Source organism: Rickettsiales endosymbiont of Stachyamoeba lipophora (assembly GCF_003932735.1).
Lineage (GTDB): Bacteria > Pseudomonadota > Alphaproteobacteria > Rickettsiales > 33-17 > RICK01.
This window is the reverse complement of sequence record NZ_CP033611.1, coordinates 1544213-1601883: the sequence shown is the minus strand read 5'-3', so window position 1 is coordinate 1601883 and position 57671 is coordinate 1544213. Positions and strand designations below refer to the sequence as shown.

Sequence of the window (57671 nt, the reverse complement as noted above, 5' to 3'; positions counted from 1 at the left end):
ATACTGCATCAACATTCAAGGCAAGCAATTTATGTTTGCAGCGGATTCTAATAATTTAGATGAAGCACTGTATGAAAATATTTTTAAGATTATTGGTCCAGTAGATATGCTTTTCGTAGGTATGGAATGTGATGGAGCACCGCTAACATGGTTGTATGGACCTCTGTTAACCACCTCGCTTAGTCGTGTACATGATAGGAGCAGGACTTTATCAGGATCAAATTTTGATAAAGCTTGGTCAATTGTGAACATTCTTCAATGTAAACATGCATATGTTTATGCAATGGGAAAAGAACCATGGTTGAATTATGTAATGGCGTTAGATTACTCTAATGAATCAAAACAAATTATTGAATCAAGTAAATTCGTTCAAGCATGTAAAGAAAAAGGAATAGAATCTGAAAGATTATTTGGAAAGAAAGAATGGATTATTGAAAGATAATAATATGTAAAAATTAGGGGGATAAATGATAGAAAATCTATTAGTAATTAAAATTGGTAATCGAACTCCTATAGGGCCTAAACCTAATAATATTGTTTATATTAAAGAAGAATTAGATGCAGAGAAAACCAGACTAACACAAATCCCTTTAGCTAATTTTTATAAAGAATGGTCTTTATGGTCTCGTTGCTTTGGTAGAGTAATAGCAATAAATGGGGTGTCTTCTTCAGGGAAGAGTACCTTAGGAAAAGCCTTAATAAAGTTTGGTTTTACAATTATAAGTATAGACAATGTATATACTGAAATATTATTCGAAAGGCTTTCTAAAAAATTTACTGAAATATTTGATTTATTAACAGTCACGCTTAAAAAAGATGATATTATTAAAATTATATGCGGCTATAAAATAAACAATAATATCTTTAAAAGAAATAAGGAAATAATACAGCAACTTTTAGTTGCTATAGATTCCAATCGAAATGACATTTTAAGTATTAGTCCATTAGAGCAATACAAACATGTTTATGCTCATGCCAAAAAATATATATTTAGAGGAGAGAATGTTACACTTGATTTGGTGATATCCAGCCAATCAAGAAATGATTTATTGTCCTATTCCTTTAATTATTATCCTATTGTAAGAATTTTACTTCATTGTCCCTTGGAAGAAAACATAAGAAGGTGCTTTGAGCGTAATGATGAGGCGATTAAAACAGATACATTTAATTATCGAGATCCTGTTATGATTGTTAACCAATATAATACTTTTTATGAATTTTCTAAAACAAATTTTCAATTCCAAGCTATAGGCAAATTAAATAATAAAAAATCAATATGGTCTGAGTTAAATAATATTCTTACAAGCTCTTTTTATTCTACCAAGGTCTTTACAGAAGAACTTCTTTTAGAAAAAATCAATAATGCTAAAAACACAATAAAGAATTTAGTGAGCAGCTTAGGATTAGGCAGCCAAGAAGATAGTTATATTATACCCCGTATTGAATATGATTATTTGGTTAATAACACATACGCAATAGAAAAAATAAGTTCGTTAGCTAACTATCTTTCTCGAGGAGGAAGTATGGTAGATAAATATATATTCCAAAGAAAGAAGGAGGCTAAAAATTTCATGAGTATTTAGTAGATGTGAAATATCAAACATTTTAGAAATAAATAAATTTAATAAAGCAATATGTATAAAATTCCTCTATCTCCTTATAGTCAAAGTTTTTATATTGAAGGGAAATTAAATCCTTGTAGAAATGACTATAATATAGTTTTTGATCAAACTCTTTCTGGTGATTTAAATGTTTCGAAGCTTTGCAGAATAATACGGAGATTTATATCAAGCTACTTGGTATTTAATAGTCATATTAAAAACGAGGATAGTGAATTATTCTGGGTTCAGAATAATAATATAAATGAATTAGATTTTTTTCATGATCCCATAACTACTGAACATATTGCACAATATATAAAACAACCCTTTAATTTAGAAGAAGGACCTTTATATAGATTTGGGTTAGTGAAATTAAATAACAATGAATATCGTTTAATAATTATATTACATCATTTACTTATAGAAGGTTTAACATTTAATAATTTTTTAGATGAGCTATCAAGCTTCTATAATAATCAAAATCATTATGTTAAATCTTTAGCAGAGCAAATTAATTTGCTTTCTAAACTTTCGAAAAGACAGACGGAAGAACTTAAAAATTTTGAAAAACAGAATATACAATTTTGGGAAAAATCTCTTAGGGAAATAGAGGCTGTTAATTTAAACTTTTTAAAGTTTAACGAGGATAAGTTTTCCTCTAATTCGGCTAATAAAAGAGATATTGATGAAATAAGATTTCACTTTGAGAAAGACGTAATTTTAAAATTAAATGAGCTAAGAGATAAATATAATCTTACCGCTTATATGTTTAGCCAAATTGTCTGGGCAATTTTATACTATAGATATACTAATCAAAACAGATTTGCAGTTAGCTATCCACTGAGCCTAAAGGAAGACAAAGGGTTATTATTTGGAGCACAAATTAATGTAAGTTTTATCCCTTATGATTTTACTCAAGCGAGTACTCCATTAAATATCATTGAGCAAATAAAAGCTTTTCTTCAATCCTTAAGGATTGAAGGTATAAATTATAAGTACTTTCCTACTGCTAATATAATTTCATTAACAAATAAGAACATTATAGATTTTTCTTTTGTGCAGGCAAATTTGAAAAATCACCTTTTGAATTTTGAATATATAACTTCTCGACCTAACAATGAATTAACAAATATCGATTTTATTAACCAGATGCTATTCGATCAGGAAATAGAAAACGATAAAGTTAATTTTCGTATAAGATTTAAAGCCAATATAATAAATAAAACCCTATTAAAAGACTTTATTGAGAACTACAAAGGATTATTTATTCAAATATTAGATGACTTAATAAGTGATAATAATAATCCAAAGAAAATAGAAGATTATGAATTAGCATTATCTAAACAATATAAAGAAATAATCGATAAGTGGAATGCAACGGATAAAGAATTTGAGCAAGAGTTAGTTGTATCTGAGTTATTTGCAAGGGTAGCACAAGAGTATCCTAATAATATAGCGGTGAGATATGATGATATTTCTATAACCTATAAAGAACTTAATGAGCGTTCTAATCAGTTGGCTAATTATTTAAGGAATATAGGAGTTGATAGAGGAACGCTAGTAGTATTAGTGCTTGAGCGCTCAATAGAAATGATAATAAGTATTTTAGCTGTTTTAAAAGTAGGAGGTGCTTATATTCCCCTTGATCCTAGCTATTCTACTGAGAGACTCGAATTTGTAATTAATGATACCCAGGCTCCTATAATTATCACTGACGAAGCAAGTATTGATAAACTACCAATGACTTTTGCAAGAGTAATATGTCTTGAAGAGGAAATAGATTATATAAGTAAAGAATCAGTAAATGAGCCATCATTTAAAACCAAAGCGAATGATCTGGCATATATCATATATACCTCTGGAACTACAGGCAAGCCTAAAGGTGTAATGATTGAGCATAATGGATTATTAAATACAACTTTAGCAATTAGTGATCATAGAAAGATAAATAATGATTCTAGGTTGTTATCAACTGCACCTTATGTTTTTGACTCATTTGCTGGTGAGCTTTACCCAGCTTTGGTTTCAGGCGCATGTTTATTTGTAACCAATGAAGCTATAAGAAAAGAGCTTATTACAATCTATGATTATTGTAATAGATATGAAATTACTCATCTATTTCTTACAACCAAATTGGCAGAAGAATTTCTTTGTTTAGAAGTAGAAAAGCTAAAATTAAAAAATCTGACAATTGCAGGGGAAAAATTAAATAAAGTAAAAATTCCTAACTTTGATATTATTAATGAATATGGCCCCACTGAAAATTCAATTTGTACTACTCAATTTAAATTAAAACCAAATAGCAACAACATCTTTATAGGAACACCTATATCTAACACAAAATGTTATGTGCTTGATAAAAATTTAAAGATATTACCAATAGGAGCTATTGGGGAATTATATATAGGTGGAGTTGGTATTGCTAGGGGGTATTTAAGCAGACCTGATCTTACCGCAGAAAGATTCATAGCTAACCCATTTCAATCAGAGGAGGAAAAAAGAGTTGGTAAGAATGCTAGACTCTATAAAACAGGAGATCTAGTGAGATGGTTACCTGATGGCAACATAGAATATATCGGACGTAAGGACTTTCAAGTAAAGATTAGAGGTTATCGAATTGAGCTAGAAGAAATTGAAAAAGTAATATTAGATTATCCGGGCATTATACAAAGTGCAGTTATTTTAAGAGAAATTTTAAATAATGGCGAAGTATATAATAAATATTTAATTGCATATTATGTTTCCGAAAAAAAAATAGAGGCAGAGAAAATCTCTCAATTTTTGTTTGCCAAATTACCTGAGTATATGGTTCCTGCTATATTTATACAAATAGAAAGCTTACCTCTAACTATTAATGGTAAATTAGATAAAGCAGCGTTACCTGATCCTATATTTACTAATAAAAATGATTATATAGCTCCAAGAAATGAAATAGAGAAAGAGTTATGCCGAATCTGGAGTGAGGTCCTAAACCTACCTGAAGATCAAGTTGGAATTAATGATGATTTCTTCAAATTAGGAGGAAATAGCATTTTAGCAATTAAACTAATTTATAGGATAAATGAGTTGATTGGCAAGATAGTAAGTATTTCCTCTATATTTGAAAATAGTACGACCGAAAGCCTAGCAAATTATATTGTTAACTCTAATGAGGAAGGACATATAATAGAAAAAAAAGTAGTTAATATAGAGCAGCAAGTATTATCATTTGGTCAGGAAAGATTATGGTTTATTGATAGATATGAGGGCGGAACAAACGTTTACAATGCTCCATTAGTATTTAAAATAGCATCTGACGTTAATATAAAATTATTAGAGCAAAGTATTAAAAGTATCATTAGAAGACATGAAATACTTAGAACAATAATTAGAAAAGATAATAACGGAAACTATTATCAATTAGTATTGGAATATAGTGATAATAATGTTCAGATAACAAAAACAAATCTTAATAATAAACAAAATTTAAATCAAGAATTAGAAAAGGATTTAAATTATAAATTTGATTTAAGTAATGAGTACCCAATAAAGATAGCTTTTTATCAAGTTGCTGTACAAAATGGCATGGAATATTATGATGAGGTATATTTAAGTATAATTATTCATCATATAGCTTTTGATGGTTGGTCAATAGATATTTTTACTAAAGAAGTTCTAGAATTTTACCAATATTATTTAAACCTTGCTAAAGGAATAAGAGCTAACTTAAATCTACCCGAGCTTAATGTACAATATAAGGACTTTGCCCTATGGCAAAGAAATTTCTTAATTGGAAAAGCACTAGAAAAACAGCTAAGTTATTGGAAAGATAAATTAATAGGGTATGAATCATTAAATCTTCTTACTGATAAACCCAGACCGGCTTTAATAGATTACAAAGGAAAGGATTTAGAATTTGAATTAGATGAAATAACCTCAAACAATCTAAGAGAATTGGCTAAAGAGTTAAAGGTTAGTCTATATACTTTACTATTAAGTGCTTATTGCTTGATGCTTAAAGTATATAGTAACCAAAATGATTTAATTATAGGAACTCCGTTAGCAAATAGACATTATAATCAAGTAGCTAATTTAATAGGGTTTTTTGTCAATACCTTGCCATTAAGACTGAAAGTAGATGATGCATGGTCTATCAAAGAGTTTATTAATTATGTAAATAAAGAAGTATTAGAGTTGCAGCTGCATCAAGATCTACCTTTTGAAAAACTAGTAGAAGAATTGCAGACAGCCAAAGATACTAGCAGGCACCCAATATTCCAAATAATGTTTGGGGTGCAGAATTTTTATATTAGTGATGAAAATAATCATGTTTTATTAGCTTGCAAGAATAAAACTGATAATTTTGCTAAATTTGACGTCACTACCTTAATTGATGATAGTAAGGTAAAATTAACTGGTACTATAAATTATTCTTTAAGCTTATTTAATGAAACAACCCTTAAAGAGTATATTGAAACTTATATTACCATACTAAAACAATTCTCTAATCTTGGTAAAAATCCTAACCAATTTGAGGATAGTAAACTCAGTTCAATTCATTATCTAAATGATAAAAGATATCAGCAAATTATTTATGAATGGAATCAAACAAACAAAGAGTATCCTATTCAAGCTACTATCAATCAGTTATTTGAAGAACAGGCAAAACAATTCCCAGAAAGGACGGCCATAGTATTTAAAGATACCAAATTAACCTATAAGGAATTGAATGAAAAAGCCAATATTTTAGCAAACCATCTCATTGAGGTTTATCATATTAAAGCTAATGATTTGGTAATAATATTAATGGACCGAGATGAAAATATTATAATATCTATTCTTGCAATCCTTAAGGCAGGAGACGCATATATACCTGTTGATCCTTGTTATCCTGAAAACAGGATAAGAGATATAATTGAGGACAGTCAACCAAAGTTCATTTTAACCACTGATAAATTTAAAGAGCAAGCCCAAAAATACCAGGTAAATATAATTGATATTGGAGAAATTATAAGGCCAGAACAAACAATTTTAAATCATAATCCAATAACTTATAACACAAGTAATGATCTTGCATATGTAATTTATACTTCTGGAACTACAGGTAAACCTAAAGGTGTAATGGTAGAACATAGAGGAGTGATTAATTTAATTGCAGGTATGAAGCTGTTATATTCGGTTTCTCCTCAAAATTGTTTATGGTTTTCCAATTACGTGTTTGATGCTCACATAGAGGAAATTTTCTCTTCTTTATTGAACGGCCATACCTTACATATTATTAGCAATGAGATAAGATACGACTTAATTTTATTAAGCAAATATATAAAAGATAACTCAATTAATATCGCCACTATACCACCTGCTTTATTAGACAATAAAAATATTTTATCTTTAAGTACATTGATTTTAGCAGGTGATAAAAGTGATAAAAATATAGTTAAAAGCTATTTAGAGCATAATGTAAAAGTTATTAATGCTTATGGGCCAAGTGAAGTTACTGTATGTTCAACATTTAACAAATCTAATGGCAATAATGTATCTAATATAGGAAAACCAATCAATAATGTTAAAGCCTATGTATTAGATAGTAACTTACAACCATTACCGATAGGAGCTATTGGGGAGTTATATATAGGAGGAGCGGGTGTTGCTAGGGGATATTTAAATCGACCTGATCTAACACAAGAGAGGTTTATAGCGAATCCATTCCAATCAGAGGAAGAAAAGAAACTAGGTAAGAATGATAGACTCTATAAAACAGGAGATCTAGTGAGATGGTTACCTGATGGTAGCTTAGAATATATTGGGCGTAATGACTTTCAGGTAAAAATCAGAGGTTATCGTATTGAACTTGGAGAGATAGAAGCTGTTCTAACTAGTTATCCTGGAATAAAGCAAAGTGTTGTTATTGTAAAGGAATCTACAGAGAATAATGGTGAAGCTCAGGGTAGCAAATATCTGGTAGGCTATTATGTAGCTGAAGAAGAGATAGATGAAGAACAGTTAAGGAAATATCTAGAAGATAAATTACCTGAATATATGGTGCCGACTATAGTTGTTGCTTTAGAATATATGCCACTTACGGTAAATGGTAAGATAGATAGAAAGGTATTACCAGAGCTAATATTAAGCAAACAAGATAATTATGTAGCGCCACGTAATGAACTAGAGAAAGAGTTATGCGCCATCTGGAGTGAAGTGCTAGGCATAGGACCAGACAAAATAAGCATCCAAGATGATTTCTTTAAACTGGGGGGTAATAGTATCCTGGCGATGAAACTAACTAACTTATTAAATAGCAGACTCAATATTAATATAAAAGTCCTTAATATATTCATTTATAAAAATATCGAGAAGTTAACAAACAAAGTTATAACTCCTCTTATTGAACAATTATCAGTTGAGGATGAATACGAGGTATTGGATGTGTGATATAGAATTTATAAGTAACCTCTATAGTTTCATTGCATGTGGAGCTATATTTAAATTAGTTAATAATGAGGTTGAAGTGCTGATTAAAAAATCAGTTTCTTCGGAATCAAAGTTAAAAGTAATAACTTTTACTAAAGAATATAATAATAAATTATATAAACTTCTTTCCTTAAATAATAATATATTAAATTCATATACCCTGATTTATAAATTCACTGAGGAAAGTAACGTATTATCTTTCAGCCAAGAAAGACTATGGTTTGTTGACAGGTATGAAGGTGGCACGAATGCTTATAATATACCTATCATTTGCCGTTTAAGTAATAATGTTAATATTGAAGTATTAGAAAAGGCTATTAGAGGAATAGTTAATAGGCATGAAGTCCTTAGAACAATTATTAAAGAAAATGACCAGGGTAATGCTCAACAATTAGTTCAGGATGATGTACAGATTTCTTTGCAAGTTACTAAAGAGGTTTTTTATCATAAAAATGATTTAGAGCAAGAAATTGCCAATTTAGCAAATCATATATTTGATTTAAGCTGTGAATATCCAATTAAAATAGGCGTTTACAATATATTAAAGGATCAAACTGATAACTCATATAGTGATAATGCTGAGAATTATTTATGTATATTAGTCCATCACATAGCTTTTGATGGTTGGTCCAAGGAAATTTTTTTAAAAGAATTACAAGTGTTTTATAATTACTATTTATTAGCACTGCAAGGACTAGAAGTAGATCTATCTTTACCACCACTTTCTATTCAATATAATGATTATTCCCTATGGCAAAGGAGCTATTTAAACAAGGAAAAAGTTAGAGATTTTGTTATTTATTGGAAAAATAAGTTAAAAGATTATGAGAATCTCAACTTACCTACAGATGCACCAAGGCCGTTAGAAATAGATTATAATGGTAGAGATATTGATTTTGAGTTAGATGAAGCTACCTCTACTTCTCTTCGTCAGTTAGCCAGAAAGTTAGGTGTAAGCCTATTTAGTGTTTTGTTAAGTGCTTATTACTTAATGTTGAGAGTATATAGTAATCAGGATGATTTGGTTGTAGGTACGCCGATTGCTAATAGGGATAATAAACAAATTCAAAATCTAATTGGATTTTTTATTAATTCTCTAGTTATTAGAATCAAAATAAACAATAATCTTACTATAGAAGAATTTATTCAGTTAACTGCAAAAGAAGTTATAGAAGCTCAAATCAATCATGAGTTACCGTTTGAACGAATAGTAGAGGAGTTATGTCAAACTAAAGATCCTAGTAGGCATCCTATATTTCAGGTTTTATTCTCTGTTCAAAGTTTCAGCAATGAAGATTATTCATGCCTTGCAGATAATTCTAAAATTGAAGTATGTAATTTTAACAATATTATTACTAATAAAGCTAAATTTGACCTTAGTGTTTATATAGATGATAGTCAATCGTGCTTAAAAGGATGCTTTAATTACGCTACCTCACTATTCAATGAATCAACAATAAGGAATTACATTGAAGCATATATACAAATATTAAAGCAATTTGCTCAACTAAGCATTGGGACTCAAGATCAATCAGCTTTGAAAGTAAGTGATATTTCTTATCTAAATGAACATCAATTTAAAAAAATTGTATGTGAGTGGAATTCTAATCAACTCAATTTTACTTCTAATAAAACAATTCATGAATTATTTAAGTCTCAAGTAGAGAAAACACCTAATAATATAGCTATAACTTTCCAAGGAAAAAATTTTACTTATAAAGAACTCGATCAGATTTCAAATCAATTAGCCCATTATTTAATCAATAGTTATAGAATTAAAGCCGAAGAACTTTTAATATTATGTCTTGATAGAAACGAACAAATTTTAATTTCAATACTTGCAATCCTTAAGGCTGGCGGAGCCTATGTCCCTATTGATCCAACATACCCTAAAGATAGGATAGAATATATCATACATGATACTAAAGCTTCTATAATCATTACTAATGAAAAGTTTCAAGATAAATTTCCCTTTAATTCGAGCAATCAGGTTATACTCATTGATAATGAAGAAATTAGAGAAAAAATATCTATCCAAGATAAGAGTTTTCCACTTGTAGATATTCCTAGTAATAACCTCGCTTATGTTATTTATACCTCAGGTACCACCGGTAAACCTAAAGGTGTATTACAAACTCATAGTAATGTCTTAAGGTTATTTACTGCCACTGATAAATGGTATGGATTTAATGATAAAGAGGTATGGACTTTGTTTCATTCCTTCGTATTTGACTTTAGTGTATGGGAAATGTGGGGAGCTTTAATATATGGAGGGAAACTAGTTATACCTTCTTATGATGAAACTCGTGATTTTGAACTATTCTATGAATTATGCAAAAAAGAAAAAGTTACAGTACTTAATCTGACACCTAGCGCTTTTTATCAATTTTCCGATATTGCAGCAAACAAGAAAGCTAATGATCAGTTAGAATGTCTAAAATATATAATATTTGGTGGTGAGGCTTTAAAATTATCCCAGTTAAAAAGCTGGTTTATTAAATATGGTTACGTAAAGCCCAGACTTATTAACATGTATGGCATAACAGAAACTACAGTCCATGTAACATATAAGCTAATAGAAAAAGACGAGTTAGAGTATAACAATAATATCGGACATGTAATCCCAGATCTAACCGCTTATGTATTAGACAATAACTTACAGCCATTACCGATAGGAGCTATTGGGGAGTTATATATAGGAGGAGCTGGGGTTGCTAGAGGTTATCTAAACAGGCATGACCTTACCGCAGAAAGATTCGTAACTAACCCATTCCAATCAGACGAAGAAAAGAGGGCTGGTAAGAATGCTAGACTCTATAAAACAGGAGACCTAGTAAGATGGTTACCTGATGGCAATTTAGAATATATAGGGCGTAATGACTTCCAAGTGAAGATCAGAGGATATCGAATTGAACTGGGAGAAATAGAAGCTGGCCTAACTAGCTATCCTGGAATAAAGCAGAGTGTTGTTATTGTAAAGGAACCTACAGAGAGTAATGGTGAAGCTCAGGGTAGCAAATATCTGGTAGGTTATTATGTAGCTGAAGAAGATATAGATGAAGAACACTTAAGAAAGTATCTAGCAGCTAAATTACCTGAATATATGGTGCCAGCTATACTGATTGCTTTAGATAAAATGCCACTAACGATAAATGGTAAGATAGATAGGAAAGCATTACCAGAGCCAATATTAAGCAAACAAGATAATTATGTAGCGCCACGTAATGAACTAGAGAAAGAGTTATGCGCTATCTGGGGTGAAGTACTTGGAATAGAACCAGATAAAATAAGCATCCAAGATGATTTCTTTAGATTAGGTGGGGATAGTATCATTAGTATCCAGCTAGTAAGCAGAATCAGACGCAGGTTAGGATTAAGTGTTAGCGTAAAAGACATTTTTAACTTCAAATCCATAGAAAAGCTTTATGATAATGTTTTAAGTAAAACTGTTAGTGAAGAGGTGACACTAAATAGTGAACACGGCATTCTTGATGGCACTGTGCCCCTATTACCTATACAAGAATGGTTCTTTGCTAATAAATTTGAGAAATTTAACCATTGGAACCAAGCTTTCATAGTAAAAGTACCTGATCTAGATATAGAAAAATTAAAAACCTCATTAGAGAAGCTAATCGAGCACCACGATGCTTTTAGGTTAAGATATAGGAAATTAGGCGATGGTAACTATGAACAATATTACGCCAGTAAAGCTCAAGCTGAAAGCTTAATGACCCTTGATATAAGTCAACTTAATACTCAAGAAAGTACAGAAGAGTTTAATATTCAATTACAACAGATATTAACCGATTGGCAAAGCAATTTTGATATCGAGAAAGGACCATTATATAGCATCGGCTATATACATGGTTATAAAGATGGTAGTGCAAGGTTATGGTTTGCGCTACATCATTTAATAATAGATACGGTAAGCTGGAGAATTATAACTGAAGATCTAAAACGTTTATATAATGAAGAAGAATTAGGAGCTAAAAGTAGCAGCTATAGGCAATGGGCTAACGCTATCAAAGAATATGCTAACCAACATAAAGAAGAAACAACTTATTGGAATAATATTACCTCGGATTACAATAGCTCCATTCTCGAGCGATTAGTTAAAGATGGTTATCGCAGTTATGCTGCGTTGGAACTAAGTGAGAACTATACTAAGAAGTTATTACGAGAAAGTAATTATACCTATAATACTCAGGTAAACGATATTTTGTTAACTGCCTTAGGACTCACCTTAAGTGAATTATTGGGAAATAAAATTAACCATATATTACTTGAAGGACATGGAAGAGAGAATAACGATAATAAGCTTGATATAAGCAGGACTGTTGGCTGGTTTACAAGTATGTATCCTGTACGCTTAGAGGTACAAGAGGATATAGGTAACACCATCAAAGCAGTAAAAGAGTCATTAAGGCAAATACCAAATAAAGGCATAGGCTATGGAGCACTTCTGGGTTACAAACCTGATATCCTTCCTAAAATTGCCTTTAATTATTTGGGACAGCTGGATTTAGAAAATAGGAATAGTGCGTGGAGTATATTGAGTGAAAGTGGTGGCTTAGCTATTAATCAAAATAATCATGATAATAATATAATTAATATCAATGGCTCAGTTACTAATGAAAAATTAAAGTTTGAGGTTGTTAGTAAACTTGACTCTGCAACCACCCTTGAAATTGCTCAGAAATTTAAATCTAATCTAGAAGGGGTGATAAGCTATACTATAAACCAAAGCAGACATTATCTTACCTCAAGCGACGTAAATAACATTATTAGCCAAGAATATTTAGATAACCTTCAGCAAGAAAAAGAGATTGAAGCGGTATATTTAGCAAATAGTCTGCAACAAGGTTTTATCTATCATGCTCTAAATCAAGGAGAGATTGATGATGCCTATTTAGTGCAATTATTGTTTCATTATCATACCTCAATAAAAGTAGATGAACTGAAATCAGCCTGGAAATATGCTCAAAATAGATTCGAAGCTTTACGTTTAAGATTAGCTTGGCAGGATGAATTAGTCCAAATAATAGATAAAGAAGGCAGCTTGGATTGGAGATATATAGATTTAAGCCAAGAAGATCAGCATGGCCGTGAAGAAGCAGTAAAAAATATCCAAGCAAAAGATAGAAAAGAACCTTATTTGCTGGATAAAGGATGCTTATTTAGAATCTATATAATTAAACAAAGAACAAATCTTTATACATGTTTATTAAGTTTTCATCATGCAATATTAGATGGATGGAGTTATCCTATAATACTAGGGTATGTTCATGAGGTTTATACAAAACTTCTAATAGGTGAAAAAGTAGTTTTATATATTGATAAAAGCTATCAAGAAGTCCAAAAATACTTACAAGAAAATAAGTTTAGTAATCATAATTATTGGAAAAATTATATTTCTCAAATTGAGAATAAACCTGATTTGAGTAGTTTATTAATTGAAAATTCTAAATATAGAAATATTAAGCTAAGTGAATATAGATATATAACACAATTTACCGAGAAGACTTTAGAAATTAAGGGTGCATTATATAATAACCTAAAAAATCTTTCATATAGGGAAGGGGTGACTATAAATGTTATTTTACAATATGTATGGCATAAGATATTAAGCATATATGGTAATAGCAATCAGAGTATAGTAGGAACTACAATCTCAGGTAGAAATCTACCTATTGATAATATTGAAAGTTCGGTAGGTCTATTTATCAATACTCTGCCATTAATTTTAGACCATCAAGCCTCAAATGATAAAAGCATTATCGAGATTTTAAAAGGACTACAAGAGGATATTAATGAGCTTAACATTAGAAGTAACGTTAACTTAGCTGATTTACAGCATCATGGAGAAAGATTATTTGATACTCTGTTTGTGTATGAAAACTTTCCTTCGCACAATAATGAATTAAATGCGAAGCTCAAGATAGAGATAGAAGGGATGACGGATAAGATAGATTATCCTATAAGCGTAACTGCTTACGAAGACAGCAAACAAATAAAATTTATTCTTAGATATGCAGGGGAATTATTTAGTGATAATACCATAAATAAACTGTTTTTACTTACTGAGAATATTTTACAGCAGCTAATACAAAGTTATAACAAGCCTGCTTCCCAGCTAAGATGCTTACCTGAAGCACAATATAATGAGTTAATCAGTAAGTGGAATGCAACAGATAAAGAGTTTGAGCAAGAGTTAGTTGTACCTGAGTTATTTGCAAAGGTAGCACAAGAGTATCCTAATAATATAGCGGTTAGATATGGTGATATTTCTATAACCTATAAAGAACTTAATGAGCGTTCTAATCAATTGGCTAATTATTTAAGGAACATAGGAGTTGATAGAGGAACGCTTGTAGTATTAGTGCTTGAACGTTCAATAGAAATGATAATAAGTATATTGGGTATATTAAAAACCGGAGGTGCTTATATTCCTCTAGATCCCACCTATTCTACCGAAAGAATTCAGTTTGTAATTAATGATAGTAAAGCTAAATTCATTTTAACAAATGAAGAAAATAAAGGTAACATTCAAAATTTAGATATTAGCTTAATTAGTACACAAATAATTAGAGATTTAGGAGTGGATAAAAGTCCTTCCTCTTTAATTCTTAATTCCATTACCAATACCAATTTTAATGATTTAGCTTATATTATATATACTTCTGGAACTACAGGCACGCCTAAAGGCGTAATGATCGAGCATCAAAGCTTAGTAAATTATATTAATAATGTAAAAGAACATGGATTAATTGCTTGTAATGATAGAGTGGATTTTTCAACTAATATCGGTTTTGATTTAACTGTTACTACTACTATAGCTGCCCTTTGCATTGGTGCAGAAGTTGCGATTTATTCTGGACAGCTGCAAGATTTGGATTGTTATAAGCAGCATTTAATCAAGAATAACGTCAATGTTGTTAAGTTAGTACCAAGCTACTTTGAACTTCTGATAGATGATTTAGCTTCTACTTCGGTAAATAAGATTATTTTAGGAGGCGAGAAAATAAATAATAATCTACTACAGAGGTTAGACGATATAGTAGAGAACAATAAAAATCTTAGTGAGTTAAAATTATATGATGAGTACGGTCCTACTGAAACCACAGTTGGAGCATGTATTAAGGAAGTATATCCTGAAGGTAATCTTGATATTGGTAAGCCATATTATAATTATAAAGCCTATGTATTAGATAGTAACTTACAACCATTACCGATAGGAGCTATTGGGGAATTATATATAGGAGGAGCGGGTGTTGCTAGAGGTTATTTAAACAGAGCTGATCTGACAAAAGAAAGATTTATAGCTAATCCGTTCCAATCAGAGGAAGAAAAGAGGGCTGGTAAGAATGCTAGACTCTATAAAACAGGAGACCTAGTAAGATGGTTACCTGATAGCAATTTAGAATATATTGGCCGTAATGATTTCCAGGTAAAAATCAGAGGATATCGGATTGAACTGGGAGAAATAGAAGCTGGCCTAACTAGCTATCCTGGAATAAAGCAGAGTGTTATTATTGTAAAGGAACCTACAGAGAGTAATGGTGAAGCTCAGGGTAGCAAATATCTGGTAGGTTATTATGTAGCTGAAGAAGATATAGATGAAGAACACTTAAGAAAGTATCTAGCAGCTAAATTACCTGAATATATGGTGCCAGCTATACTGATTGCTTTAGATAAAATGCCACTAACGATAAATGGTAAGATAGATAGGAAAGCATTACCAGAGCCAATATTAAGCAAACAAGATAATTATGTAGCGCCACGTAATGAACTAGAGAAAGAGTTATGCGCTATCTGGGGTGAAGTACTTGGAATAGAACCAGATAAAATAAGCATCCAAGATGATTTCTTTAGATTAGGTGGGGATAGTATCATTAGTATCCAGCTAGTAAGCAGAATCAGACGTAAGCTAGGATTAAACATTACTGTAAAAGATATCTTTAACTTCAAATCTATAGAAAGACTTTACGATAACGTTTTAAGTAAATCTTCAGATGAAGAAACAGAGTTAAATATTGAGCATGGGGTACTTGAAGGCGAGGTACCATTATTACCTATACAAGAATGGTTTTTTGCCAATAAATTTGAGAAGCCTAACCATTGGAACCAAGCTTTTATAGTAAAAATACCAACGTTAGATATAGAGAGACTTAAAAATTCATTAGAAAAACTGATTACACATCATGATGCTTTTAGGTTAAGATATAGGAAATTAGCCGATGGTAACTATGAACAATATTACGATAGTAATGTTCAAGCTGAAAGCTTAAATATTCTTGATCTAAGTAAACTGAGTGTTCAAGAGGGCACAGAAGAGTTTAGGCTCCAATTACAACAGATATTAACTAGCTGGCAAAGTAACTTTGATATCGAGAAAGGTCCATTATATAGCGTTGGCTATATTTATTGTTATAAAGATGGTAGTGCAAGGTTATGGTTTGCATTACATCATTTAATAATAGATACGGTAAGTTGGAGAATAATAACTGAAGATCTAAATCGTCTATACAATGAAGAAGAATTAGGAGCTAAGAGTAGCAGCTATAGACAGTGGGCTAATGCTATCAAAGAATATGCTCATCAGCATTCAGAGGAAGCAAACTATTGGGCGAAGATAACTGTAGATCATGATAATAAAGCCTTAGAACAATTAGTGAACAACAACACTGAGTGTAATTATGTTGAGCTAGGATTAAGTGAAGAGTATACTAAGAAGTTACTACGAGAAAGTAATAATGCCTATAATACTCAAGTAAATGATATTTTGCTAACTGCCCTAGGATTCACCTTAAGTGAATTATTAGGAAATAAAATTAACCATATATTACTTGAAGGACATGGAAGAGAGAATAACGATAATAAGCTTGATATAAGCAGGACTGTTGGCTGGTTTACAAGTATGTATCCTGTGCGATTGGAGGTACAAAATGATATAGGTAGTAGTATTAAGGCAGTGAAAGAGTCATTAAGGGAAATACCAAATAAAGGGATAGGTTATGGAGCTTTTAAAGGTTATCAACCTAATATTCTCCCTAAGATTGTCTTTAATTATTTGGGACAGCTAGATGCTGCTGCTTTAACTGTCTCTAAAAATAATTTCTGGAACATTACTGAAGAAGAAAGTGGAATACAGGTAGACCAAGAAAATCATATATTTAATATAATTAATATTAATTGTTTGGTTATAAACGGTGCTCTTAAATTTAAGATAGGTACTAAACTTGATAATGATACTACGAACAATCTAGCAATCACTCTACAAGAGAAACTTAAATATATTATAGATTATACCTCTATTCAGACAAAAAGTTTTTTAACAAGAAGTGATATAGATAATATTATTAGCCAAGAATATTTAGATATACTTCAACAAGAAAAAGAGATTGAAGCTGTATATTTAGCCAACAGTTTGCAACAAGGTTTTATTTATCATGCACTAAATCAAGGAGAGATTGATGATGCTTATTTAGTACAACTAATATGGGATTATTATGATTCAATAGATATTAAAAAACTGAAATTAGCCTGGGAATATGCTCAAAAAAAATTTGGCGCATTAAGATTGAGATTAGCTTGGCAGGATGAATTAGTCCAAATAATAGATAAAGAAGGCAGCTTGGATTGGAGGTATATAGATTTAAGCCAAGAAGACCAGCATACCTGTGAAGAAGCAATAAAAAATATCCAAGCAAAAGATAGAAAAGAGCCTTATTCGCTGGATAAAGGATGTTTATTTAGAATTTATATAATTAAACAAAAGGCAAATCTTTATACATGCTTATTTAGTTCTCATCATGCAATATTAGATGGATGGAGTACTGCAGTCTTAGTATCATATATACATGGCACTTATATTAATCTTAACGAAGGAAGGAAAATTTCCTTATACGTTGATAAAAGTTATCAAGACGTCCAGAAGTACTTACAAGAAAATAAGTTTAGTAATCATAATTATTGGAAAAGTTATATTTCTCAAATTGAGAATAAACCTGATTTGAGTAGTTTATTAATTGATAACAAAGAATTCAGAAGTATAAATGTAACAACCTATAAACGCATTATTAATCATAAAGAGCAAACTTTAATAATTAAAGATAACTTATATCATACTTTAAAAGAGCTTACTTATAAGGAAGGGGTAACTATAAATGTTATTTTACAATATGCATGGCATAAAGTATTAAGCATATATGGTAATAGTACCCAAACTATAGTAGGAACTACAGTCTCAGGTAGAAATTTACCTGTAGATAATATTGAAAGTTCGGTGGGGTTATTTATCAATACTCTACCATTAATTTTAGACCATCAAGCTTCAAATAATAAAAGCATTATCGAGATCTTAAAAGGTCTTCAGGAAGATATTAATGAGCTTAGCATTAGAAGTAACGTTAACTTAGCTGATCTACAGCATCGCGGTGAAAGATTATTTGACACTTTATTTGTATATGAAAATTATCCTGCTCAAACTATAGAAATACCAGGAAAATTGAATATAGAGTTTAAAGAGGTAATAGAGAAACTAGATTATCCGCTAGGTGTAACCGCTTATGAGGATGGAGATCAAATTAAATTCTTATTTAGATATGCAGGGGAATTATTTAGTGATAATACCATAAATAAACTGTTTTTACTTACTGAGAATATTTTACAGCAGCTAATACAAAATTATAACAAGCCTGCTTCCCAGCTAAGATGCTTACCTGAAGCACAATATAATGAGTTAATCAGTAAGTGGAATGCAACAGATAAAGAGTTTGAGCAAGAGTTAGTTGTACCTGAGTTATTTGCAAGGGTAGCACAAGAGTATCCTAATAATATAGCGGTTAGATATGGTGATATTTCTATAACCTATAAAGAACTTAATGAGCGTTCTAATCAATTGGCTAATTATTTAAGGAACATAGGAGTTGATAGAGGAACGCTTGTAGTATTAGTGCTTGAACGTTCAATAGAAATGATAATAAGTATATTGGGTATATTAAAAACCGGAGGTGCTTATATTCCTCTAGATCCCACCTATTCTACCGAAAGAATTCAGTTTGTAATTAATGATAGTAAAGCTAAATTCATTTTAACAAATGAAGAAAATAAAGGTAACATTCAAAATTTAGATATTAGCTTAATTAGTACACAAATAATTAGAGATTTAGGAGTGGATAAAAGTCCTTCCTCTTTAATTCTTAATTCCATTACCAATACCAATTTTAATGATTTAGCTTATATTATATATACTTCTGGAACTACAGGCACGCCTAAAGGCGTAATGATCGAGCATCAAAGCTTAGTAAATTATATTAATAATGTAAAAGAACATGGATTAATTGCTTGTAATGATAGAGTGGATTTTTCAACTAATATCGGTTTTGATTTAACTGTTACTACTACTATAGCTGCCCTTTGCATTGGTGCAGAAGTTGCGATTTATTCTGGACAGCTGCAAGATTTGGATTGTTATAAGCAGCATTTAATCAAGAATAACGTCAATGTTGTTAAGTTAGTACCAAGCTACTTTGAACTTCTGATAGATGATTTAGCTTCTACTTCGGTAAATAAGATTATTTTAGGAGGCGAGAAAATAAATAATAATCTACTACAGAGGTTAGACGATATAGTAGAGAACAATAAAAATCTTAGTGAGTTAAAATTATATGATGAGTACGGTCCTACTGAAACCACAGTTGGAGCATGTATTAAGGAAGTATATCCTGAAGGTAATCTTGATATTGGTAAGCCATATTATAATTATAAAGCCTATGTATTAGATAGTAACTTACAACCATTACCGATAGGAGCTATTGGGGAATTATATATAGGAGGAGCGGGTGTTGCTAGAGGTTATTTAAACAGAGCTGATCTGACAAAAGAAAGATTTATAGCTAATCCGTTCCAATCAGAGGAAGAAAAGAGGGCTGGTAAGAATGCTAGACTCTATAAAACAGGAGACCTAGTAAGATGGTTACCTGATAGCAATTTAGAATATATTGGCCGTAATGATTTCCAGGTAAAAATCAGAGGATATCGGATTGAACTGGGAGAAATAGAAGCTGGCCTAACTAGCTATCCTGGAATAAAGCAGAGTGTTATTATTGTAAAGGAACCTACAGAGAGTAATGGTGAAGCTCAGGGTAGCAAATATCTGGTAGGTTATTATGTAGCTGAAGAAGATATAGATGAAGAACACTTAAGAAAGTATCTGGCAGATAAATTACCTGAATATATGGTGCCAGCTATACTGATTGCTTTAGATAAAATGCCACTAACGATAAATGGTAAAATAGATAGGAAAGCATTACCAGAGCCAATATTAAGCAAACAAGATAATTATGTAGCGCCACGTAATGAACTAGAGAAAGAGTTATGCGCTATCTGGGGTGAAGTACTTGGCATAGAACCAGAGAAAATAAGTATCCATGATGATTTCTTTAAACTGGGTGGTAATAGTATCATGGCGATAAAGCTAGTAACCAAGGTAAATAAATTATACAATTTTTATGTAAAGATAGCAGATATATTTATAGATAGATGTATTGCAGCTTTAGTTCCTAAAATAAATAAAATGCAATATAATTATCAAAGCATTATTCTATTAAATAATGCTCCAAATAAGCAAAAAATGTTTATGGTACATCCTGGTAAATCAGGTTGTGAGGTTTATAGCTCTCTTGCTAAAAGGTTATCAAGTCATTTTAGTTGTTATGGTATTGATTCATACAATTTATATCATGAACAAAAGATAAGAGATTTAAACTTACTAGCTGAGTATTATTTATCAGAAATGGATAAAATCCTAACAGAAACTCAAGAAAAATATTTTTTATTAGGATGGTCTTTAGGTGGTAAAATTGCTTTAGAGATTGCTCGTCTTTTAGAGAAGCGTCATCCAGTCAAAGAGATTAATGTGTGCTTATTAAATACTATGCTCATAGATAATAATTTGATTGAATTAAGTAAAGATATTGATGATGAGATAATCAAAGATGATTATAGAAAATATTACACCCGCCAAGGCTTTGAACCTTCATATATAGAGAGAATGATTTCTAATATTACTGTAGAAAATAAACTTGGAAAACAGGAAAACTTTTCTGTATTGAAGAAAACAAAAGTCCTGTTGTTTAAAGCAATGCTTAAAGATTCTATAATTAATAGGCCGCCATTTGAGGATATTTACAGATATTCATTAACTCTTGATTACAATAATATTGATAAAATTGTTTTAAATCAATCTCACATTAAAGTAATTAAAGTTAACAATGCTCATCATAATAATCTTTTGAATCAAGAAGAAGTGCTAGTTAGTGAACTGAACAATTGGTATAACCTTAGTTCTAATACGAATGCTGAGAAGCTTGAATTATTAGAACATACGGTTTAGTTATTGGTAGTAAGATGGAAAATAAAAATGAAGATGTTTTGCTTGAATTATTTCAACTTTATCAAAATATAGAATTTGGCAATGATAGTGAATTATTTAAAAACTTAATAACAGAGCATCAATCTCAAGTTACCGCATATTATTATGATAAGAAAAGCTTTTTAACGCATTTAGCCCTTCAGCAGGGAAAAGATGACATTGTTAAAGCTCTAATTAATAATGGTATTAATCCTAATATAATTGATAGGTATTCCCTACCGACAGACCATAAAACTTTATATGTTGGTAGACTAGAATTACCTCTAAGTTTAGCTGAAAAAAATGCTAATAATGATTTAATTAATCAAGATTATAAATATCTCAGAGAACTTTCATATAAAGCTAATAAAAATCTTTGCAAATGGTTAATTAGTAATAAAGTCAATGTATGTGCCATAGCGCAAGCAGGAAATAGTTTATTGCACGCAGCCGCTTATAAGGGAAATTTTAAGCTGTGCCAATGGCTATTGGAAAATGGGGCTGATATACATGCACGCGATAAAGATGGTAATACTATCCTGCATAAAGCAGCCTATAATGATCATTTTGAAATTTGCAAATGGCTTATTGAAAGAGATTTAGAAATAGATAGTCAAAATAGCTATAACTACACCGTATTACATAGAGCCACTCATAATGGTAACTTGGAATTTTGTAAGTGGTTAGTAGAACATGGGGCAAATGTTAATGCTGTTAGTAAGGGGGGCAACACTCCTTTACATAAGGCGGCTGGAAATGGTAATTTAGTGATTTGCAAGCTATTAATCGAGAATAATGCTGATATTAATATCAGGGATAAAGATAAAAATAGTATATTACATAAAGCCATTTTTAGTGGTAATTTAAGCCTTTGTAAATGGTTAATGGAAATCAGTAAGTCATTTGATATAAATGAAAAAAATAGATATGCTGATACCGCCCTTCATATAGCCGCTTCTCGAGGAAATATTGAACTTACCATGTGGCTAACTGAAAATAGAGCTGATATTCATGCAAAAAATACAGAAGGTAATACTGTTTTCCATTGTGCAGCTTATAGTGGCAATTTAGAGCTTTGTCAGTGGCTAAAAGGCAAGGGTTGTGACGTTAACATAGCTAATGCAGATGGCAATACAATTCTTCATTTTGCAGCTTATAGTGGCAATTTTGATTTATGTTGCTGGTTGATTGATAATGGGGTTGAAATAAATCTCTCTAATAAAAATAATAATACACCTTTTCATTATGCAGCCTACAATGGAAACTTAGAATTATGCAAATTTATGAGAGAAAAAGGAGCAGAAATAGATAAAATTGATATAGAAGGGAGCAGTGCTTTACATTATGCAGCCTATAATGGTAATCTAGAGCTTTGTCAATGGCTAGTTGAGCAAGGAGCCGAGATTAATCTGACCAATAAAGAAGGAAATAGCGTGCTTAATAAAGCAGCCTATAATGGAAATATAGAGCTTCTTAAATGGTTAATATATAAGGGGGCTTCTTTTTGAATTAAAAGTTAGGTTATAAATTAACTGATTTAGATAACAAGTCTGTATAATTGATTAATTATCATTCGTGATATCTGAGTAGGTAGTATTTATTAAATAAATGTTACCTTTAACATAGCACATTACTTAAGAGGTGGGATAGTTGCTGACATATACATTATTATATACAACAGTATGTTTATATTTCAAATCGCTATTGGTAAAATATTTCTTTAAAATAGAAACGGGAAAGTTCCAATTTGCTAAAATAATAAAATTATAAATAGCCAGATTTATAAAAAATTCATACAAATCGAATAAAGTAAATAAATACAGTGACGTTGTTACAAGAAAAAACATTTCCTAATATACCTTACTAATTATATTTGCTATATTTACATTTCTTCTAAAATATTTTTTGCTATCTCCTTTAGATGGGTCTTATCAATTGTATTACTCTTAGTAGAGTGCTCCTTATAAGTTGGTTGTTTATTATAAATCTGTCCAAGATAAACTTTACCAAGATGGATAAGCATCTTTGCATCGCCACTCATTGCTACTTCCATCTGTTTTACTCTAAGTCTGTAGTTTCTAATAGCATAACCTTGTTCAATAATGGAACTTACTTCAACTTCTTTTAATAAAATACCATAGAAAGCGTCATTAGATAATCTTAAGTAATGACGTATATCTTCTTTGGTACAACTTAAAGAAGCTAAATACATTATTTTTCTTTTGATCTCTTGGTTTAAAACAGTTCTACTACGTGGTCTGCCTTTTGGATTATTTGATTTACGCAATTTTCTCTCCGTTAACTAAAAATTAATTGTTATCAAACTTATTATCTCTCATCAATATAATATCATTTAAGGCCTCTTCTTCTGCTTTTTTTCGGCTAAGACCACCATCATATTCCATTATTGCAGCTCTTTCCTCAAATTTCATTACTTCCTCTTCGGTAAGGCTATATGAATTTTTATTAGTTTCTAAAGATGGTACTGCTAAAGATGCTAAATTTGCTAAAGTAGCGAATACATTATTTTTTTTAAATATTTCATTCTCAAATTTAACAAAATCAAACTTAGGAAAATTTACCATAATTATTATCCTTTAATAATTTTCCAAGCATGTTTTCTTTTTGTATTTTTAATAACCATGGGGCCATCTATCTTCTGTAACCATCCATAATCTTCAAGTTTTTTTATAATTTTCTCAGCCGATGCTTTTTCTCTAATGCAATTTGGACCATGCTGACAAATATCAGGAAGTGAAATATACTCCTCAGCCCATTTATTGCTTATCCAATCTAATAATTTTTCTGCTAATATTATCATTGGATCGGTTACACCTTCCTCAAACAACCTTAAGAGTTCTTGAGCATAATAAGTAGCTATTTCTATACCTACTTTTAAATATTCATAGCTCAGTTCCAAGGTGTCGATATTTTCAAAGGCTGCTATTGTGCAGGCAATCCTAACTGCATGCTCGGGTAGCTTGTTTGCAAAGCCTTTAATATTTTCTAGTTCTTTGTCAGGAGCTATTAAGCTCTCAATATGATCAGAGAAAGAGAAAAATAATCTTTTTGCATCTTCGCTTAATTTCATTACCTCGGGTTCAAGTTCATTCATTGTTCCTGATTTGATAGGTAAAGGTGTTGTTAATATGCTTTTTATTCTATTCCTAAAATTGGTTATAGCTTCGATACTCGTAGTTTTAGGAATCTTGTTAAATCTAGTACCTGCAGTAGATTTCGGATAGGTAAATAAAATTCTAGATAAGAAACCTTGGTCCTTTAAAACGTTATCTGATAATAGTTTAGTAGCAATTAAAGGCTGTACCATTAAATTTAGGTTTACTCTTTTATTAGATAATATAGTAATATCTTCACTGCTCCGTATTCTTTTGGCGCTTTGTCTGTCCCATAAGCTTGAGAGCCCTGCAGCAGTTTTAATCTTATTTTCTTCATTCATGGCATGTCCGCTAATAAACTGTCCGCCTTCTGAAGAAAAGATACCGATGCTGGGATAACCATTTTTTAAGAGCTTACATAGCCCTTCATAAGTAGGTTCTGCAAAAATTAATATAGGTATTAGAGGTGGTTTTGGTTCTTCACCGAGTGCTCTAATGGCTACTTGTTTCGCCTGCTGCCCCGGATACTTTTTATTATCTTTAAGAATTGTACTTTTGCAGGTATTCCATATTTCTGATTTTGTTTTCCATTCGGTAACATCTCTATCATATTTTTCTTTAAGAATGCTTTCATATTCTTCAATAGTGATAAGTAACTCTTGATCGCAACTGGTCTTTCTTTCGCCACTATCCCCAACTCCTACCATAAAACATGAAAGGCATTTTATATGGCCATGCGGGAGTAGGACATCCTTATAACCTTGCACTAATAAATTTGCTGCAGCAAAAGCTGTCTGGAAACACAGGGGTAAGGGTGCTTGAATTTTGTCATGCAATGCTAATGTTACCTCTTTAAAAATTGGTGATAAAGAATCTATAGGAAATTCTGTTGGTACTGTTTTCAATTTCCTTAGGGGAAGTGGACCTTCGTTTTTAATTGTTTCAGCCTCCTCGATTATCTTCTTAATTTGTATTATTGCCATTTTCTTCTCTTAATAAGTCATTAAAATCTGTTTTAAATCTATTTGGGCTTGCTATACGAACCTTGTATCCCTCTTTTAAGAGCCGTACTGCAAGCTTGTTAGCTGCATTAATGCCTGCAGCATCATTATCAGTAGCAATAATAACTTCTGAGGTAATATAAAGTTCAGGCAGTTTTATATTAATTAAGCCCGAAGTTGATAATGCAGCCCAGGTAGGAAAATCAGTGGCAAAATATACACTTAATGCTGTTTCTATGCCTTCAGTGAGAATTAAAGTCTTACCAGGTGCTGTCAGCATTACTGCCCCACCTGCGCACGATCCTAATATCATTTTGTTATTATCAATTTTACCTTTATTAGCACTTGCTTTGTCTAGATAGGTACGATGCAGTCCGATTATTTCATTGCAATTTGGCCACATGCTTATCATACCTACCATGGCGGGATAGAATCTTTGTGTAGGTTTGTGATATAAATTAGTATGATGTTTTATAGATGGAGGTATTATTCCTGTATAACCTCTATACAGGAGATATTTCTCCACTAAAGTATTAGTAGGATTTATACTTTCATCCCAAAGCTTTGTTATTATTTTGTCTACTGGAGATTTAGCAATTTTAGCAACTTTAGCAGGGTTAGTTTGTTGAATCGAAAAATGTTTAAAATGGTTTTCTCCATTTGTTAAAACTAAAGCAGCTTCATATTGAGAAATTCCTTTTACATAGGCATATAGGCTAATTACATCTCCGCCCTTATCATTCGTTGCAAAATCATTCCATTGGCCGGTATCTAAATTGATTATAAATGACCCAAGTTTGGTATCATGTCTTGTGGGATTTAAAGATAAATATTTATCTTTAAACATCTTTCCATTTGGAAGTAGGGTTAAAACTACCTGCCTAATAGAGTTCATGCGTTTTGCTTTTTCAAAAATATTACCTTTCATTGAACATACCTCCTGTATCAGCAGTATGCCTTCTCTTCTTAGATTCCATCCAATCAATAACATCACCTACTTTATATCTGACAGCTCTTTTGCTAATATAAATGTAAGGTGGACCGTCACCTGAAATGCGTCTAGCTTCCCAAAAACGTGGCTTTAATTTTGTAAAATCTTCTAATTCTTCTGTAGGAACAAATTTTTCTCTGTTCAGGCTTTGAGCAACCATAATGGCTCCTTTATTCTTATTAAGTTTCGTGACTTATCACTTATTACTTAGGAAATAGAAGGATAAAAAATTGATAAAGTAAGAAATTTAAAAAATTTAAAAATTTTTAAGTTTAGTAATTGCAAGAAAATTAAGGTGAATAAGTGAAAGATAAAAAATTGATAGAAAATTGATAAGTAATTAAAACAAAAAGAATCTTATCAATTTTAAGAATACAACATGGATTTTAAGAAGGTTTATGAGTTTAAACAAGGTGTTATATTGGAATAGAGAAATTTAAAAATGATGTTTAAAATCATTTCAATAAGAATAATTTGATTTTAAAATTATAACTTTATTAATATCTTTTCTATTTTTTGTTTAGCCCGATTAAATTTGTTATAAAGATTAGGATATATCACTCTTAAAATATTTTTTTTACGTCTAGCGATTTTTTCTGAATTAGATTTATCCTGGGTAATTCTGGATTTAATTTTTACCCACATTCCATTTAATTCAAATAAAGGGTATATAATCAAACCTATAAACTCTTTGTCTGTAATATTTTTTTCTATAGTTTTAAATGTAGATAATTCCTGTATCAGAATCTGATCATTTTGCATTATATAATCTAATATTGTTTCCAAGGCCTTTTCGTAGGATAGAGGTTTTTGAGTTCTATTAGTGGCAGATGAAACAATAATTTTACTCTGTATTGTATAATTTTCTTGCTTTTCGATTTCTTCAATCTCTTCCTTAATAAAGTATATTTTTTCATTTTCTATATTATGTTTATTAGTAAGCCAGTATTCTGCATCTGGAGAAAGAATAACAACCTTTTGTAAATAATAATCAGATACAAGCTCTTCTATTTCGTCATGTACGTACATACATGTTATATTACCAAGATTAGCATGTTTGTGGATAATGTTTCTAATATCATTAAGGTTATCCTTGTTGTTTATCCATAAATTTCTTTCTAATAAATGTTTATATGAAATAAGTCTAAATGAAGGAACAAAGGAACGAACTTCTTCTAATAAAAAGAACTTTTCTACAAAGGTGGTATGCATGAAATAATTAATAAGGATATATTTTGTCTTAGAATCCTCTTCTATATAAGGAGGTATCATGTAACCACTATGTTTAAATTTACTAAATTCGGTGGGGTCCAATTGATTTGGTTTTTGTGAAGATAACGGGGTTAGCAAATTTACAGACCACAGCACCCATTCTGCTTCAATGCAATTATATTTTTCTATTAGAAGGTGCTTAGCTTGAAAGGATGAGATAATTTCATCCTGCTCTTCTATTAATCTGTATATCTTATAATTATTTTTTTGACTTGAATTAAAAATAAAATAATTGTCATTACTAGTATTTAATTTATATAAATCCTGATCAATTAGTGAAGTCAATATACTTTCTTGTGCATATGGGTTAAGCATTGTGATTGAGAGTTCTTTTCTATCCTTAAATGATGCTTGTGCTTCATGTATGCAAATTTCAAAATAAGTTCCATTATTATTAAAGGTAATATTTATTATTCTATGTAAGATTCCATTTATTTTAGATGGACTAATTCCGCCAATACTTATTATATCCGAAAGGTATATCAAAAATTCCTTGTTAATAGCCTTATTTCTAAAGAAAATATCTTTTAGATCTAAATCAAATATCTCACTTAGCTGATTAGACAACATGTGACTAATATATATTCTTAAAATGGTATTATTACTAAAATTCCACTCTGGATCGACTTCTAAAAAATTTTTAATTGGAGTGTAAAATAAGGGAGGGATGTCTATTGAAGTTCTAAGTATGTTATCAAACATATTTTACCTTAACTTACTGGTCACTTATTGGTCACTCAAAACATAGTTAAATAAGGGTGGGATACAAAAAGCCTTGCTTTTACTGGTGGAGCCAGGCGGAATCGAACCGCCGACCTTTTGAATGCCATTCAAACGCTCTACCAACTGAGCTATGACCCCTAAATCTTACCGTGGAAAAAAGGTAGTAAGAAAAATTTCTTTATAATTATTAGCACATTCTTCCAATTGGGCAAATGAAATTTCAAAATAATAGTATTTTAAGATTAAATATCTTGAAGTGTATTTTAAGATTAAAAAATTTGCTTATAATTCTCTTTTCGGTTATTATATTAATAAATTAACCTTTTGATTTGTAAGATAAAAGGAGAACTATTATGTCTAATAATTCATCATCACAATACTTACAAGGCTTACATAAGGAAGAGGGGAACAACGCTTCTGTTCAAACTCCTAATCCTAATGATTTAGTTGAGATTAGCTTGGCAGAACAGCAAGAAGGAAATGCAGAAATTCCTATTGAAAATAGACTCCATGTACTGTTATCCCAAGAAAACACCAAAAGAGCTTCAATTAGCATTATACCTTCGACGGGAGCTAATTCTGCATCTTTATCGCGTAGTTCAGTAGATGAAGAAGATTTTAGTATACTCACTAGAAAAATGAATAAATTAGGGGCTGGATCAGATTCAACACATAGTGATGTACCTAGCCAAAGTCCTGCTAGTCCGTTAGACAACGTTGATATTGAGGATAACGACCCTTCATCACGACTTACTACTTTTAGAAGATTATTTTTAGGAATCATCGGGTATACTTTAGTTAAAAATATAGTTTTGCTCTCATTAGATAAAAGTACTGATACTGAAGATAGACGGGTTTGTAAAAATCTTTATAAACTTGCTAATGAGGATTTTATAGAAGTAACTAAGGAGCTGGGTAAAAGAAGAAAATACAAAAGAAGATTTAAATTTCCTGATGCCTCTGACGTTTCTTTAGAGAAAGAGCAGGGTAATCTAGAGCATGATAGAGGAGCGCTTAAAAAGCAAATAAAAGCAATTGATAAAGATATTGTAAATACTGATGCTAAAATTTTAAAAAGAGCAGTGCAATTAGGAATTAGTTTTTCTTTAATTGCGGTTTCAGCAGCGGCAGCAGCTACAGGGGTTTTTCTAGCTCCTAATCATCCGGCAATAGAATTACTAAATATTATTAGCAGATCTTTTTCAGCAGCTGGTGGTTTATATATTTTTAGCCAATCTAATGACGAAGTGGTTAATAGCGAATCAAATTCAGGAAGTATTGTGGGAGTTCAAGGGGGCGATATAGAAAGTGGCAATGTAAATGCACGTAGGGTACAGATACATTCTCTGCTACAATTTAAAAAAGAAAAACATCCATTTTTAACTTCAGAAAACCCTAACGTTAATAGCATTTTAGCCCCGACTGTTACTCAAGAGGAAGTAGCGCAACGGAAGATAGATGCACTTACTCATGCACTTACTCTTGTTCAGCAAAACAATGAACAGTCCGGCAGTAGCAGTAGCCATGCTGCACGGTTGAACATTACTAAAAGGCATGAGAGTAGGAGAGTGCATAGAAGAACAAATAGCCAGCCTACTATTTCTGCTTCCTTAGCTTCTGGGCAGCGGTAAAGTTATAATTAACCAAAATTTAATATGAAAAAGTAATTATCATTACAATTTGGTTGAAAAATCAGTAGGTTATGAGCTACAATAAAGATGCTAAATATTTACTATTAATTACTTTTAATAGAAAAGAGCTACTATAAAAAGTTTAGGAGATCATCATGAGCAAGGCAAGCCAACGCTATCTAAAAAATTTTCATATTGAAGGGGTTGAATATAATTATTATGACTTAAAACAGGCATCTGATGAGTTTAATATTAACTTAGATAAGCTACCTTATTCTCTTAGAATTTTATTTGAAAATTTACTGCGTAATTATGATGAAGTAAACGTTACTAAAGAAGATTTTATTGCAATTAAAAACTGGATTGATCGCCCTAAAGCTGAACGTGAGATTGCTTTTTCTCCAGCTCGTGTATTGATGCAGGATTTTACTGGAGTTCCTGCAGTAGTAGATTTAGCAGCTATGCGAGATGCAATGAAAAACCTTAAAGGTAATCCGGATAAGATTAATCCATTAGTGCCGGTAGACCTAGTGATTGATCATTCAGTTCAGGTTGATTACTATGGCAATCATGATGCGTTTAAACAAAACGTAACTTTAGAAATGCACCGTAATGATGAGCGATATCAATTTTTAAAATGGGGCCAAGAAGCTTTTAATAATTTTAAAGTAGTACCTCCTGGTACTGGTATTTGCCATCAGGTTAATTTAGAATATTTAGCTAAAGTAGTATGGACCAAACAAGAAGATAGTAAAACTTATGCTTATCCTGATACGTTAGTTGGCACAGATAGCCATACTACTATGGTAAATGGTTTAGCAGTACTTGGTTGGGGTGTAGGTGGTATTGAAGCTGAAGCTGCTATGCTTGGTCAGCCAATATCCATGTTGTTACCCGAAGTGGTAGGATTTAAATTAACTGGCAAGTTAAGAGAAGGAACTACCGCTACAGATTTAGTATTGACCGTAACCCAAATGCTTAGAAAAAAAGGAGTGGTTAATAAATTTGTAGAATTTTATGGTGCCGGACTTGATAACCTCTCACTCGCTGATCGTGCTACTATTGCCAATATGGCACCTGAATATGGTGCAACTTGTGGCTTTTTCCCAGTGGATCAGGAAACAATAAAATATTTAGAACTTACTGCTCGTGATAGTCAAACTATTAAGCTAGTTGAGCAATACTGCAAACTCCAAAATTTATGGAGAAATAATGAGCAGGCAGTATTTTCTGATAGTTTAGAATTAGATTTAGCTAGCGTGGAAGCATCCCTTGCAGGACCTAAAAGACCTCAGGATAAAGTACTATTATCTCAAGTTAGAAATTCCATTATATCTGTTTTACCGGAGCTTTCAAAATCAAATAATATCGATACAGCTAGAAAATATGCGGTTAAAAATCAGCAGTTTAGTATGGCAAATACTGATGTGGCAATTGCAGCAATTACTAGCTGTACTAATACGTCTAACCCATCGGTAATGATTGCAGCAGGGTTAGTGGCTAAAAAAGCTTTAGAAAAAGGTATCAATGTTAAACCTTGGGTTAAAACTTCACTGGCTCCCGGGTCTAAAGTAGTAAGTGAATATTTAGAAAAGTCTGGATTACAAGAATATTTAAACCAAATGGGATTTAATCTAGTAGGCTATGGTTGTACTACCTGTATTGGTAATTCCGGCCCGTTGCTACCTGAAATTGAAGAATGCATTATTCAAAATGAAATGATAGTAGCTTCTGTACTATCAGGCAATCGAAATTTTGAGGGTAGAGTACATCCTCTGGTTAAAGCTAATTATCTAGCTTCTCCGCCATTAGTAGTAGCTTACGCTATAGCCGGTACTACTAATATTGATTTAACAACCGAACCTATTGCCCAAGATGAAAATGGCAACGATGTTTACCTAAGAGATCTTTGGCCAACCCATAGTGAGATTGAACAAATTAACTCAAAATTTGTTAATTCTACTATTTTTAAAGCTAAATACGCTGAAGTATTTAAAGGGGACCAACAATGGCAGAATATTAATACCACTAAATCTCAAACTTATAATTGGCATAATAGTACTTATATCAATAACCCTCCATATTTTGTAGGTATGGGTAAAGAGCCAGGTAAAGTTACTAATATTAATCATGCAAGAATATTAGCGATATTTGGCGATAGTATTACTACGGACCATATTTCTCCTGCTGGTAATATTGCTAAAAATAGTCCTGCTGCAAAATATTTAGTTGAGAATGGAATAGAGCAGAAAGACTTTAACTCTTATGGAGCTCGTCGTGGTAATCATGAAGTGATGATGAGAGGAACTTTTGCTAATATTCGTATCAAAAATGAAATGCTTCCAGGCACAGAAGGCGGGGTTACCAAACATCACACTTCTTCTGATGTAATTAGCATCTATGATGCTGCTATGAAGTATAAAGAAGACAATACTCCGCTGGTAGTATTTGCTGGTAAAGAGTATGGCACAGGATCTTCCAGAGACTGGGCAGCTAAAGGAACTTTATTACTGGGTATTAAGGCTGTAATTGCTGAAAGTTTTGAAAGAATTCATAGATCCAACCTGATTGGTATGGGTATTTTACCGTTAATGTTTCAAGATGGCATAACTCGTAAGGAGTTAAACTTAAGTGGCGATGAGCTGGTATCAATTGTAGGACTTGAAGGTAAAATTACGCCTAAAATGCTATTAAAAGCACATATTCAGTATAAAGATAACAGCACTAAAGAAGTGGAATTGATTTGTAGAATTGATACTCAAACAGAAGTAGAATATTACAACAATAACGGTATCTTACCTTATGTTTTAAGAGGCATGAAAGGCTAATATAGCAAAGAAAAATCTAACTATCAAAATATTTAAGGGCCTTATTATTCATAAGGCCCTTAAATATTTTATAAACTTCAAATATTCGGTTTCAATAGTTGGTTAAGGTATTCTCATAATAAAAAGAATAGGGGATACGGGACAAGGTTACATAAATGAGGTACCAAGGAGACCACTGTATAAGCTAGGAACACTAGTTTTGGGTAAGCGTACTATTTGGTAGAGATCGGAAAAAATAAGAGATGATAGGATCTTAGCAGAAGGAATCAGTGAGAATAAGAGTCTTAGGTTAATAGATATTTCTTATGGCAATAAGATAACTTGCCTGATTGGGAGTATGTGGCAGACGATATTGCAGAAAATCATTCAATTACCCATCTAAAGTTTGAGGAGAACAATATTGGAGATAGTAAGCTTGCAATATTAGCAAAATCTATATCTGGCTGTAATAAAATGCTAGATCGGTAAATGTAGGTATGCTGAAATTTATGAAATAATACCAGCTATAATCTTTATCTGTGTAGATAATTTAGTTGAGCTCCTTTTAAGAGCAATAATACCATTTTAGCATGGCTGCCAATTTCTTTACACAAAGCTTAATTAGCCATGAAAATTAAGTGAATGCATAAAAATTTGCCCTTAAATATATCACATTGGCTACGAAGCGCAGAGGAATAAAGTTTACTACTCACAAAATCTCTAGTTATTTATAAGCTGCATAATTAAATCGGCAGGCACAGTACCTTATCTATCTGAAATATTGTCCTTCATCAGCTTGCTTAGGAGCGCCTTTTAAGATAGATTTTAATACCACTAATTAAATCCCTTTGGTCTATAAATAATCTCAAACGATTTACAGATGCTGATTTAGTAAGTTTACCTCCACTGATCTGGGGAAGAGCTAGAATCACGGCTTTTAATTCGTTTAAGAATCGAGGCAGGTGATGAGATAACATTTTTAACGGATTTACCAATTACTTTAGTAAATTTGTTTGTTGTAGTTGATTGAGCTTCGTCTTCACCTTGGTTTTTTGTATATGAGGAACTAATAAGGGTCTTAGTATAATTTTGCACCTTTGTTTCTATTTCATCTAAATAATCTTTGCTCTTGCTAGGAGCAGTTAAATTAAATACTTTAGCAAAAGTTTGTTTAGTATCATGTACAAAATCTTGTAAAAATGTTGGGGTATGTTTTTTTGAATAATCTTCAAGCAATTGCTGCTTAATTTCTTCAAGGTTACTAAAAAAAAATTCTAAGTTAGAACCTTGTTCGCAATCTTGTTCGCAATGTTGATAGACTTCAAGTAATCTTTGGTCTAATACAGCTTTATCATATATATAGCCTAGGTCTTGCTCGTTTGTTACTATCTGCTGAAGTTCCAGTGATAGCTTTGATTCCTTTTTGTATTCCTCCAAAAAATATTTTGAGACGTGTAGCGAAGAGCTGATCATGCTTATACTTGAAAATACAGCACTCATTGCTAAATTGATGGGATTGAAATTAACTATAATCGGAATCCAATCAAAAGCCATAGGTAGAATATTAACTATTAAATTATGCGACAGGATGTTTGCGGTAAGTTTACCTATTTTAAATTGAGGTTTAAATAACACCATTAAATCTTGCTTTATTGCTTTGTTTATTTTTTTCGTATTAAAATTTTGAAAATCTTGCTGGGTAAAAAGTAATTGTTGTTGAGAAACGGCTAAATTAGAATGAACAGAAGAAGTAATTTTACCTTCAGTATTAGCAAAACTTTTAATAATTTCTGCGGCAGCTTTACCTTTCTTAATTTCAATAATTTGATCTTTAGCTCTATCTAATTTACGTTCCTTATAGGATTTAATAAACTCACTGGTAACTTTAGCTCCTATTGCTACCAAATTACCAACAAATCCCACTACCGCTAATGGAATACCTACGGTGGTAATTAAAGAAATAATCAGTAATACTGAAGTAGTTATAGTAGAATAAATATAAAAAGTGCCGTTTGATGTTAAGAATGCAATGCTATTTTTAAAAATAGTTTTTAACTTTTCACGATAATTGGAAGCCATATATATTAAAAAATTTAATTTAATTTAAATTGTATCAATTAATTTGTTAACATTCAAGCAGTTAGGAGAGTGCAAAAATTTAATAAAATTTAGGTATAATGTTATATTAATTATTTCATGCTTAACAAGGAGCCATATGACTAATAGTACAACCGAGAATTTTCAAAATATAGAAAGCAGAATAGAAAATGGTTTGCAGCAGATTTTTAATTTGATGAATAATTTGATTAAGGAATTTGAAGTAGCAATTGATGGTGAAATCCACCATATAGAACATTTTATTGGTAAAAAAGAAACAGTGCTAAGTGCCTTTTTAAAATTAGTAAATACTTATCTTAAATGTATCCATACAGTAAAATATCTGAATAAGCGCAATATCATACTAAATGATGGTACTAATTTTGAATTTACTGCTACTGACTTAACTCAAATCAAACTACATATAGAGGAGATATTAGAAAATAAACCTAGTGATAAGAAAAATTTATAACCATCTGCTAAAAAATAATTTTAATGGCTTTTTTGAAAAAGCCTTCCAAGAAATAAACCCAGGAAAAATACTAGAATATAATTGGCACACCGAATATATAGCCAAACATTTAGAAGAAGTTACTAAAGGCAATATTAAAAGATTAATTATAAATCTTCCCCCCAGATATCTAAAATCTCAGCTTGTTACTGTTGCCTGGCCTGCCTGGATTTTGGCTAATGATCCCACAAAGCGGATTATTTGTACTAGTTATTCCCAAAAATTAAGTGATAAACATTCTTTGGATAGTAAAAAACTGATTGAATGTGATTGGTTTAAACAAATTTTTCCTCGAACTAAAATTTCCAAAGAGCAAAATCAAAAATTTAAATTTATGACTACCTCGCGCGGATTTAGGTTTGCAACTTCAGTAGATGGTACTATTACTGGAGAGGGCGGAGATGTATTAATTGTTGATGACCCACATAATCCAAGGCAAGCTTTATCAGCTTTAAATCGTACTAAAGTAATCAATTGGTTTGAGCATACTTTATTAAGCCGTTTAGATGATAAGAAAAATGGTGCTATTATCATTGTTATGCAAAGATTACATGATGAAGATTTATCAGGACATTTACTAAGTAAAAACAAAAGTGCGTGGGTACATTTAAATTTACCAGCTATTGCTCAATCAGAACAACAACTACAAATTGGTAGTTTTAATTATTTGCGTAAAATTAATGAACCATTGCATAAAGAGCGTGAAGATTTAGAAACTTTAATGCGCCTGCAAAATGATATGGGAATTTATAATTTTGCTAGCCAATATCTGCAAGCACCCATGAAAAGTTTAGACAGCATCATTAAACGGGAATGGATCAGCTTTTATAAAGAACTGCCCGATAAATTTAATTATATCGTACAAAGCTGGGATACAGCTATTAAAACCCACGCACATAATGATTACTCGGTGCTCACTAGCTGGGGAGTATATGATAACAAATATTATCTGCTTGATCTAGTTAAAGTAAAACTTGAGTTTTATGAGTTAGTAGAGCTTATCAAGCAGGAATATGGTAAACATACACCAGTTCATGTGTTAATTGAAGATAAGGCCAGTGGACAATCTATTATCCAGGAGTTAAATCGAACTACACACATGCCAATTATCCCTATTAAGGTAAGCAAAGAAAAGCTTTATAGATTAATTGAGACCAGCCAAAGCTTTGTAAATAAAACCATCTTATTTCCAGAGAAAAGTCATTTTATAGCTGATTTAATACATGAATTGCTTAACTTTCCAAATGCGCAGCACGATGATCAGGTAGATAGCTTAACTCAGGCTATTAATTATTTGAATAATCTTAAAGCACATAATCCACAAGTAAGGAAGATTGGCTAACTATGTTAAATTATCTAAGATAAGTAATATAATAAAACCTTTAATATTAAATGACTATTAAAGGTTAATTAACTCATTGCATTGACTTGATGTTGCTTTGAAGTATATTAAATTAAATGCATAAAATATATTTAATTATAAAGATAAAATTATGATAACTAAACAACAGCAATTAATTTTAAAGCTTCAAGAATTCAAGGTAAATACCAAATTACAACATGAAATAATTCAAATAATTTCTATTTTAAATAGTAATAAATTGGCACAAGATAAGATTTATGAACTTATGAAAATTTCATTTCAATGTATTGAAAATAGTATATTGAACGTAAAATTGAACTTGCAACTGACAAACTCTGCTAAAGAGAATATTAAAACTAAAGAGAATATTAAAAAATTGAGAAGCGACTTACAAATAATAAAGTTGCTTGTTACAGAAATTATTCCTTTTTTTGGGAAACAAAATATAATGGGCCACATGTTTGGCTTGTTAGAAAATACGTTGGCTGTTCATCAATTAAGAACCATTACTGATGCATATTTATCCAGCTTCAATAAACTTGAATTGAATGATTGGATTGTATTTAAAGATATAGAAAAAGGCCTTAATAAACTTATTAAGCAAACAAAAATATCTCAGTTGCTGAATAATGCAGCTCAAAATAAATCATATGAAGTTTTAAAAAGTTATGCTGATAGCATTTATCACCTTCGCAATAATAATGTTAACTCTGATAATATTGTTCATTACCAAAAAATATTATTAGATTTACAAGCAGTACTGTTTGATACAAATACATTGGACAGTGCAAGTGCAGGGATATATTATCGATGCTTTTGTAGCTTGCTATTTAAGTTGTTAGACATAAGCTTGGTAAATGGTGAATCAGCAGCATTTATAACTTTAATTAAAGATCATAAAAAATTTATTGACGCTCACGAAGATAGGCGTTTAAGAAATGAGGACCATAGTGTGGTACATTTGCCTTTTTATTTATATGAAGCTATTTACTTTATCAATGATAAATCAACTGATTTGAAATCCAATGAAGGAAGGAAAACATTCCTTCATTTTATAGGAAAATCAAATAATGGAGCGCAAGGAATTTGGAATAACTTCCTGATGGGAGAATACCATTTCAAACTTAAAGATTATCAAAAAGCTCATGAGCTTTTCAAGCTTGCTTCATATGCTTTTCCTAGTGATTTATATATTGTGATGGCTTTATTAAACCTTAGTGTAATTGTGAATGATAATGATAGCAATTGCTTAGCTATGAATAGAATGGATCTTATTCTTAGTTGCTTATTTCATGATCAAGCTGATCAATTGGGTAATGGATTGCATGGAAATTCAAACTTTAATAATACAATTAAACTCTTCTTAAACTATAAAATAAAAATAGGAAAGGGAGAAGAAGCTCATAGGATCTTTAATTTATTAGAAAATAAAATCAAAGCTACTGATCCAGAATATTATTTTAAAACCAAAATTAACTTACATCTTAGCTCATTAGCAAAGTCTGCGAGCGGCCAGGCTATAAATGAGAAGAGCTTTATTAAAAATTTAATGATTACTATGGATTGTTATGAACAAACGATAGCTTATGGATTAAGGAACAATTTAGAAATGTTACCAATATATGGTAAAATAACATTAATTAAATTATTAATTACTTCTTTAGCATGGCTGCAAGAAGGTAAGTTCAAAGAAAAGTGTATTAGGAGGTTAACAGGCCTTATCGAAGAAAATACTGTAATATTTCAAAATTATTATCCAATCTGGGAAGCTGCTACTGAAATTTATATAGCATTAAATGATACTGATAAAGCATTCAAAGCTTTATTAAAGTTAAGTTCTTTTCAACTATTGCAGGCAAAAATTTATTATCGTTTAGGTTTATTGTATTTAGAGCATAAAAACGATAAAAAAGCAGCCTTAATGAATTTTCATAATGCTGCCCTTATAGATGAAAAATATGAATTGAAGATTCAAGAAATTTTACCTGAATTTAAATTCAATAAAAAACAAGCCGATAAATCATTAAGGACTAAGATAAAGCAAACAACACAAATATTAAATCATGATGATAAATCTGTTTCTTCTCAAGATGGAAGCGCAAATTTAATAACTTTAGCCCCAACTGCAATAACAGATAAAGAACAATTAACTTTCATAGATTCGACCAAAACTGAAGAACTAGCTGCAGTTGATGAAAACAAAATAGCTTTAGGCAAGCATTCTGTTCCTAGTGTAGATATAACAAGCCAAGAGTATTTAATAGATATAGAAGATAAATCTTCTTTAGAAGCAAGCGATGAAGCTTTAACAAAAGCGACCAGAAGTTGGCAAGAAAAGATTAAAAGGAAACTTGCTGCTAAACCTTTAGAAGCATCCTCCAGTAAAGATAGCGTTACGCTAAGATGGAATGATCTTAGATTAACAGCACATGATAAAGATGCAGAAGGTAATAATAAAGTATTTAAATTGCATTATAAAGGCAAAGATATTTATGCCGCAATTAATTGTAAAGAATTCGAAGACTCTGCAAGTGATTTACAAAAGGCTTTTAAGATGGTGATAAAAGATGAAATTCATGCTCAATCCTCTCATCAAAATGGGGTGAAATTCTTAAGCCGTACCCGCAAAGGTGCTTGGATTTTAGAGGCTAAAATTCATGGCTTGCATGGGAATAAAAGACTTTTAGGTTGCATGCTAAAATATGATCATAAAGGCAATAAATATGTTAAACCAATAATAATGTTTATCGATCTTAATGAAAAAGCCCATGACAATAAAAAGCTTATTTTTTCTGTTGAACAAAAGCTTGAAACTTTTTTAAATAAGATAAAAAGAATTAATATTGCGCGTATCTCGAAAGCCGACCCATCTGCAATTACATTGTAGTAATTTAGGTCACTACAACAACCTTAAAAATATAGCTGCTTGCCATGGAACCGGTCATCCAGCTATATCTATGGTTATTAAGAACAAAACTAAGGTAACATAATTTGCTTTAAATGTTTTTGTAGCTTAAATCTATCCAAGGCGGCTAATTCCCCAATTTTATTAATAATAAATCTTTGGTCCAAGGTAAAGAGCTTAAGCCTTATTTTAGAAGGAGAAGAAAGACCAGTGCGTTCTAAATTAGTTAGCGGTATATCCTCAAGCCATTTACTTTGATTCAGGCTAGTAATCATAGCTAAAATAGCGTTATTATTATTAATTTGGTAGGTAGTGCTAGAAATAACAATCGCAGGACGGTTTTTAGTATTATCGTTACCATTAAAAGGAAAAGGAATTTTTACAATATCAAATTGGTTATAAATCACGATAGGCCTCATCATCATTATCTGATTGCCATTCGCTTAAGGTGGTTTCAACCGATTTGATAAAGTCTACATCAAGCGGTCTAAACTTACTTAAAATAACTTTTCCATCAATAATCTCATAAGCGACTTTATCGCCACTATTTATACCCAGATGTTTTCTAATGCTTAGTGGTACGGTCGCTTGAAATTTTTGTGTTACGTTTGAAGTATTCATAATGGCAAACTATTAAAGTGTTAACAATTTAAGTATACCGTAATACGGTAAGGCTGTAAAGCATAAGCTATTAAAATATTAATATTTACTGTAAATTCCAAAAAAGTTAGTTATTATAGATGAAAGATCTGTTTGGCAGTCGTTCCTAAGATGATAAAAAACAATTTATCCAAGTATCAGCTTATAAACCTCGAGTAGTATTTTATTTACCTTTTTCAATTGTATTAATGACAATTTGATAATACCAACCTTTTAATGAGCACTCCACAAGGTGTATTTGAAGAAGGTGATTGATTAAACTTGGCAGTTAATGCTAAAGTTTTTGCCCTTGATTTATAACATTGTCAGATATTTTTTAATTACAAAATACACCAGTGTTTTCCTCAACCAGTATAAATACATATAAAAAAGCCTATCAATTATAGCAATTGACAGGCTTTTTTAGTAGTAGATGATCTAAATAATTAAGCGCCAGCGTTTTTAGTAATGCTTCTAGCAAATCTTTTACGATCATTAGGATCAAGATATTTTTTTCTAAGCCTAATTGATTTAGGAGTTACTTCAACTAGCTCATCATCTTCAATGTAAGAAATTGCTTCTTCTAAGGTCATAACTTTTGGAGGAGTAAGCTTAATAGCCTCATCCTTACCTGAAGCACGCATATTAGTGAGCTGTTTAGATTTAAGCGGGTTAACTTCAAGGTCATTATCACGTGAATGTTGACCAATAATCATGCCAGTATAAACTTTATCACCATGGCTTACAAATAAAATACCTCTTTCTTCAATGGTGTTTAATGAATAAGCTACCGCTTGACCGGAGTCGGTGGAAATAAGCACACCATTTCTACGCCCTTCAATTTCACCCTTAAATGGCTCATAAGCATAGAAAAGACGGTTAATTACCCCTGTACCACGAGTATCAGTTAAGAATTCACCTTGGTAACCAACTAGCCCACGTGCAGGTATGTGGAATACCAGCCTAATTTTGCCTCCGCCGGAAGGACGCATTTCTGTCATTTCACCTTTTCTAAGGGAAAGTTTTTCTACTACTACGCCGCTAAATTCTTCATCGATATCAATTACGGCTTCTTCGATTGGCTCAAGTAATTTACCTTGTTCATCTTTTTTGAATAATACTTTAGGACGAGATACTGAAAGTTCAAATCCTTCACGGCGCATGGTTTCAATTAATACGCCAAGTTGTAATTCCCCTCTACCACCTACTTCAAAAGCTTCTTTGCTTTCAGATTCAGTAATTTTAATAGCTACGTTACCTTCAGCTTCACGCATTAATCTATCATGAATCATTCTTGAAGTTACTTTACTACCTTCTGTTCCAGCGATAGGTGAATCATTTACACTGATTGTTACTGCCATTGTTGGTGGATCAATCGGCTGAGCAGGAACAGGATTAACCACTTGAAGGTCACAAATTGTATCTGCAACTGTGGTTTCAGCAAGACCAGCGATTGCTACAATATCACCTGCCATAATCTCATCAACTGCAATACGTTCAATACCATGAAAGGTAAACATTTTGGTAAGACGGCCACTTTCAATTTGTTTATCACCTCTTAAGGTTTTAACGGGCATATTTACTTTGGCCTTACCGGTATAAACTTTACCAGTTAAGATTCTACCTAAGTAAGGATCAGCGTGTAGGATTGAAGCTAGCATTGAAAAGGGAGCTTCTTTATCTACACGTGGAGGGTTAACGTGATTTTTAATCACATCAAATAAAGCATTAAGATTATCAGATTTTTCATTTAAATCTTTTACTGCCCAACCATTCCTACCTGATGCATACAGAGTAGGAAAATCTAATTGTTCATCGGAAGCATCTAAGGATACAAATAAATCAAAAATTTCATCTAAAATTTCATCAGGACGCGCATCACTACGATCAATTTTATTAATTACTACAATGGGTTTAATCCCCAATTTTAAGGCTTTACTTAATACAAATTTAGTTTGAGGAAGAGGCCCTTCTGCTGAGTCTACCAGTAACACTACCCCGTCAACCATACTTAATACGCGTTCTACTTCACCACCAAAGTCAGCGTGGCCCGGTGTATCAAGGATATTAATTTTAGTGTCGTTAAGTATAATTGCAGTAGTTTTGGCTAAAATGGTGATACCGCGTTCTTTTTCTAGGTCACTTGAATCCATCACGCGCTCATTAACTTGCTGATGTTGTCTGAAAGTGCCAGCTTGAGCAAGCATTGAGTCAATTAAGGTGGTTTTACCATGATCCACGTGGGCGATAATGGCGATATTACGTATTGAATTATATTCCATGATGTATTCTCTGAATTATTTGCTGAAATTTTTACTATTTATTAACAATAATCTTGTAAATTGCTTATATGTTATACCTAATTTATTAATAATGTAAATGAAAAAGCTAGATAATTCATTAAATACTCAGCATTGTAAGCTTAGAAAGTATCGCGCTTTTAGTTTGCTTGAGTTATCTGTGCTAATTATGATAGCCGGACTAATTATGTCTGGTTATATTACTTGGATATTACCTACATTAAATAGTCACGCCGTAAAATACAAAGAAACCCAGGAAAGAATTATAAAAATAACTGACGCATTAGAAACTTTTGTACAGACTTATGGCAGGTTGCCATGTCCTGCGCTTAACATTCAAACTTATGGTACATTAAATACTAGTACGGGTGTAGGGTTTGGTAATGAAAATTTTACAGCAAGTATTTGTGCAAGCAATGTTGGTTCAATACCTATTATCAGTTTAGGCTTACTTAGTGATTATATGCTAGATGCATGGGGAAGAAAATTTACATATGTGACTAGTCCTAACCTTTGCAGTAATGCTGGATGTACTCCTTCAAGCTTTGGCAGCGGAGCTGCTAATTTAGTGATTCAGGATTTAGGGGGCACCACCACTTTAACTTCAAATGCCGCCTATGTTATAATAAGCCACGGACCTGATGGAAAAGGCGCTTTTACTCAAGCTGGCAGCCAAATTGCTGCTACTAATACTGATGAAGTAGAAAACTCAGACGGAAATAATATTTTCAGAGTGGGAACATTATCATCAAACTTTCAACATATTGTTAATTTTAGAAACCAAACAGATCTGAACAACTCAGTGTATGATCCGGGCAGAAGCTTAGTTTCACTCACAGTATGTGAAGGTAATTCGACAGCACTGGCAGGTGTTACTAAAGTTATGGCCGCAGACCTAAGGAATGATTATATAAGTACCAGAGTGAGTGGTGATTATGTAGATGAATTTGGTACTAACAGTCCTCATATCACTAATTTTGGTGATGAGGCTATTTTAGAAATGATGTGGGTACTGCAAGAAGCATGTTACTTGCTTTATCCTACTCAAATGCCTGCTACTAAGGCTTGTCCTGCCGGTCTTACCTTTAATGCAAACAACAATGCATGTGTATATAATAATGGATTTTGGAACCCAAGTGCGTAACAACAATCAAGCAAAACATAGAACTCATAACGGTTATACGATTTTAGAGTTATCAATTTCTTTATCGATCATTGCTTTTTTATTTACTTTAGGTATTGGCTTTTTTGGTAAAATTAATGAAGCTGATAGGTATAAAAAAACTCTTGAGCATGTTGCATTAATTGAAAATGCTATTAAAAATTATTATAATGTTAATGGCTTTCTTCCTTGTCCTGCTCCAGGTAATTCTTTGGAATATAATGCAGGGTTTGGTTATTCAACTGGTGTGTTTAATGTGCTCAGTAATGAATGTGATATTACTGTTATTAATGCTACCGGTATGGTACCGGTAAGAACTTTGCAGATTAATGATGAAGTGGCTTATGATGGCTGGAATAGAAAATTCACCTACCGCTTAGCAAAAGGTTTAGGAAGCACTGCTACTTTTAATGGTTTGGATAGTAGTAACTCTCCTTATAATGGAGATATCCGGGTAGTAAATATTGAAGGACAGGACTTAACCAATATTAATGCATCTCCTCCTAATAATTTTGGTGCAGCTTATGTAATAATAAGTCATGGTCCTAATGGTGAGGAGGCAGCCTGGGGTAAAAATACTGCCATTAATCCGGCTGGCGCAAGTGGTATAGAAGCAGAAAATACTAATCACAGTAGCAATAAAACTTATATCCAAGCTGTCCGCACTGCTCGATATGATGATATTGTGGCTTTTAAGCAAAAAAATTATTTTACTGCAAATAAAAATGGTAGAAGTCCTATATTTGTTGAACCACGAATATGTGATAATGCAACTACCATATTAACCAAGCCCATTAGCTCATCAGGAAGCATAACAGCAGCTTTTATAGATCAGGTGGTTGATTCTGCAGTAGCCGTAAGGGAACTTTGCAACAATCCTACAGCTTTTTGCGCTTTTAGACCAAGTGATATAGCTAACTTGACTGTGTGGCTCGATGCAAATGATCCAAGCGGCAATGGAATTGCACCAGCTTTAGGAGCGTTTATAAACACTATTTATAATAAAACTGGTTCTGGAACTAATGCTGTTGCTAGTTCCTCAGGTCAATACTGGAATGTGCCGGAATATAGCAAAAATGGCATATTATTTAATTCAGATAATAGCTATTACCAAATTAATTTAGCCCCATTAAATACCGATTTTAGCATTTTTTATGTAGGAAAAATGAGAAATGGTGGTATCGCTTGGCCGCATTCAGGGGTTTATGGAGGCTGTAATACTGCAACCAATGAACTAATAGCAGGATTGTTTAATAAAAATTTGATAACTCAACCTTTTCTATTTAACGCAGATACTAACAAAAGAACTTCAATTTATTTATCGATATGTGGACAGCAAAGCTTGGGGATGTATCTATCAAAAACTGATTATTATAACCAGCCGGTCATTATTGAATTAAATTATAATTTAACTGCGCCACCTTTATATGGTTTAAATATATTTTTCTATAATAAAGATGGTTTGTTTTTACATGAAAATAATTCAATTCCTTGGAATGCTAATTATGTGCAATCAGCCGGTTTAGGATTACGTTTTGGTATGTCAGGGTTCTTAGGGGAGTATTTAGTGTATAACCGATCATTAACTATGTTGGAAAGAAGTAAAGTAACAGAATATTTGATGAATAGATGGTTTACCAATGTTTGTAATTAGATTGTTATTTTTGTTGATCGGGTCTTTTTATGCTGTTAATCCTGCAAGTGCGGGTTATGCATGTCCTTATAATTCAGTAGTAGAAAAAGACATTTCTTATAAACAGGCAAATAGCGCTACTTTTGCTTATTCATGCCGTTGCTCTGATGGAAGAATGCCTAATTTTAATTTAAACGCAGGCAGCGTTAAATTTGGAGCATGTAAGGATTCAGGTAATTATATTTTAGATTTAACTCGGTTTGATCCCACTAGGCTTGAAGCTTGGTATGATGCTAGTGACCCTAATGGAGACGGTTATTTGCCTTTAGTTAGGTTTGATTCTCCTATAATAAACTATGTAGTAGATAAATCTGGCAAGGGTAGGCATTTAGTGCAGACTAATGCTGCCAAGGCTCCTACATTGTGCAGACAAAATAATAGTACTTACGCCTATTTCTTCAGTAAACCATTTTTATGCTTTTTTACCAATGAGCTAAATGACAAACATATGCTTAGCACAGCAACTGCTCCTATCAATCTAACAAATGGCTTTACTATTTTTGCTGTGTTTGAAATTGATGGAGCAGCTAGCACTACTGACGGGGTAATTTTTGCCGAGCAAAGTGCGGGTAACTTTTTTGGCTTGTATTATGACGAGGCAGGGGGTGCTCAACATGGAGTTTTTAAACTATATAGCAATGATCCTGATGTTGACAGATTGGATTCCAGAGATGGTTTACTTAAAAATAATGCCACTACTGGCTCTTCTATAATGCTTGCAACTATAGTGGTTAATCCCAAAGGGTTAATTGATGCTTTTGGTACAGAAGGTCCTACCATTGACTTTTATTTAAACCCTTATCAACAACTGTATAGTACTGATAATAATTACTTATCTCCGCACATGGTTAATAGGCAAAATATTTTTACGAGAAATTATACTGCAATACTCGGGAGCATTTCAAGATTTGTAATAGGTGCGCATAGTGGATTAGTTAGCACAGGATTACAAGGCAAAATTGGAGAAATTGTTATGTTCAGTTATCCATTAAGCCATGGCGAACGAGCAGAAATAGAGATGTATTTAAGAAAAAAATGGATGATCACAGCAAGTGCTCCAGGAAATGACACTAATTAGGAGAAGTTAAAAAATGCAAAAAAAGTATCATTTTTCACTTAGGATTTTACATTGGTTTATAGCATTATTAGTTTTAGGGATGCTGACATCAGGCATTATTATGACGGAGCTAGAAGGTTCTGATTTAAAATGGCAGCTATATTCGACTCATAAGTCGATTGGCATATTGATCTTAATCCTTTTTATTTTTAGGCTTGCTGCCAGATTATTGTCCTATGTTCCTGAGCTACCTGGAAGCATCCCCTTTCTGCAACGGCAATTAGCTAAAATAGTTCATTTTTTGCTTTATGTTTTAACTTTGATTGTGCCGTTGTCAGGATATATGATGTCTAATTCATTTGGCTATAAAGTAAGCATGTTTGGAATTCAAATGCCTGATTTAATTAATAAAAATCTTGCATTAGGAAAAATCTTTTCTAAGATGCATGCTCTTTTGCCTTATATATTACTTGTTATATTGCTTTTACATATAGTAGCTGTGATAAAACATTTATTACATAATAAAGAAAATTTGATTAAAAGAATCGTTTAGCGTTAATGATTTGCAAAAAAGCTTGCTATTTAATCAAGAATACTTTAAATTACTTAAAAATTAAGGAATTTGCTATATGGAAAAGGCCCAGATCATTAGCGTTTTAGAAGAATGTGGGGCAATGCTCAATGGTCATTTTAAGCTTTCATCCGGCTTACATAGTGATACTTATATACAATGCGCTAAGCTTCTAATGTATCCTAATAAAGCTGAGCTATTATGCAAAGAACTTGCAAAAAAAATTGTTTATAAATTTGGAGAAGATGCTTTTGATTTAGTAGTTTCTCCTGCAATGGGTGGCATTTTGGTTGGATTTGAATTATCGCGCCATCTTAGCCTTCCTAATATTTTCTGTGAAAGAGTTAATGGAGTATTTGAACTTAGAAGAGGGTTTGAAATAGCTCCTGGTAGCAGAATTTTAGTTGTGGAAGATGTAGTTACTACAGGCAAATCTTCTATAGAAACTTATAAATTAATTGAAACTCTTGGTGGCAAAATTATTGCTGAAGCTAGCTTGATCAATAGATCTAAATCCGACTTAGTAGGTAACACACCATTGATAAGTTTAATTAATATCGATGTGCCTACTTATGATCATGAAAATTTACCTGATCACCTTAAGGGTACTGAGGCTGTGAAGCCAGGAAGTAGGTACTCTCAACAATAATTTAAGGAAAACTATGAGCAAAATATTAACATTTATCTTAGTAATTTTCTTTTTTAACGCATGCCAACCGCAACAAAACGTTGGTGATATCTCAGTAAATGAAACTCAAGATTACGTTTACTTACAAAGACCGTATAAAGGGCATATTAAAACTAGCACTTTTATGGAAGCGAAAACTAAAGATAATAACTTTGATCCAGAAAATACCCATCTTTATAAATATAGTAAGCTTGGTTTATCTTCGTGGTATGGTGGAAATGATGGTTTCCATGGTAAAATGACTGCTAATGGGGATACTTATAATAAAAATTCATTAACAGCCGCTCACCGGACCTTACCTATTCCTTCTATGATTAGGGTAACTAATTTAAAGAATGGCAATTCAGTAATTTTAATGGTGAATGATCGTGGTCCTTCTCTTAAGGATAGGTTGATTGATGTTTCCGAACGTGCTGCATATTTACTTGGCTTTAAAAAGGAAGGGCTTGCTAAGGTTAAAGTTGAATATTTACCTAAGCAAACGGAAGAATTATTACATCAACTTAGGCTGAAAAAGCCTAAAACTGCTACATCTGTTAATGGAGCTAACAAAAAATATCTTCTTCAGCTCGGAGCATTTAAAAACAGGGTTAATGCTAATCACATAGCTGTTAAACTTCAAGAATATGGGGATATTAAAATTACCCGCGAACGTAACTCTAAGCTTTATAAAGTATTAGTTGGCCCTTTTGAGAATAAATTAGTAACAAAAGATGTTGCAAGTAAAATAAAAACTAACCATAATCATGATGTAATTATTATACAACAATAACTTGCAACTTAATTATTTGGTTATGAAAAAGCTTTTTTTACTTTCTACTGTCTTTTTAGTTTGTCATTCACTTAATGCTCAAGCATTAGATACTCTTGCAAAACATGTGGTATTGCAAGATTATGATACAGGTCATGTGTTGTTTGAGAAGGAGGCGGATCTACCAATGACACCTTCTTCTATGAGTAAACTCATGACTATTTACGTAGCTTTTGAGCAAATTAAAAATGGCAATTTTAATTTAGATCATAAATTTTTAATTAGTGAAAAAGCCTGGCGTATGCAAGGTTCAAAAATGTTCTTACCTTTAAATGACCAAGCTACAATGGAAGATTTACTTAAGGGCGTTATTGTACAATCTGGTAACGATGCTTCGGTTGCCTTAGCAGAAGGTATTGCAGGTAGCGAGGAAGTTTTTGTTGATTTAATGAATCAAAAGGCTAAAGAGCTTGGGCTTACCAATTCGGTATTTAAAAATTCTACTGGCTGGCCAGAAGAAGGACATATAATGAGCGCTAAAGATTTAGCAATCTTATCTAAAAGAGTAATTGATGATTTTCCTGAATTTTACCAATATTTTGGAATAAAAGAATTCACTTTTAATGGTATTAAACAGCAAAACCGCAATAGTTTACTTGATATGAGTATTGGAGTGGATGGATTAAAAACAGGCCATACTGAAATTGCAGGTTATGGAGTGGCTTTATCAGCCAAGCAAAATAACCGTAGGCTTATTTTAGTAGTTAACGGTCTTGATACCTTTAAGGATCGTACCAATGAAGCTTATAAGCTTCTACAATATGGTTTTTTAAATTATGAAAATGTAGAGATGTTTAAAAAACATCAAGAAGTTGCCAAAATTAAAATAGAAGGCGGTGCAGAAGAACAAGTGCCAGTTACAGTAGCAAAAGATGTAATATTTACTGTTCCTAAACTTAAAAAAAATCAAATTAGGCATGAGGTAGTTGCTCATAATGTAGCAGCTCCTATCAGAAGAAACCAAGTTATTGGCAAATTAAAAGTATCGTTACCTGATACCGCCGAAAAAATTGAATTTAATTTGATAGCTGTTTCAGATGTAGCTGAAATTAAATGGTGGCAATCCATACCTAAAAAGATTAAAAAGCTGCTTAGTTAAAGAGCAAAAATTCTATAGTAAATCATGTTGTTAAGAGCGTCTAAAGCGCTCTTATAATGTTCTTGCTTAGGTGAATAACTTTAAGCCGGTTAGCCGATCAATGTAAGGACTAACTTAGCAAAATATACTAAAATATCGATAGCAAGTGGCAATAAATTTTATTTAGAAGCTGCAGATATGATTACAAAAAAGATCTAATCCTATATTCTTGCTATGGGAAAAGGAAAAATTCAAAAGAGAAGGGATACCCAGTAAAACTTATGTAATGGCTAAGAACGTATACTTATTATTTATATGAATCGTAGATTAATAAGAATTATGGTGGAATAGTACTGTTTAGAGTAAATATAGCAACTGATAACAAATCCTTTCATTCTTATTATTTGTAATGCATCAATATTTATTATATAGCTAAATAAAGACGTAAATTAAAGCTTTGCTTGACAAAATACTATATTTTACTAATTTAAATAAAAAATTCTGAAGGAAACTAAAATGGCTAAAAAAAATAAGGGCTCAATTAAAATTAAATTAGAAAGCACAGCAGGAACTGGCTATTTTTATGTAGCTAAGAAAAATCCAAAAAAGATTACTCATAAATTAGAATTTATGAAATATGATCCTAGAGCTCGTAAGCATGTGTTGTTTAAAGAAACTAAATTAAAATAATTTAGCGCTTTTAATGTATTAATACAAAAAGCCAGGAATTGAACCTGGCTTTTTGTATCAAATTTTGGTAGTCAACTAATTGATAGTAACACTAACTAGATGAATTTTAGAATAGCTAGAGTTAGTATAAATAGCCTATCAATAGGTAGCTTGAATTAAATTTAAACTTAGTTAACATTCAATAAAAATTAAACACAACTTCAACTGGTTGTGGCTTTTATTTTAGTTAACATAATAAGTTCTCATTCTTTTATTAACTCTGTTTAGATTGCTATAATCACGATCAGCAGAGTTATTCACTTTTATTCATTATCCATACTTGCTTTTATTATCTTACTTCTTTCTCAGCTATTAATTAGATGTAAATAATCTAGCTTTAAGGTAACTTTAGTGATGACGGCTAAATTCTTTGCTTACATCAATAGGGCTTGCATATTGGTGATCATCAAAAGCTTGTAGCTCATTAAGGATATCTTTAGGAGCATTATTTTTTTTAGCTTGATCTATTAAATCATTTTTATTTGCAGGATAATGAATTCCTTTAAGGTATCTTTCAATTTCAGCTGCATTAACTTTGTGCTCGCCTTGTTGAGAATCTCTTGAATGGGTTCCTTGTTTCTTATCTTGTACCATTATTTTTTACCTCCCTAAAATTTTGTTTCGTTATAGATAATTGACTACCTTAAAATATAGATTAATCTTAGGAACCAGCTATTGATAATTGAAAAAAATTGTTTTTTCTCATACTAGAAATTTAGTTGGCGATTTGATTGCTTTAATGATTTATTTGGTTAAGTTATTTTTTGTATGTATATTAGGTTGTAGATGAGAGTTGCGTTATTTATTCAAACAAACATTATTTTTATTTTAATTATGAGCAATTTAGTGTTGGCAAATCCTATTTCTGTTGATCGTATCATTGCTGTAAGCTTTAAGCATTATGACTTTGAAGGTAAAGAGCAGGCAGGAGAGATTGAAGTTTTAGATGTTACCAAAGATAATGTAGTGCAAATCTTTAAAGAGCTGCATAAACATAAATTTCCAATTCATAAAGCACGCCCTATGAAATATTATCAAGGTGATGATGAGCTTTCAATGAGTGATAATAACAGCTCAAGCTTTAATCCTAGATTTGTAACCGGTAATAGCTCTATTCCTTCAATACATGCTTATGGGTTAGCTATTGACATTAATCCTATTCAAAATCCCTATATAGTTACTGATAAAGCGAAGGATGGCTTAACACAAGTTCTCCCTTATCAAGGTACTGCTTTTCTTAATCGCCATAACCCTAGAGCCGGCATGGTTGAAGATATAGTTGAAATATTTGCTAAAAATGGTTTTTCGATATGGGGAGGAAGATGGAATGAGCCAATAGACTATCATCATTTTCAAACTTCACGCGTTGTTGCAATAATTTTAAGCAAGCTAAGCTATGATTTAGGCAAAAAGTTTTTTGCACTTTATACTGCTCATCCAATACTGTTTAATAAAATTAACTATCAGGATGATAAGTGGTTTAAGTTAATTGAAAAAAATCCGCAGCAAGTTATTGATGTGCTGCGCCATAATATTATTGAACTAGAAAAAATAGAACCTGATAATGCTTATGATTTATTGCTAAGCAAAATAATATAGGCGCAATTCCTTATAAGAGAATTATCTATAAAATAAGCTTCAAAAAGCTATAAACTTGCAACTAATAATTTATATATAATGTTGTGAAACCTTAGTTATATTGCTTATTATGAACTTCTATTTTAACTCTTATAGTTAATGAAATTGCGGTGAAGGTTCCATAATAGAGTTTTATTTTAACCGCACTTAGCTGTAGTTAATAAATATTGATTGAAAGTTCTTAGTGTTCTTCAAAAATTACAATGATTTACTCTGTTATTCAGGAACATTTACTGCAGGATAGCAGCTTTTGTGCTATTAATGTTTAATATAAAATTAACAGATAATCTGTAAATATTATCTGTTAATTAACTTAAAGTAAAACTTTAACTGTTATTCATTATCTCTTGGATTTCTAATGAGATATCTTGATTATTACTATATTCTTTATCACCCATTTTATAGATTAGTCTCATAACTTCCCATGCATTTTCGCTTTGTTCAGCATGATCAATTATATCATCTTTATCTACTGGAAATTCTAGCCCATTAAGGCAATCTAAAACTTGTTGTTTAAGGCTGTTATCATTGTTTGGTGTAAATTCTTTAATATTTTTAAATGTGCTTTCCATTTTTCCCCCATCTAAGTGTGTATTATTTAAGTTAAGTATTTCAATTTTAAATTGCAAATAAATTTTTTAAAATTTTAAATTTTTTTTGAAACAATACTCTTTACAGGATAGGCAAGGGAGGAGGAACTTAGTATGTTAAATCTATACCTTTTAAGAGACCCAATTTATAAGGATTTGCTATGTTCTTTTTCTTCTTGAACGGCGGCAGTATATCTAGCATAGGGCACAGCCAGTAAGCGCTCTAATCCAATTGCTTCTTCTGTTTCTTCGCAAAAACCAAAGTTGCCTTGTTTAATTCTTTCTAATGCAGCTAATACTTCTTTTTTAATAAAATCTAATACTTCTTCGCTGGCAAATTCTTGTTCATAAATTTCTTCTAACGTTCCTTGATCTACATGGTCAGGAAATCTACTATTTTCTTCTTCATATGCATGAATTGTCTCATCTTCTTTATTAGCTATTCTAGTAAAAAGTATAGTAAGAATTTTATAGAAATAGGCTAGCATCTCCTCTGACATATAAGTAGGGTCGTAATGAGGATCATAATCAATCGGTAAAGAATAATTTTTATAAGAACGCACCATACTTAACCTTAAAAGTGTAATTTTAACTTTATTGCTATTTTAATTTAGTTAAGCAAAAAATTATATTACAAACAAAGTGAAAAAAGATAAAATTTTCTATTAAGTAAGAGCTTTGCCTAAATCAATCTGATTAGTTTTACTAATTCTATTAGAATCTTCAAAGTTCATTATAGAATATCCTGCATGTAAATAAAAATTAAGAGCAGTCTCAGGAGCATGTAAATATATTGTATGTTTTTCTTGATACAGAGCCCATTTCTCAATTAAATGAATTAAACTGGCGCCATAACCTTTGTTTTGCATTACTGCATCAATTGCTATGCTGCGTAAAATACAACTATTATTTGCTAAAAATTCTATTTAGATTATGCCAATGATTTTGATCCCCAGAGGAAATGATTAATATTATGCAGGGAAGAGGGATTAACCTCATCAATAATATTTAGAGGATCAAATATTTGCTCTTTGCAAATACGGGCATATTCAGCTTGTTCATAATCAGTAAAAACTTGCCTTAATTAGTTTATTAAAAGCATTTTTAAATATTTCCCTAATGAAAGTGTCCTTGCCTAAACAATATGAAGTTATATCATTAGGAAATTGCTTAGCTAGGTTAAATTTAAGCTGTTCATATTGTGTACAGATTTCAGGGTGCTTCATCAAAAACTGAGCAAATAATAAATGTTTGCTTATTTCTGGGCTTGCCACCTCAAAAGCATGTACATTAAAACCTTCTTTTTTAAAAAATCTTCTAAAAGGTATTCCATGCTCACCTTTAGCCTCATAACCTAAATTGTTCATTGAGAGGGTATGTTGATCTACTATCCTAATATCTTTTACTACAGGTAAAATATCAATAATTGGTTTGGCAGCTAAGTAAGGGACTGAGGTGCTGCCAATATGATGAACTGTAATACAATTTGTTCCTAAAGCTTTTTGAATTGCTTGGGATTTTGTTTGAAACATATCAGGATAAGCAGAATTATATGGTTCAATTAATACTATTATTTTAAATATTTCTTATCTTTTGATAAAAAATTTATTAAGATATACTGGGCATAGTTAAGCCGGAGAGAGGATTATGGCATTAAGCTATTTATTTGGTATTTTTTCCTACAAGCCGCTAAATATCTTTTGAAATAGGCTTTACTATCAATGTAAAATTTTCATCTATAACAAAAGTTTTTAAACCACTAATAAAGAGCTTGGCTGAATTTCTATGCAAATGCTGGTGTAAATAAATCAAATATTATCCTAATAATCTATTTGAAATTTAAAATTATTTGCATATTTTATTAATAATTTTTTACTGCTATAAAGAAATCTTGGTAATATTACTTACTTTTAAAAAACTGCAGCATAAAAAGTAATTTTAATATTAAAACCAGCTTGTTTTATGGCAACATTTTTTCTAGAAATTCTTCTTATTACCGTCTTGAGAGATGGATAATAAATTATCTTTCTATTTATGAAAATAAAAAAAGTCACTTGCAATTTACAAGTGACTTTAGCCTAATTATTTAGTAGGTAGATTTTATTTTCTACGCTTCTAATCTAATTTTTTCAAGTTAACAGCTGATGTTCTGCCTTTTTGGGTTGAAAGCTCATATGAAACTAAATCCCCGTCGTTAACATTGATACCAGCTTTTTCTAAAGCTGAAATATGTACGAAAACATCTTTATCACCGTTATCAGGCTGAACGAATCCATAGCCTTTGTTATAATTAAACCATTTAATTTTGCCTTGCAGCATTAGTAATCTCCTTTTGGTAGTCTTAAAATCATTCGAGTAACTTTATTTTTAGTGAAGTAAAGGAGATTATCTATTTTAAAAATTTAATTATTAAAGTAAGTATAATCAACCAATATTCTATAAGTAGTCGAATAAATATATTCTATGTATCAATTGTAAAAAGTCAAACAAAGTTTTGCAATAAATGCTAATTAATGTTAAATTAATTTTTTTTACATACTTTGGCAATTATGTATTAACTTTTATATTAGCTATAATGATAAGTATAAAATTTAAATTTAGATATCTAAAGTGGAATTTAGTTAAACCGCCCTGCCTTAATCTTGCTAGGTTTGTTGCTGGTTAATAATAAACCACATAAAATATTTGTTTTTTTATAGTGGTTATAGCGTTAAGTTTGCTGTTACTAGGAGTAGTATTAAATCCACTTCAAAAACTTTTTCCTACGAATATATGGATAAAAAAATTAATCATTATCGACACTTAATAGGAAGAGCTTCCTTTATTTATATGTGTTTACATATTTTATGTTTTGTTGTTAAATGAGGGGGGATAGTAACAATGTTACTTTTTTTATTTCTTCATCCTGTTATTATTCCTGCAACTATAGCTTTCAGCTTAATAATGCTAGCCTTAGCTATTACTAGCAGCAATTGCTTGGTTTAAAAATTAAGATTTATCACGTGGAAAGAGTTACACAAAAAAGCATATTTTGTAAAAACATTAGTATTTATTCATATGATGTATTAGAAGAAGTCTCTTGGAGTATATTGTTATTTATTCCAGTAGTGGCCTTACAATTATATAGAAAATATAGTTAAACATTATAGATAATATTTTATAATAAATTATAAAACTAAGGGAAGTGACATAACTATTATGTTAAATAAAAATAACTTAAGGAACTATAGTTTAGAAGAGATACAAAATCATAATCTAACAATGATAGAATTTTTTAACCATCTAGGAATTGAATTCACACTTGATACTACGATAATACGTAAAAATTTGCTAAAAAAAATAACAAATGTTCATCACCCTGATAGGCGTTATCAAGATGATTCATCAACGAAAGAAAAGCTTCATGCTTTTCTTTCGTTGATGAATGGATTTGAACAAGAATTGTGTGAGCTACTAAAGAGCGACATGACTGATGTTGATCTCCAAGCATTTTTTGAAGCTGTAGATGATTGTTTTGCTGAAGAGCTAATGCAATTATTAATAGCTGAATTTGATAAATTAACTACTGAGCCTGATATTAATTTTTTAGATTTAAAAGCGTATATAAACCTAGCACCTTTAAGGAGCAAAATTACAGCAAGCATAAATAAATATCAAAATATAATTAACAAGCAATTTAATGAAGAATTTACGACTGCAGATTTAAAAAATTTATTTGAAGCACTTGGCTCTTCTAATACGGGTTCTGGCTTAAATACTGCTACACATCCGTTAATAGCATTATTATGTAATATTACTCTTTACAATTATGATGGTAGTGAATGTGCTTTTGAATTAAAAAATAAAAGCCTATTTTTAGATAATTTGAAAAATGCCATTCTTACTAACTTTTCGGCAGATAATCTAAACAAAATGGCAGAGTTGTTAACTATGCTAAATACCAAATCTACGAATAAAAATAGATTTACTGAGCTAGAGTTAAAAACTTTTTATTCCGCAATATTTAACTCAGCAAGCCAACAGATAATAAATAAAGAAAATCCTACAAAGCTAGATTTTCGCTTACTTTATAAAATATTGGATTTTAATATTAAATTGCGTCTTAATAGAAACTCTTACAGAATAAATGTATATAATACATATTGTGACAGAGTAGGTGGTGATGATTATAATATCATTGAATTTACTAGAAAAGAAAAACACACATTAGTTAAAAATATGGTTGATCAGATCAAGGAGAAGATAATTGCCGGGAATAATGTCTCAAATAATGATTTTCAAAAACTAAATAGGATTTTTGTTAGCATGTATTATGAAATACCTTATTATGAAGAAAATATAGATATACCTTCTATTATGGCTGAGATTACCCAAAAATCTCCAGGTAATGTTCTAAAAGATCATTTTAATACTATTAATGAATTGTTAATTGAACATAAGGGGTATAATAGGTTTAATAACAGCGTTAGATATAATTTTATTCAGCCCTATACTAAGAATATTTTAAATTTAAAACCGTTTTTATTAAGTATAGGTGGTTATATTATTTCAACAGCGATTGGTTTTGCTCTGGCTTCTCGTAAAAGTTCAATTGCATTAATTGCAGCCTGCGGGGCTATGCTTACTAATATTATTTTTAGCAATGTATATTCTAAAGAAATAGGTTATGATTACTACGGTGATCATTTAGGAGAAACAAAAGATAATAGAGTACCTACTATGCATAAAGTATTAGATACTATTTTACCATATAATCCACTAACAAATAGAGGACTTTGGGTCAAAAGAGTGTTTAAAGATGACCGTGATATAAATCACCGTGATATAAATCTA

Annotated in this window: 37 protein-coding genes and 1 tRNA gene (2 of these 38 running past the window's edge); 21 read left to right on the top strand and 17 right to left on the bottom strand. The window is 31.3% G+C overall.

The features are described from left to right. The 5 genes in view from EF513_RS07245 to EF513_RS07225 are tightly spaced (at most 51 nt apart) and all read left to right on the top strand, a layout consistent with a single transcriptional unit that may run on beyond the window. A protein-coding gene (locus EF513_RS07245) for an MBL fold metallo-hydrolase (RefSeq protein WP_125216729.1) crosses the window boundary here: on the top strand, positions 1-442 show its 3' portion. Its footprint begins 1151 nt before the window's first position; the window shows 442 of its 1593 coding nt (coding positions 1152-1593); its start codon lies beyond the left edge, outside the window; it ends in the stop codon at positions 440-442. 25 nt (positions 443-467) lie between these two features. After that, positions 468-1583 (top strand): phosphotransferase-like protein, encoded by a 1116-nt coding sequence (locus tag EF513_RS07240; RefSeq protein ID WP_125216728.1) that lies wholly within the window; start codon positions 468-470, stop codon positions 1581-1583. Between the two features lie 51 nt (positions 1584-1634). After that, positions 1635-8012 (top strand): non-ribosomal peptide synthetase, encoded by a 6378-nt coding sequence (locus EF513_RS07235; protein WP_125216727.1) that lies wholly within the window; start codon positions 1635-1637, stop codon positions 8010-8012. After that, positions 8005-21447 carry a non-ribosomal peptide synthetase gene (locus EF513_RS07230; protein WP_164503864.1) on the top strand — a complete coding sequence of 4481 codons (13443 nt, stop codon included), beginning with the start codon at positions 8005-8007 and terminating at the stop codon, positions 21445-21447. Before EF513_RS07235 ends, EF513_RS07230 begins: the two co-directional genes overlap by 8 nt. Positions 21448-21461: 14 nt before the next feature. Then, positions 21462-22973, top strand: a complete 1512-nt coding sequence (locus EF513_RS07225) for an ankyrin repeat domain-containing protein (protein WP_125216725.1) — start codon at positions 21462-21464, stop codon at positions 22971-22973. A gap of 374 nt (positions 22974-23347) precedes the next feature. Here EF513_RS07225 and EF513_RS07220 read toward each other — a convergent pair whose 3' ends face one another. The 7 genes from EF513_RS07220 to EF513_RS07190 all read right to left on the bottom strand — a co-directional run bounded on the left by EF513_RS07220 (position 23348) and on the right by EF513_RS07190 (position 28706). Next, complete coding sequence (locus tag EF513_RS07220; RefSeq protein ID WP_125216724.1) at positions 23348-23752, bottom strand: hypothetical protein; 405 nt, start codon at positions 23750-23752, stop codon at positions 23348-23350. 22 nt (positions 23753-23774) lie between these two features. After that, entirely contained in the window at positions 23775-24050 is a 276-nt protein-coding gene (locus EF513_RS07215) for a hypothetical protein (protein WP_125216723.1), read from the bottom strand. A gap of 5 nt (positions 24051-24055) precedes the next feature. Next, entirely contained in the window at positions 24056-25564 is a 1509-nt protein-coding gene (locus EF513_RS07210; RefSeq protein ID WP_125216722.1) for a YfjI family protein, read from the bottom strand. Further along, positions 25545-26510, bottom strand: coding sequence for a DUF7146 domain-containing protein (locus EF513_RS07205; RefSeq protein ID WP_164503863.1), 966 nt, complete (start codon positions 26508-26510; stop codon positions 25545-25547). Before EF513_RS07205 ends, EF513_RS07210 begins: the two co-directional genes overlap by 20 nt. Continuing rightward, a complete protein-coding gene (locus EF513_RS07200; RefSeq protein WP_125216720.1) occupies positions 26500-26733 on the bottom strand; it encodes a helix-turn-helix transcriptional regulator in 234 nt (77 codons plus the stop codon). Before EF513_RS07200 ends, EF513_RS07205 begins: the two co-directional genes overlap by 11 nt. Positions 26734-27059: 326 nt before the next feature. Further along, positions 27060-28547 (bottom strand): hypothetical protein, encoded by a 1488-nt coding sequence (locus tag EF513_RS07195; RefSeq protein ID WP_125216719.1) that lies wholly within the window; start codon positions 28545-28547, stop codon positions 27060-27062. Between the two features lie 83 nt (positions 28548-28630). Next, positions 28631-28706 (bottom strand) — tRNA-Ala (locus tag EF513_RS07190). Between the two features lie 215 nt (positions 28707-28921). On the opposite strand from EF513_RS07190, the gene EF513_RS07185 reads away from it, so the two are divergent. The 3 genes from EF513_RS07185 to EF513_RS08110 all read left to right on the top strand — a co-directional run bounded on the left by EF513_RS07185 (position 28922) and on the right by EF513_RS08110 (position 33495). Then, positions 28922-30199 carry a hypothetical protein gene (locus tag EF513_RS07185; RefSeq protein WP_125216718.1) on the top strand — a complete coding sequence of 426 codons (1278 nt, stop codon included), beginning with the start codon at positions 28922-28924 and terminating at the stop codon, positions 30197-30199. Between the two features lie 155 nt (positions 30200-30354). After that, positions 30355-33027, top strand: coding sequence for an aconitate hydratase AcnA (acnA, locus tag EF513_RS07180; RefSeq protein WP_125216717.1), 2673 nt, complete (start codon positions 30355-30357; stop codon positions 33025-33027). A gap of 339 nt (positions 33028-33366) precedes the next feature. Next, positions 33367-33495: a hypothetical protein gene (locus EF513_RS08110; protein ID WP_277592622.1), complete on the top strand. Its 129-nt coding sequence runs from the start codon at positions 33367-33369 to the stop codon at positions 33493-33495. A 408-nt stretch (positions 33496-33903) separates the two neighbouring features. Here the strand turns inward: EF513_RS08110 and EF513_RS07175 are convergent, their stop codons facing one another. After that, positions 33904-35085 carry a hypothetical protein gene (locus tag EF513_RS07175; protein ID WP_125216716.1) on the bottom strand — a complete coding sequence of 394 codons (1182 nt, stop codon included), beginning with the start codon at positions 35083-35085 and terminating at the stop codon, positions 33904-33906. Positions 35086-35221: 136 nt separating this feature from the next. Between EF513_RS07175 and EF513_RS07170 the strand changes: the two genes are divergently transcribed. The 3 genes from EF513_RS07170 (at position 35222) to EF513_RS07160 (ending at position 39864) form a co-directional block, all read left to right on the top strand. After that, complete coding sequence (locus tag EF513_RS07170; RefSeq protein ID WP_125216715.1) at positions 35222-35575, top strand: hypothetical protein; 354 nt, start codon at positions 35222-35224, stop codon at positions 35573-35575. Further along, a complete protein-coding gene (gene terL, locus EF513_RS07165; RefSeq protein ID WP_164503862.1) occupies positions 35556-36956 on the top strand; it encodes a phage terminase large subunit in 1401 nt (466 codons plus the stop codon). Before EF513_RS07170 ends, terL begins: the two co-directional genes overlap by 20 nt. A 151-nt stretch (positions 36957-37107) precedes the next feature. After that, a complete protein-coding gene (locus EF513_RS07160; RefSeq protein WP_125216713.1) occupies positions 37108-39864 on the top strand; it encodes a hypothetical protein in 2757 nt (918 codons plus the stop codon). Positions 39865-39953: 89 nt separating this feature from the next. Here EF513_RS07160 and EF513_RS07155 read toward each other — a convergent pair whose 3' ends face one another. The 3 genes from EF513_RS07155 to typA all read right to left on the bottom strand — a co-directional run bounded on the left by EF513_RS07155 (position 39954) and on the right by typA (position 42803). Then, positions 39954-40289 carry a type II toxin-antitoxin system PemK/MazF family toxin gene (locus EF513_RS07155; RefSeq protein ID WP_164503861.1) on the bottom strand — a complete coding sequence of 112 codons (336 nt, stop codon included), beginning with the start codon at positions 40287-40289 and terminating at the stop codon, positions 39954-39956. After that, on the bottom strand, positions 40279-40503 hold the full coding sequence (locus EF513_RS07150; RefSeq protein WP_125216711.1) for an AbrB/MazE/SpoVT family DNA-binding domain-containing protein: 225 nt from the start codon (positions 40501-40503) through the stop codon (positions 40279-40281). Before EF513_RS07150 ends, EF513_RS07155 begins: the two co-directional genes overlap by 11 nt. Before the next feature lie 464 nt (positions 40504-40967). Further along, entirely contained in the window at positions 40968-42803 is a 1836-nt protein-coding gene (gene typA, locus EF513_RS07145; RefSeq protein ID WP_458693813.1) for a translational GTPase TypA, read from the bottom strand. Between the two features lie 97 nt (positions 42804-42900). Between typA and EF513_RS07140 the strand changes: the two genes are divergently transcribed. From EF513_RS07140 to rpmG, 8 genes are all read left to right on the top strand, one after another. Next, entirely contained in the window at positions 42901-43965 is a 1065-nt protein-coding gene (locus EF513_RS07140; protein ID WP_125216709.1) for a type II secretion system protein, read from the top strand. After that, positions 43940-45637 (top strand): type II secretion system protein, encoded by a 1698-nt coding sequence (locus EF513_RS07135; protein ID WP_125216708.1) that lies wholly within the window; start codon positions 43940-43942, stop codon positions 45635-45637. Before EF513_RS07140 ends, EF513_RS07135 begins: the two co-directional genes overlap by 26 nt. Then, a complete protein-coding gene (locus EF513_RS07130) occupies positions 45624-46754 on the top strand; it encodes a hypothetical protein (protein ID WP_125216707.1) in 1131 nt (376 codons plus the stop codon). Before EF513_RS07135 ends, EF513_RS07130 begins: the two co-directional genes overlap by 14 nt. Before the next feature lie 13 nt (positions 46755-46767). Further along, a complete protein-coding gene (locus EF513_RS07125) occupies positions 46768-47286 on the top strand; it encodes a cytochrome b (protein WP_125216706.1) in 519 nt (172 codons plus the stop codon). A 76-nt stretch (positions 47287-47362) separates the two neighbouring features. Next, entirely contained in the window at positions 47363-47953 is a 591-nt protein-coding gene (pyrE, locus tag EF513_RS07120; RefSeq protein WP_125216705.1) for an orotate phosphoribosyltransferase, read from the top strand. A gap of 13 nt (positions 47954-47966) precedes the next feature. Then, positions 47967-48764 carry a septal ring lytic transglycosylase RlpA family protein gene (locus tag EF513_RS07115; protein WP_125216704.1) on the top strand — a complete coding sequence of 266 codons (798 nt, stop codon included), beginning with the start codon at positions 47967-47969 and terminating at the stop codon, positions 48762-48764. 22 nt (positions 48765-48786) lie between these two features. Next, complete coding sequence (locus EF513_RS07110; protein WP_125216703.1) at positions 48787-49902, top strand: D-alanyl-D-alanine carboxypeptidase family protein; 1116 nt, start codon at positions 48787-48789, stop codon at positions 49900-49902. Between the two features lie 495 nt (positions 49903-50397). After that, positions 50398-50571 carry a 50S ribosomal protein L33 gene (gene rpmG / locus EF513_RS07105; RefSeq protein WP_125216702.1) on the top strand — a complete coding sequence of 58 codons (174 nt, stop codon included), beginning with the start codon at positions 50398-50400 and terminating at the stop codon, positions 50569-50571. 387 nt (positions 50572-50958) lie between these two features. Here rpmG and EF513_RS07100 read toward each other — a convergent pair whose 3' ends face one another. Beyond that, the gene (locus EF513_RS07100; protein WP_125216701.1) at positions 50959-51204 is read right to left on the bottom strand and encodes a DUF2795 domain-containing protein; all 246 of its coding nucleotides are present in this window, start codon (positions 51202-51204) and stop codon (positions 50959-50961) included. A 192-nt stretch (positions 51205-51396) separates the two neighbouring features. Between EF513_RS07100 and EF513_RS07095 the strand changes: the two genes are divergently transcribed. Next, positions 51397-52209 carry a M15 family metallopeptidase gene (locus tag EF513_RS07095; protein ID WP_125216700.1) on the top strand — a complete coding sequence of 271 codons (813 nt, stop codon included), beginning with the start codon at positions 51397-51399 and terminating at the stop codon, positions 52207-52209. A gap of 365 nt (positions 52210-52574) precedes the next feature. On the opposite strand, the gene EF513_RS07090 is transcribed toward EF513_RS07095, so the two are convergent. From EF513_RS07090 to EF513_RS07070, 5 genes are all read right to left on the bottom strand, one after another. Then, positions 52575-52820, bottom strand: a complete 246-nt coding sequence (locus EF513_RS07090; RefSeq protein WP_125216699.1) for a DUF2795 domain-containing protein — start codon at positions 52818-52820, stop codon at positions 52575-52577. A 164-nt stretch (positions 52821-52984) separates the two neighbouring features. After that, positions 52985-53404 (bottom strand): TraR/DksA family transcriptional regulator, encoded by a 420-nt coding sequence (locus EF513_RS07085; protein ID WP_125216698.1) that lies wholly within the window; start codon positions 53402-53404, stop codon positions 52985-52987. A gap of 99 nt (positions 53405-53503) precedes the next feature. Beyond that, positions 53504-53737 carry a GNAT family N-acetyltransferase gene (locus EF513_RS07080; protein WP_277592638.1) on the bottom strand — a complete coding sequence of 78 codons (234 nt, stop codon included), beginning with the start codon at positions 53735-53737 and terminating at the stop codon, positions 53504-53506. A 165-nt stretch (positions 53738-53902) separates the two neighbouring features. Next, positions 53903-54400: a GrpB family protein gene (locus EF513_RS07075; protein ID WP_277592637.1), complete on the bottom strand. Its 498-nt coding sequence runs from the start codon at positions 54398-54400 to the stop codon at positions 53903-53905. A 553-nt stretch (positions 54401-54953) separates the two neighbouring features. Continuing rightward, complete coding sequence (locus EF513_RS07070; RefSeq protein ID WP_125216695.1) at positions 54954-55157, bottom strand: cold-shock protein; 204 nt, start codon at positions 55155-55157, stop codon at positions 54954-54956. Between the two features lie 879 nt (positions 55158-56036). Between EF513_RS07070 and EF513_RS07065 the strand changes: the two genes are divergently transcribed. Next, positions 56037-57671, top strand: the 5' portion of a protein-coding gene (locus EF513_RS07065; RefSeq protein ID WP_125216694.1) for a hypothetical protein. Its footprint extends 9 nt past the window's final position; 1635 of the gene's 1644 nt are visible here — the first part of the coding sequence; its start codon is at positions 56037-56039; its stop codon lies off the right edge, out of view.

Bases quoted from the DNA above. Each gene is read 5' to 3' on its own strand.
- EF513_RS07070 (WP_125216695.1), bottom strand. From the start codon at position 55,157: ATGCTGCAAGGCAAAATTAAATGGTTTAATTATAACAAAGGCTATGGA.
- EF513_RS07230 (WP_164503864.1), top strand. From the start codon at position 8,005: ATGTGTGATATAGAATTTATAAGTAACCTCTATAGTTTCATTGCATGT.
- EF513_RS07240 (WP_125216728.1), top strand. From the start codon at position 468: ATGATAGAAAATCTATTAGTAATTAAAATTGGTAATCGAACTCCTATA.
- EF513_RS07125 (WP_125216706.1), top strand. From the start codon at position 46,768: ATGCAAAAAAAGTATCATTTTTCACTTAGGATTTTACATTGGTTTATA.
- EF513_RS07110 (WP_125216703.1), top strand. From the start codon at position 48,787: ATGAAAAAGCTTTTTTTACTTTCTACTGTCTTTTTAGTTTGTCATTCA.
- EF513_RS07215 (WP_125216723.1), bottom strand. From the start codon at position 24,050: ATGGTAAATTTTCCTAAGTTTGATTTTGTTAAATTTGAGAATGAAATA.
- EF513_RS07170 (WP_125216715.1), top strand. From the start codon at position 35,222: ATGACTAATAGTACAACCGAGAATTTTCAAAATATAGAAAGCAGAATA.
- rpmG (WP_125216702.1), top strand. From the start codon at position 50,398: ATGGCTAAAAAAAATAAGGGCTCAATTAAAATTAAATTAGAAAGCACA.
- acnA (WP_125216717.1), top strand. From the start codon at position 30,355: ATGAGCAAGGCAAGCCAACGCTATCTAAAAAATTTTCATATTGAAGGG.
- typA (WP_458693813.1), bottom strand. From the start codon at position 42,803: ATGGAATATAATTCAATACGTAATATCGCCATTATCGCCCACGTGGAT.
- EF513_RS07210 (WP_125216722.1), bottom strand. From the start codon at position 25,564: ATGGCAATAATACAAATTAAGAAGATAATCGAGGAGGCTGAAACAATT.
- EF513_RS07090 (WP_125216699.1), bottom strand. From the start codon at position 52,820: ATGGAAAGCACATTTAAAAATATTAAAGAATTTACACCAAACAATGAT.
- EF513_RS07140 (WP_125216709.1), top strand. From the start codon at position 42,901: ATGAAAAAGCTAGATAATTCATTAAATACTCAGCATTGTAAGCTTAGA.
- EF513_RS07200 (WP_125216720.1), bottom strand. From the start codon at position 26,733: ATGGTTGCTCAAAGCCTGAACAGAGAAAAATTTGTTCCTACAGAAGAA.
- EF513_RS07085 (WP_125216698.1), bottom strand. From the start codon at position 53,404: ATGGTGCGTTCTTATAAAAATTATTCTTTACCGATTGATTATGATCCT.
- EF513_RS07095 (WP_125216700.1), top strand. From the start codon at position 51,397: ATGAGAGTTGCGTTATTTATTCAAACAAACATTATTTTTATTTTAATT.
- EF513_RS07235 (WP_125216727.1), top strand. From the start codon at position 1,635: ATGTATAAAATTCCTCTATCTCCTTATAGTCAAAGTTTTTATATTGAA.
- EF513_RS07185 (WP_125216718.1), top strand. From the start codon at position 28,922: ATGTCTAATAATTCATCATCACAATACTTACAAGGCTTACATAAGGAA.
- EF513_RS07175 (WP_125216716.1), bottom strand. From the start codon at position 35,085: ATGGCTTCCAATTATCGTGAAAAGTTAAAAACTATTTTTAAAAATAGC.
- EF513_RS07135 (WP_125216708.1), top strand. From the start codon at position 43,940: ATGGATTTTGGAACCCAAGTGCGTAACAACAATCAAGCAAAACATAGA.
- EF513_RS07100 (WP_125216701.1), bottom strand. From the start codon at position 51,204: ATGGTACAAGATAAGAAACAAGGAACCCATTCAAGAGATTCTCAACAA.
- EF513_RS07205 (WP_164503863.1), bottom strand. From the start codon at position 26,510: ATGAAAGGTAATATTTTTGAAAAAGCAAAACGCATGAACTCTATTAGG.
- EF513_RS07130 (WP_125216707.1), top strand. From the start codon at position 45,624: ATGTTTGTAATTAGATTGTTATTTTTGTTGATCGGGTCTTTTTATGCT.
- EF513_RS07150 (WP_125216711.1), bottom strand. From the start codon at position 40,503: ATGAATACTTCAAACGTAACACAAAAATTTCAAGCGACCGTACCACTA.
- EF513_RS07160 (WP_125216713.1), top strand. From the start codon at position 37,108: ATGATAACTAAACAACAGCAATTAATTTTAAAGCTTCAAGAATTCAAG.
- EF513_RS07115 (WP_125216704.1), top strand. From the start codon at position 47,967: ATGAGCAAAATATTAACATTTATCTTAGTAATTTTCTTTTTTAACGCA.
- pyrE (WP_125216705.1), top strand. From the start codon at position 47,363: ATGGAAAAGGCCCAGATCATTAGCGTTTTAGAAGAATGTGGGGCAATG.
- EF513_RS07195 (WP_125216719.1), bottom strand. From the start codon at position 28,547: ATGTTTGATAACATACTTAGAACTTCAATAGACATCCCTCCCTTATTT.
- EF513_RS07225 (WP_125216725.1), top strand. From the start codon at position 21,462: ATGGAAAATAAAAATGAAGATGTTTTGCTTGAATTATTTCAACTTTAT.